Origin of the sequence: Streptomyces chengmaiensis (assembly GCF_029846775.1) — a bacterium.
Lineage (GTDB): Bacteria > Actinomycetota > Actinomycetes > Streptomycetales > Streptomycetaceae > Streptomyces > Streptomyces chengmaiensis.
Genome location: NZ_JARWBG010000004.1, coordinates 1 through 54983, shown reverse-complemented (window position 1 = coordinate 54983; position 54983 = coordinate 1). Strand labels below are relative to the sequence as shown.

At 70.1% G+C, this 54983-nt stretch carries 60 protein-coding genes and 1 tRNA gene (1 of these 61 running past the window's edge); 30 read left to right on the top strand and 31 right to left on the bottom strand.

The window, feature by feature from the left end; genetic code table 11:
* Nucleotides 1–296: the 3' portion of a tetratricopeptide repeat protein gene (locus tag QCN29_RS05140; protein ID WP_279926497.1), read on the top strand. The gene continues 67 nt to the left of window position 1, outside the view; the window shows 296 of its 363 coding nt (coding positions 68–363); its start codon lies off the left edge, out of view; the stop codon is at nt 294–296.
* A 343-nt stretch (nt 297–639) separates the two neighbouring features.
* Here QCN29_RS05140 and QCN29_RS05135 read toward each other — a convergent pair whose 3' ends face one another.
* The 3 genes from QCN29_RS05135 to QCN29_RS05125 all read right to left on the bottom strand — a co-directional run bounded on the left by QCN29_RS05135 (nt 640) and on the right by QCN29_RS05125 (nt 2642).
* On the bottom strand, nt 640–1101 hold the full coding sequence (locus QCN29_RS05135; protein ID WP_279926496.1) for a hypothetical protein: 462 nt from the start codon (nt 1099–1101) through the stop codon (nt 640–642).
* Nucleotides 1098–1718 (bottom strand): hypothetical protein, encoded by a 621-nt coding sequence (locus QCN29_RS05130; RefSeq protein ID WP_279926495.1) that lies wholly within the window; start codon nt 1716–1718, stop codon nt 1098–1100. The genes QCN29_RS05135 and QCN29_RS05130 overlap by 4 nt, the downstream gene beginning before the upstream one ends.
* Nucleotides 1719–2399: 681 nt before the next feature.
* Entirely contained in the window at nt 2400–2642 is a 243-nt protein-coding gene (locus tag QCN29_RS05125; protein ID WP_279926494.1) for a hypothetical protein, read from the bottom strand.
* Nucleotides 2643–2770: 128 nt separating this feature from the next.
* Between QCN29_RS05125 and QCN29_RS05120 the strand changes: the two genes are divergently transcribed.
* Both QCN29_RS05120 and QCN29_RS05115 read left to right on the top strand, forming a co-directional pair.
* Complete coding sequence (locus QCN29_RS05120) at nt 2771–3376, top strand: integrase core domain-containing protein (protein ID WP_279926493.1); 606 nt, start codon at nt 2771–2773, stop codon at nt 3374–3376.
* A gap of 151 nt (nt 3377–3527) precedes the next feature.
* Nucleotides 3528–4445, top strand: coding sequence for an FkbM family methyltransferase (locus tag QCN29_RS05115; protein ID WP_279926492.1), 918 nt, complete (start codon nt 3528–3530; stop codon nt 4443–4445).
* Between the two features lie 62 nt (nt 4446–4507).
* Here QCN29_RS05115 and QCN29_RS05110 read toward each other — a convergent pair whose 3' ends face one another.
* From QCN29_RS05110 to QCN29_RS36815, 4 genes are all read right to left on the bottom strand, one after another.
* Complete coding sequence (locus QCN29_RS05110) at nt 4508–4768, bottom strand: DUF7848 domain-containing protein (protein ID WP_279926491.1); 261 nt, start codon at nt 4766–4768, stop codon at nt 4508–4510.
* A complete protein-coding gene (locus QCN29_RS05105; RefSeq protein WP_279926490.1) occupies nt 4765–5139 on the bottom strand; it encodes a hypothetical protein in 375 nt (124 codons plus the stop codon). The genes QCN29_RS05110 and QCN29_RS05105 overlap by 4 nt, the downstream gene beginning before the upstream one ends.
* On the bottom strand, nt 5136–5867 hold the full coding sequence (locus QCN29_RS05100; protein ID WP_279926489.1) for a GntR family transcriptional regulator: 732 nt from the start codon (nt 5865–5867) through the stop codon (nt 5136–5138). The genes QCN29_RS05105 and QCN29_RS05100 overlap by 4 nt, the downstream gene beginning before the upstream one ends.
* Nucleotides 5868–6384: 517 nt before the next feature.
* Complete coding sequence (locus QCN29_RS36815; RefSeq protein ID WP_318036691.1) at nt 6385–6513, bottom strand: hypothetical protein; 129 nt, start codon at nt 6511–6513, stop codon at nt 6385–6387.
* Nucleotides 6514–6746: 233 nt separating this feature from the next.
* On the opposite strand from QCN29_RS36815, the gene QCN29_RS05090 reads away from it, so the two are divergent.
* On the top strand, nt 6747–7502 hold the full coding sequence (locus tag QCN29_RS05090) for a GntR family transcriptional regulator (protein ID WP_279926487.1): 756 nt from the start codon (nt 6747–6749) through the stop codon (nt 7500–7502).
* On the opposite strand, the gene QCN29_RS05085 is transcribed toward QCN29_RS05090, so the two are convergent.
* Nucleotides 7492–8253, bottom strand: a complete 762-nt coding sequence (locus QCN29_RS05085; RefSeq protein WP_279926486.1) for a glycosyltransferase family 2 protein — start codon at nt 8251–8253, stop codon at nt 7492–7494. The genes QCN29_RS05090 and QCN29_RS05085 overlap by 11 nt on opposite strands.
* Nucleotides 8254–8258: 5 nt before the next feature.
* Nucleotides 8259–9047, bottom strand: a complete 789-nt coding sequence (locus QCN29_RS05080) for a GntR family transcriptional regulator (protein ID WP_279926485.1) — start codon at nt 9045–9047, stop codon at nt 8259–8261.
* 230 nt (nt 9048–9277) lie between these two features.
* Between QCN29_RS05080 and QCN29_RS05075 the strand changes: the two genes are divergently transcribed.
* The 14 genes from QCN29_RS05075 (at nt 9278) to QCN29_RS05010 (ending at nt 19589) form a co-directional block, all read left to right on the top strand.
* Nucleotides 9278–9610: a hypothetical protein gene (locus tag QCN29_RS05075; RefSeq protein ID WP_279926484.1), complete on the top strand. Its 333-nt coding sequence runs from the start codon at nt 9278–9280 to the stop codon at nt 9608–9610.
* A gap of 89 nt (nt 9611–9699) precedes the next feature.
* Entirely contained in the window at nt 9700–10014 is a 315-nt protein-coding gene (locus QCN29_RS05070) for a hypothetical protein (protein WP_279926483.1), read from the top strand.
* Nucleotides 10011–10964 (top strand): DUF2637 domain-containing protein, encoded by a 954-nt coding sequence (locus QCN29_RS05065; RefSeq protein WP_279926482.1) that lies wholly within the window; start codon nt 10011–10013, stop codon nt 10962–10964. The genes QCN29_RS05070 and QCN29_RS05065 overlap by 4 nt, the downstream gene beginning before the upstream one ends.
* 101 nt (nt 10965–11065) lie before the next feature.
* Complete coding sequence (locus tag QCN29_RS05060; protein ID WP_279926481.1) at nt 11066–13267, top strand: cell division protein FtsK; 2202 nt, start codon at nt 11066–11068, stop codon at nt 13265–13267.
* Between the two features lie 141 nt (nt 13268–13408).
* A complete protein-coding gene (locus QCN29_RS05055; RefSeq protein WP_279926480.1) occupies nt 13409–13663 on the top strand; it encodes a hypothetical protein in 255 nt (84 codons plus the stop codon).
* Between the two features lie 22 nt (nt 13664–13685).
* Nucleotides 13686–13880 (top strand): hypothetical protein, encoded by a 195-nt coding sequence (locus tag QCN29_RS05050; protein WP_279926479.1) that lies wholly within the window; start codon nt 13686–13688, stop codon nt 13878–13880.
* Between the two features lie 16 nt (nt 13881–13896).
* Complete coding sequence (locus tag QCN29_RS05045; RefSeq protein WP_279926478.1) at nt 13897–14142, top strand: hypothetical protein; 246 nt, start codon at nt 13897–13899, stop codon at nt 14140–14142.
* Nucleotides 14143–14226: 84 nt separating this feature from the next.
* Complete coding sequence (locus QCN29_RS05040) at nt 14227–14895, top strand: hypothetical protein (RefSeq protein ID WP_279926477.1); 669 nt, start codon at nt 14227–14229, stop codon at nt 14893–14895.
* Nucleotides 14892–15257: a hypothetical protein gene (locus tag QCN29_RS05035; protein ID WP_279926476.1), complete on the top strand. Its 366-nt coding sequence runs from the start codon at nt 14892–14894 to the stop codon at nt 15255–15257. The genes QCN29_RS05040 and QCN29_RS05035 overlap by 4 nt, the downstream gene beginning before the upstream one ends.
* A 65-nt stretch (nt 15258–15322) precedes the next feature.
* Nucleotides 15323–16240 (top strand): bifunctional DNA primase/polymerase, encoded by a 918-nt coding sequence (locus tag QCN29_RS05030; RefSeq protein ID WP_318036690.1) that lies wholly within the window; start codon nt 15323–15325, stop codon nt 16238–16240.
* Nucleotides 16237–17253 carry an AAA family ATPase gene (locus tag QCN29_RS05025; protein WP_279926474.1) on the top strand — a complete coding sequence of 339 codons (1017 nt, stop codon included), beginning with the start codon at nt 16237–16239 and terminating at the stop codon, nt 17251–17253. Before QCN29_RS05030 ends, QCN29_RS05025 begins: the two co-directional genes overlap by 4 nt.
* Nucleotides 17250–17594, top strand: coding sequence for a helix-turn-helix domain-containing protein (locus QCN29_RS05020; protein ID WP_279926473.1), 345 nt, complete (start codon nt 17250–17252; stop codon nt 17592–17594). The genes QCN29_RS05025 and QCN29_RS05020 overlap by 4 nt, the downstream gene beginning before the upstream one ends.
* A 34-nt stretch (nt 17595–17628) precedes the next feature.
* Nucleotides 17629–19203: a tyrosine-type recombinase/integrase gene (locus QCN29_RS05015; RefSeq protein ID WP_279926472.1), complete on the top strand. Its 1575-nt coding sequence runs from the start codon at nt 17629–17631 to the stop codon at nt 19201–19203.
* 251 nt (nt 19204–19454) lie between these two features.
* Nucleotides 19455–19589, top strand: a complete 135-nt coding sequence (locus QCN29_RS05010; RefSeq protein WP_003958712.1) for a DLW-39 family protein — start codon at nt 19455–19457, stop codon at nt 19587–19589.
* Nucleotides 19590–19699: 110 nt separating this feature from the next.
* Here the strand turns inward: QCN29_RS05010 and QCN29_RS05005 are convergent, their stop codons facing one another.
* Both QCN29_RS05005 and QCN29_RS05000 read right to left on the bottom strand, forming a co-directional pair.
* A complete protein-coding gene (locus QCN29_RS05005) occupies nt 19700–21064 on the bottom strand; it encodes a serine/threonine-protein kinase (protein WP_279926471.1) in 1365 nt (454 codons plus the stop codon).
* A gap of 48 nt (nt 21065–21112) precedes the next feature.
* On the bottom strand, nt 21113–21658 hold the full coding sequence (locus tag QCN29_RS05000) for a helix-turn-helix domain-containing protein (RefSeq protein WP_240136991.1): 546 nt from the start codon (nt 21656–21658) through the stop codon (nt 21113–21115).
* Nucleotides 21659–21834: 176 nt separating this feature from the next.
* On the opposite strand from QCN29_RS05000, the gene QCN29_RS04995 reads away from it, so the two are divergent.
* Nucleotides 21835–21907, top strand: a tRNA-Ala gene (locus QCN29_RS04995).
* 294 nt (nt 21908–22201) lie between these two features.
* Here QCN29_RS04995 and QCN29_RS04990 read toward each other — a convergent pair.
* Both QCN29_RS04990 and QCN29_RS04985 read right to left on the bottom strand, forming a co-directional pair.
* On the bottom strand, nt 22202–23056 hold the full coding sequence (locus tag QCN29_RS04990) for an aquaporin (RefSeq protein ID WP_279926470.1): 855 nt from the start codon (nt 23054–23056) through the stop codon (nt 22202–22204).
* Between the two features lie 43 nt (nt 23057–23099).
* Nucleotides 23100–23414 carry an ArsR/SmtB family transcription factor gene (locus QCN29_RS04985; RefSeq protein WP_240139716.1) on the bottom strand — a complete coding sequence of 105 codons (315 nt, stop codon included), beginning with the start codon at nt 23412–23414 and terminating at the stop codon, nt 23100–23102.
* Between the two features lie 79 nt (nt 23415–23493).
* Here QCN29_RS04985 and QCN29_RS04980 point away from each other — a divergent pair, with 79 nt between their 5' ends.
* On the top strand, nt 23494–23913 hold the full coding sequence (locus tag QCN29_RS04980) for an arsenate reductase ArsC (protein ID WP_279926469.1): 420 nt from the start codon (nt 23494–23496) through the stop codon (nt 23911–23913).
* Nucleotides 23914–24155: 242 nt separating this feature from the next.
* Here QCN29_RS04980 and QCN29_RS04975 read toward each other — a convergent pair whose 3' ends face one another.
* Genes QCN29_RS04975 through QCN29_RS04950 form a run of 6 tightly spaced genes read right to left on the bottom strand, consistent with a single transcriptional unit; the run spans nt 24156 to nt 31401 of the window.
* Nucleotides 24156–25046, bottom strand: a complete 891-nt coding sequence (locus tag QCN29_RS04975) for an MBL fold metallo-hydrolase (RefSeq protein ID WP_279926468.1) — start codon at nt 25044–25046, stop codon at nt 24156–24158.
* A 41-nt stretch (nt 25047–25087) separates the two neighbouring features.
* Nucleotides 25088–26419, bottom strand: a complete 1332-nt coding sequence (locus QCN29_RS04970) for an aspartate kinase (RefSeq protein WP_279926467.1) — start codon at nt 26417–26419, stop codon at nt 25088–25090.
* 14 nt (nt 26420–26433) lie between these two features.
* Nucleotides 26434–27660 (bottom strand): MFS transporter, encoded by a 1227-nt coding sequence (locus tag QCN29_RS04965; protein ID WP_279926466.1) that lies wholly within the window; start codon nt 27658–27660, stop codon nt 26434–26436.
* Nucleotides 27657–28937 carry an ATP-grasp domain-containing protein gene (locus tag QCN29_RS04960; protein ID WP_279926464.1) on the bottom strand — a complete coding sequence of 427 codons (1281 nt, stop codon included), beginning with the start codon at nt 28935–28937 and terminating at the stop codon, nt 27657–27659. Before QCN29_RS04960 ends, QCN29_RS04965 begins: the two co-directional genes overlap by 4 nt.
* A 59-nt stretch (nt 28938–28996) precedes the next feature.
* Nucleotides 28997–30220 (bottom strand): aminotransferase class V-fold PLP-dependent enzyme, encoded by a 1224-nt coding sequence (locus QCN29_RS04955; protein WP_279926463.1) that lies wholly within the window; start codon nt 30218–30220, stop codon nt 28997–28999.
* 11 nt (nt 30221–30231) lie between these two features.
* Nucleotides 30232–31401: a fatty acid desaturase family protein gene (locus QCN29_RS04950; protein WP_279926461.1), complete on the bottom strand. Its 1170-nt coding sequence runs from the start codon at nt 31399–31401 to the stop codon at nt 30232–30234.
* Nucleotides 31402–31683: 282 nt separating this feature from the next.
* On the opposite strand from QCN29_RS04950, the gene QCN29_RS04945 reads away from it, so the two are divergent.
* A complete protein-coding gene (locus tag QCN29_RS04945) occupies nt 31684–32367 on the top strand; it encodes a response regulator transcription factor (protein WP_279926460.1) in 684 nt (227 codons plus the stop codon).
* An 833-nt stretch (nt 32368–33200) separates the two neighbouring features.
* Here the strand turns inward: QCN29_RS04945 and QCN29_RS04940 are convergent.
* The 4 genes from QCN29_RS04940 to QCN29_RS04925 all read right to left on the bottom strand — a co-directional run bounded on the left by QCN29_RS04940 (nt 33201) and on the right by QCN29_RS04925 (nt 37699).
* Nucleotides 33201–34190: a transketolase family protein gene (locus QCN29_RS04940; RefSeq protein WP_279926458.1), complete on the bottom strand. Its 990-nt coding sequence runs from the start codon at nt 34188–34190 to the stop codon at nt 33201–33203.
* Nucleotides 34187–35017, bottom strand: a complete 831-nt coding sequence (locus QCN29_RS04935; RefSeq protein WP_279926456.1) for a thiamine pyrophosphate-dependent enzyme — start codon at nt 35015–35017, stop codon at nt 34187–34189. Before QCN29_RS04935 ends, QCN29_RS04940 begins: the two co-directional genes overlap by 4 nt.
* 70 nt (nt 35018–35087) lie before the next feature.
* Nucleotides 35088–36350 (bottom strand): MFS transporter, encoded by a 1263-nt coding sequence (locus QCN29_RS04930; protein WP_279926454.1) that lies wholly within the window; start codon nt 36348–36350, stop codon nt 35088–35090.
* The gene (locus tag QCN29_RS04925; protein ID WP_279926452.1) at nt 36350–37699 is read right to left on the bottom strand and encodes an ATP-grasp domain-containing protein; all 1350 of its coding nucleotides are present in this window, start codon (nt 37697–37699) and stop codon (nt 36350–36352) included. Before QCN29_RS04925 ends, QCN29_RS04930 begins: the two co-directional genes overlap by 1 nt.
* A 183-nt stretch (nt 37700–37882) precedes the next feature.
* Here QCN29_RS04925 and QCN29_RS04920 point away from each other — a divergent pair, with 183 nt between their 5' ends.
* Entirely contained in the window at nt 37883–38944 is a 1062-nt protein-coding gene (locus tag QCN29_RS04920) for a saccharopine dehydrogenase NADP-binding domain-containing protein (protein ID WP_279926450.1), read from the top strand.
* A 158-nt stretch (nt 38945–39102) separates the two neighbouring features.
* On the opposite strand, the gene QCN29_RS04915 is transcribed toward QCN29_RS04920, so the two are convergent.
* Complete coding sequence (locus QCN29_RS04915) at nt 39103–39780, bottom strand: DUF5324 family protein (RefSeq protein WP_279926448.1); 678 nt, start codon at nt 39778–39780, stop codon at nt 39103–39105.
* 283 nt (nt 39781–40063) lie between these two features.
* Between QCN29_RS04915 and QCN29_RS04910 the strand changes: the two genes are divergently transcribed.
* Complete coding sequence (locus QCN29_RS04910; protein WP_279926446.1) at nt 40064–40597, top strand: peptidylprolyl isomerase; 534 nt, start codon at nt 40064–40066, stop codon at nt 40595–40597.
* A 142-nt stretch (nt 40598–40739) separates the two neighbouring features.
* Nucleotides 40740–41636 carry a rhomboid family intramembrane serine protease gene (locus QCN29_RS04905; protein WP_279926444.1) on the top strand — a complete coding sequence of 299 codons (897 nt, stop codon included), beginning with the start codon at nt 40740–40742 and terminating at the stop codon, nt 41634–41636.
* 338 nt (nt 41637–41974) lie between these two features.
* Here QCN29_RS04905 and crgA read toward each other — a convergent pair whose 3' ends face one another.
* Nucleotides 41975–42232 (bottom strand): cell division protein CrgA, encoded by a 258-nt coding sequence (gene crgA, locus QCN29_RS04900; RefSeq protein WP_240139699.1) that lies wholly within the window; start codon nt 42230–42232, stop codon nt 41975–41977.
* A 174-nt stretch (nt 42233–42406) separates the two neighbouring features.
* Between crgA and QCN29_RS04895 the strand changes: the two genes are divergently transcribed.
* From QCN29_RS04895 to QCN29_RS04870, 6 genes are all read left to right on the top strand, one after another.
* The gene (locus tag QCN29_RS04895; RefSeq protein ID WP_279926443.1) at nt 42407–43183 is read left to right on the top strand and encodes a DUF881 domain-containing protein; all 777 of its coding nucleotides are present in this window, start codon (nt 42407–42409) and stop codon (nt 43181–43183) included.
* A gap of 40 nt (nt 43184–43223) precedes the next feature.
* Nucleotides 43224–43955 carry a class E sortase gene (locus QCN29_RS04890; RefSeq protein ID WP_279926687.1) on the top strand — a complete coding sequence of 244 codons (732 nt, stop codon included), beginning with the start codon at nt 43224–43226 and terminating at the stop codon, nt 43953–43955.
* A gap of 57 nt (nt 43956–44012) precedes the next feature.
* Nucleotides 44013–44207 carry a hypothetical protein gene (locus tag QCN29_RS04885; protein ID WP_279926442.1) on the top strand — a complete coding sequence of 65 codons (195 nt, stop codon included), beginning with the start codon at nt 44013–44015 and terminating at the stop codon, nt 44205–44207.
* Complete coding sequence (locus QCN29_RS04880) at nt 44204–44842, top strand: aminodeoxychorismate/anthranilate synthase component II (RefSeq protein ID WP_240139696.1); 639 nt, start codon at nt 44204–44206, stop codon at nt 44840–44842. The genes QCN29_RS04885 and QCN29_RS04880 overlap by 4 nt, the downstream gene beginning before the upstream one ends.
* A 5-nt stretch (nt 44843–44847) precedes the next feature.
* Nucleotides 44848–46293 (top strand): class E sortase, encoded by a 1446-nt coding sequence (locus QCN29_RS04875; RefSeq protein WP_398859131.1) that lies wholly within the window; start codon nt 44848–44850, stop codon nt 46291–46293.
* A gap of 64 nt (nt 46294–46357) precedes the next feature.
* On the top strand, nt 46358–47044 hold the full coding sequence (locus tag QCN29_RS04870) for a class E sortase (protein ID WP_279926438.1): 687 nt from the start codon (nt 46358–46360) through the stop codon (nt 47042–47044).
* 148 nt (nt 47045–47192) lie between these two features.
* On the opposite strand, the gene pknB is transcribed toward QCN29_RS04870, so the two are convergent.
* From pknB to QCN29_RS04840, 6 genes are all read right to left on the bottom strand, one after another.
* Nucleotides 47193–49244, bottom strand: a complete 2052-nt coding sequence (pknB, locus tag QCN29_RS04865) for a Stk1 family PASTA domain-containing Ser/Thr kinase (RefSeq protein WP_279926436.1) — start codon at nt 49242–49244, stop codon at nt 47193–47195.
* 199 nt (nt 49245–49443) lie between these two features.
* Complete coding sequence (locus QCN29_RS04860) at nt 49444–50907, bottom strand: peptidoglycan D,D-transpeptidase FtsI family protein (RefSeq protein WP_279926435.1); 1464 nt, start codon at nt 50905–50907, stop codon at nt 49444–49446.
* Nucleotides 50904–52310 (bottom strand): FtsW/RodA/SpoVE family cell cycle protein, encoded by a 1407-nt coding sequence (locus tag QCN29_RS04855; RefSeq protein WP_279926434.1) that lies wholly within the window; start codon nt 52308–52310, stop codon nt 50904–50906. The genes QCN29_RS04860 and QCN29_RS04855 overlap by 4 nt, the downstream gene beginning before the upstream one ends.
* A gap of 26 nt (nt 52311–52336) precedes the next feature.
* A complete protein-coding gene (locus QCN29_RS04850; RefSeq protein ID WP_279926433.1) occupies nt 52337–53890 on the bottom strand; it encodes a Stp1/IreP family PP2C-type Ser/Thr phosphatase in 1554 nt (517 codons plus the stop codon).
* 167 nt (nt 53891–54057) lie between these two features.
* Nucleotides 54058–54570 (bottom strand): FHA domain-containing protein FhaB/FipA, encoded by a 513-nt coding sequence (locus tag QCN29_RS04845; RefSeq protein ID WP_240139689.1) that lies wholly within the window; start codon nt 54568–54570, stop codon nt 54058–54060.
* A gap of 10 nt (nt 54571–54580) precedes the next feature.
* The coding region (locus tag QCN29_RS04840; protein ID WP_279926432.1) for an FHA domain-containing protein at nt 54581–54983 on the bottom strand (403 nt) is incomplete at its 5' end.

Sequence of the window (54983 nt, the reverse complement as noted above, 5' to 3'; positions counted from 1 at the left end):
CGACCGGCTCGGTGAATCGCCTTACGGGTCGCCACAGGCAAGCACTCAGCGATCTTGACCGTGTACTCGAAAACAACCCCGGCAACTCCTTTGCTCTTGCCGAGCGAGGTGCCTTGCACTTGACGAACTGGCGCTATGAGGAAGCGTTTAACGATTTGAACAGCGCACTCGAAATCAATCCCTACAACACATGGGCCCGTGACCTGCGTGACAAGATCCCCGATACTCAGCAGGGCAGGCTATGGGCGATTGCCTACGAAGTACTCAAGCTCATCGAGGAGCGGAGGCGCGGCTGAGAACTCCCGGGGCTGGCTCCGCAGTCGCGATCTGACACGGATCTGAGGCAGCGTCACCCATGGAGGGCCGGATGTCACTGCAGCCGGGTGCTTGACAAGCGGCAACTTCGCATAACTTTCAGGCATTGAACCTCGAGGTCAACCGCTGACGGATGATCGAGAGCGAAGACAGTCGCCCACGACCAGCGAGAGTATGCCCCTCAGCGATCACGCCACCCAGCTGACCTGCAACTTCAAGATGGCGGGGCTTCCGTGTACTCCACGCAGGCTGACAACCTCATCCACCTGGGGACGGCCTCCAAGGGAATTCGGCGAGACGGACGTTGCCAGTTTCGGGCGAGCTTTACACCACGGGTGGCTGAGCCTGACCTACGGCGTCTGTGGAGCGTCGGGCTGCTTCTGATATCGCCTTCATCGCGTTCGCATCGTGACGACGAAGGATGATTATGAGCGCCATGCCGATCATGCTAGGTCCACACAGCAGTGTCGATAGCCACCAGGCATCCTTTGCGACATAGACGCCACCAGAAAGCATGGCCACACTCATGACGGCACCCACAATGAGACTAGTCATCCTAAAGCGGTGTTGATACCGTCGCTCAGCCTGCTTCGCCCGTATGTCCAACTGCTTCAAATGGAGCTGGTGCTCCCGTTTCAGCTGGGGTTCCAGGGCTTCCAGAGCCACTTTGAGTTGCTCCGGGCCACCCAGGGCTTGACCCCACTTCATGGCGATTTCTAGTCCCGCAGAGACGATCGGGTCGTCGTCGGGCGCAGGGACAGTGCTGCTGTTCTCGCCGCTACTCACTGCTGCGCACCTCCGCCACCGTGTCCTGCTGGGCTGTAATCAAGCTCGGTCGGTTCGGGTGGTGGCCCCAGCCGGAGAAATAGCAGGGCCAAGGAGTGTTCGATTGTCTTTTCGGCGGCAGGGGCAGCGATCTCGGCGTCTTCTGGTCCAAGGTTCTGTTCACCAAGGTGGCCGAGGCGTCGCTTGCGTGGTGAGGGGAGTGTTGAGTGTTGGGGCTCCTCAAGCAGAGTCGGGTGCATGTCGATAGCGTGTCTGGGCAGCTCCTTGCGGACTTCGCTGCGAAGCCCCTTCATCTCCTTTACTAGAGTCCTTCCGCGAACCCGTTTGACCAGGCGGTCGTAGAATTCCTCGATGAGTTGAACGGTAGGTGATTCTGTAAGACTGGGACGATCTGGCAACAGAGGCAGGGTGATTCCCGCTCTGGTCACTGCGGTAATTAGATCCTCTGGGGTCCCTATTCCTGGCGAGAGTTCCTTCGTTAGAATTTGATGGAAAATCCGAGCCGCGCGGATGTCATCCACGACGCTGCTGTCCGAGAGCGCATTGTTGGTCTGCTGCGGAGTAGTTGCGGGAGGGGCTAGCCGTAGCTCGTATTCGCCGATTTCCGGATTGAACACCCATTGTTCTGCAGGGGGGATGTCGGGCGGCGTGCCAGGGCCTCGCGTGTCCGAGGCCGCATCACCAAGTGAAGAAGGGGTTGGCGCTTGACCCTTAGACTTGCGCGCGCGACGCCCGAAGAGTCCCATATCTTCCCCCTCTGAGTCGTGGTCACCGTACCCGGTATGCGGTTATAGGGCAGGGGCATGAGGAGCCCCCGCACCGCTCCCGGTCGAGTAGAACTGCTGGGCCCGACTGGCGAGTTCACTCGCCCCGCATCGGCACCAACTCCTCGTAGCCCTCAAGTTATAGCCACAACAGCGCCCCCTGCCCAGGTATGGCCACAACTCGTGCAGTACCCGAATGGTGCCGGCCTTCTCTGCCGGGCCCCTGGATCGCCCGCCACAGTCATGCCGTGCGCCAGTGCGGCGCCATGTGCGCCACCTGCATCTACAGGCCCGGCAACCTCGCCCACCTGGTGCCCGGACGGGCCCAGGAGATGACCCAGGCCGCCATCGCCGACGAGGGGCACGTCGTGTGCCAAGCCGCCATCGGCACCCCGGCGCCGGCAATCTGCGCCGGATACGCGCGCCACCCCATCGGCGCCGTCCACTCCCTCGCACTCCGGCTCGTGCGCGCCGGGCCCGCCCGACTCACTCTCGTCATCCCACCGGCCAATGGGGAGCCCATGCCCGATGTCGTTACTGACCAGGTGGCAGGTCGGACACCAGATCCCGGACATCGAGGACGAACATCGCCAACTGGTTCTCCTTGTGGAACCTGCTCTTCGAGATCTCCTGGGTGACCTTCAAGGGATCGCCGACTTCTGCACCAACCAGCGACAGCAGCACTTGGGCAGCGAACGAGAGGGAATCAGAGGGAATAGGGGCGACGGCGTTTCCCAGAATCATGCCAGTGACGGCTCCCATAGTTTTGCTGCCCACGGCTCGTACCATGGCTCGGGGCCGTCGGTCCCGCCGAGAGAGATCCCTGTAATATACCTCGATGAGCTTCTCGACCTCTGTGACCAGGGATGCAGTGGTTCCTTCGGGTGAGGGACGCCCCGCGAGGAATGACCGTAGAGCCTGCATTCTCCGGCGACCTCAAGCTGACACAGGGCAGCGAGGACACCTACACGGACGCCCCGTACTCCTACAACCTGACCGTGAAGGTCACCAACAGCACTGACCACGACGTGGCAGGCGGCGTGACCCAGCAGGTGGCGCTCTACGACGCTAAGGGCCAGGTGGTAGGCGGTGACACTGGCTTCTCGGACAGCGTGCCGGAGAACTTGCCCATCGGGATGAGCTATCGCGAGCAGTGGACCGGAACGCACCCGCGGCAGCCCCACCGGAGCGGTCATGCACGCCGAGCACGGGGCCCAGTACACCAGCCGGGCCTTCGCCGATGCCTGCCGCCAGTCAGCATCCGCCAGTCCATGAGCGCGATCTCCAGCGCGGACAACGCGCTCGCCGAGTCCTTCAACGCAACGTTCAAACGCGAGACGCTCCAGGGTCGCAAGCACTGGTCCAGCGAGCGCGAGGCCCGCCTCGACGCGTTCGGCTGGCTGCACCGTTACTACACTCGCCGCCGTCACTCCCGCCTCGGACACCGTAGCCCAATCGCCTACGAAGCAGCATCCCGAACCACATCAACTACGCTGACATCAGCCGCATAACCCGTGTTCCAGAATTCGGGGTCAAGGCCCGTGGTCCGCTATTGGATTCGTGTGGATCGGACGCGCTGGTCGCGGTGTCGTGATTGGTGAGACGCAAGCCGCGCCGTGGGGCCAAGGGGTCTCCTGGCCCGCCTTCTGAGAGGTGGTGCGTATGAGGAGGCCTTTGCCATCGTCACTGTCCTTTGTCGGGCGGTGGTACATCCGTCACGTTCCCTGGCGAACTGGCGCGGAGCTTGCAGTGGACCGGGTCAACTCCTCCCTGCGCGAGCATCCTCGGCGCTGCGTTGCCCGCACGCGGTGCGGGGCTCGGTTCCGGCTGGATACGCAGGACCTGATTCAGCGCTACCTCTACATGTTCGGCACGTGGGAGCCGCACATGACGGCATGGCTCCAGAGCCGGCTGCGTGCCGGCGACACGTTTGTTGACGTGGGTTCCAACATCGGCGTCTTCGCCGTTCTGGCCTCCCGCCTTGTTGGGAGCACCGGTCGGGTTGTGGCCATCGAGGCGTCGCCGGAGTTCCATCGCAGGGTCCGGGAGCATGTGGAACTCAACGGCTGCAGCAACGTACGGGCCGTCCATGCTGCGGTCTCCGACAGACGGCGGGAGTTGAGCTTCGTCCTCGCCAGCTCGAAGAACATGGGGGCGAACAGCATCGTTCCGTATGACGGACCGGCCGAGTCGTCCTTTGAGATTGAGGCACTCCCGCTGCCCGCGCTTCTGGAGCCGGAGGAGATCGCCAGGGCCCGGGTGATGAAGATCGATGTGGAGGGGGCGGAGGGCGCTGTGGTTCGGGGCCTGGTGCCCATGCTCGATCAGCTGCGGCCGGATGCCGAGATCACGGTGGAGGTCACGCCCGATCGCATGCGGCAGCTGGGTGACTCGGCGGAGGAGTTGGTCGAGACGATGCGAAGCCATGGGTTTCACGTCTACCGGCTGGCGAACGACTACTCCCCCGAGAGCTACCCCAAGGCCATCCGCCGGCCGCTTCCTCCGGTGCGGTGGCGAGGGCCCGTTGTCGAGGAGAGCGATCTCGTCTTCTCCCGAGTGGACGCCGAGGAACTGGCCTGACATACGGCGGTGCCCGGCTCTCGGGTGCAGCGAGAGCCGGGCACTGCGCGGTCGGCGATCGGTCAGCAGCGGGTTGCGCTGAGTTCCTCGGTCGGCGCGGCCGTGAAGGCCTGGGTGGCGATCAGTTCGAAGGTTCGGTCACCCGTCAGGCCGGCGTGCTTGAGGCACCACACCTGGGCTTCGTCCGAGGACGAGGTGTCGGTGCAGCTTTCGCCGCAGTCCATGCACTTCGCCACGAAGCGGAGACCCGCCTCCGTGTCCGCTGTCAGCGTCCAGTCGATGAAGGCGTACCGGCGCCGCGTACGCGTACCGTCGGTGCTCATCCGAAGGCCTCCGCGGGGAGGTGCGGTCCGTCGTCATCGCCGTGGACCGCGTCCTGGTACGCGGGCCTTGGCAGGCGGTCGCCGCGGCTCACCGCGACGCGGAGTGTGTCGCGCAGTGCGTGGCTCAGCCGGTCGGCGAGGGTGCGGAGGTCGTCGAGCATCTCGGTGGCGAGGTCGACAAGCTCCGCGCCTGCGTCGAGCTGGCTCTCTTCCGTACGGTCGGCCAGCCGGGACAGATAGCCGCTGTCGTTGTCCGACTGCAGATAGCAGGGCTGGCCGCTGGGACCGGGCCAAGGCAGGAGGCGGACTCCCTCCCCCCTGAGCGGCCCTCCGAGGAAGGCGTGGTGCCTGGCAGGGGCGTCGTGCGTCATCGAGTCGCCTCCAAGGAGTTCTTGGCCGTACGCGAGGTGAAGACGGCCTCCGTTCGGTCGCCGGGGAGAGTCAGGAACGTCCACTCGACGATCCGGCCGGCGATGTCGGTTGCTGTCCGCTGGATCGACAGCACGGGCCTGCTGGCGGCGATGCCCAGCGTGTGTGCTTCCTCTGCGGTCGGCGGCCTGGCAGTGAGCCGCTCGACTGTCGAGGCGACGCGTACGCCGACTGAGGTCAGACCGGCCCGGACGTCGTCCCCGAGGGGCGCGGAACTGCTCCTCGGCACGCCGAAGTCGGCCACATCACGGGGGACGTACAGCCGTGCCAGGCTGTGCGGGGCGGCGCCGACATGGCTGATGTAGACGTACAAGGTCAGCGGAGTTCCGCGCTCAACCTGCAGCAGCGCGGACAGCGCCTCGTCGGCTTCGAGCCTGCTCATGGTGACGCCCACCTGCAGTCCGGGAGTGGACCGCGCCATGTGGCAGGCCGCGGCCGCGTCGATGGAGTAGGTGAGGAGCGGCATGGGCTTGCGGACGAAGTTGCCGCGTCCGTGGTACTTCTCCACCAGCCCCTCGGCCTGCAGGACGTCCAGCGCCCGCCGCAGAGTGGGATTGGTGACCATGTACTTGCTGGCGAGCTCCGCCTCGGCAGGCAGTCTCTGCCCGGCCTCCAGCTCGCCTGATTCGATGAGACGTCGGAGGTCATCCGCGATGACCTGGTAGCGCATCGCCATGGTCTGTGTTCACCGCCTCGTCGTGGTGAATCGGGGAGTGGCCCCGATGGGGATGGGTACGACCAGCAGCGGAGGTCGCACTGTGCTGGGCTATGGGTGTGTGGCACGGGCAGCCGCAGTGCTCGTAGACCAGCGGCTCCTGGGGCATCGCGGCGTCGGGCTGCGCCTCGGCGCACTCCCCGTGCGTCCCGATGCGGCAGGAGGAGGATGTGTACGGCATGTCCACCGCACGACGTACGGCCATCAAACGACCCCCGCCATCGCGGCAAGGGGGCATCTGGCGGCTGCTTCTTCAGCGGCGACGACGTACGGGCGGACGAGCGCCGTCTCCTCGCCGCGGATCTGCTCCGCAGGCATTGCCGGCCGCCGTCGCCGCGGTGGAGAGGGGGCAGGCGGTGCGGCCGCCGGCCGATGGCTGGTCGACGTCTGCGCTGCCGAGCAGCGAGAGCGCGCCCGCCCCGCCACATATGCGGCGGCACGCCGAAGTTTGTCGAACACGCTGGTCAGCTCCCTATGGCTGATGGCAGGAGTCCTGGGCAGCGTGGACCGTCCCAGGGGCTTCCTTGCTGACGGCCGCCCAGACGGTGCGGCCGCTGTGGCTGCTGTCGACGAGCCCGAACCAGTCCGCTGAGTCGAGCACGGATAAGAGGTCCCGCCAGGAATCGGCGGAGACAGGCGAAGGCACCTCTGCCTCGATGCACGTGTGGTTGCTGTGCTCCGTCATGCGCGGGACCAGCCCTGCGCCGGAGAAACGCGCTGCGATGCGCTCCACGCGCTCGGCAGATGAGGGCACAAGGCGATCCTCCGTCGCAGTGAGATCACTGAGAGTAGATTTAGTTAACTAGATTAGAGCTAGTGGACTAGATTTTCCATATGTCTGAGCAGCCGCCATACCTGCGCATCGCTGACCTGCTTCGACAGCGCATCGCGAACCGGGAGTGGACACCGGGAGACCGGCTGCCCGCCCGTGCGGCGCTCGCCGAGGAGTACGGCGTCGGCGACAACGTCATCCGCCGGGCCCAGGAACTCCTGATCTCTCAAGGCGTGTTGGAGGGCCGCGCAGGCTCAGGGACGTACGTCGCCGAGCCGCGCGAGCGCCTGCGAATGGTCCGCTCGCAGTACCGGGAGCAGACCGGCGGCTCGCCGTTCCGCGCGGACATGGCTGTGCTCGGCAAACGCGGCACCTGGGAGAGCCGCACCGAGGCGAAGGTCCCGGCAACAGCCGACATCGCCGCTCGCCTGGGCATCGACGAGGGCGCCCACTGTGTGCGCACCGCGTACGAGTTTCTGGCCGACGGCAAACCCGTCCAGCTGTCGACGAGTTGGGAGCCGTACGACCTCACGGCTGGCACGCTCGTCGTCCTTCCCGAGGGCGGACCTCACGCCGGAAAGGGCGTGGTCGACCGCATGGCGGAGATCGGGATCACGGTCACACACTCGGTGGAGCAGCCGGAGCCGGGGCAGGCGAGCGCCGAGGAGGCGACGCTCCTCGGGATTCAGCGGGGCGCGCTCGTCACCCGCATTCACCGCACCTACTTCAGCGACGACGGACGGCCGGTCGAGACGGCGGACATCGTCGTGCCTGCCGCACAGTGCGAGATCGTTTATGAGGTGCCGGTCAGCCGGTAGCCGGAGGGTAACGCCACTGGAAGTACGCCAGCGCTCGTGCGCGGGCCTCCACGACCGCCATGCGGGCATCTCGCTCGGCGGCCTCGGTGTGCGACGCCTGGCTGGTGGCCTGCCCGGGCCACTTGCGGTACAGGAGCCCAACCTCGGACGAGAACCAGCCGCGGCTGGTGGCGTTCAGCGCCAGGAGCAGCCCGGTGTCCTCCGAGGCGGGCAGCGCCATCCAGCCGCCGATGGCGAGGAGCAGATCGCGCCGGACGAAGAGCGTCGCCGGGTGGACCTGGGCGCGGAAGCCGTTCGCCTTCCAGAAGTCGAGCACGGCGCCGCGCTCGATCGGACCGGGCTCGGGGTCTCCTTCGAAGCCGACCGTGGAGCCGTCGGGCAGCAGATCCAGCACACGGGAGGTCGTCCAGCCGATGGTGCGGTCGGCCTCAAGAGCTGCCAGGTCCCGGGCCAGCGCACCCGCAGGCAACTGATCGTCGGCGTCGAGGATTTTGATGTACTCGCCGTCGGCGTTGGCCAGGGCGATGGTGCGCGCGACGCCGGGGCCGCCGGGGCGCCCCTGGCGGAACGTCACCCGCGCGTCGTCCGGCACGTACGGGGCGACGTCATCGCTCTTGCCGTCCTCCTGGATGAGCCAGTGCCACTCCCAGCCGTCCGGGAGCTCCTGCTCGCACAGCGACTTGTAGGCGTCCGGCAGGAACTGGGCCGACGGCGGGTGGACGGCAGTGACGATGATGATGCGCCGGCGCACGGCACTCACCACCTTTCCAGGGGAGTGGTGAAGAGGACTTCCGTGCGGTCGCCGGGCAGCGTCACATCGGAGATCTCCACGACGCGGCCCTCGGTGTCATAGGACGTCTTCCGGAGCAGAAGGACCGCCGTACCGGCCGGCAGCTCCAGTTCCTCGGCCTCCTCCGGCGTCGGCGGACGGGCCGTCACGCGCTCTTCGATGCGGTCGAGCTCGATGCCGACGGTGAAGAGCTGGTTCTGCGTGCCTCCGGGCCAGGGCTCTCTGGTCTCGTCCAGGAGATCGGGGTTCTCAGCGACGAGATCGCGGGGAAGGTAGGAGGTCACCAGATTGAACGGGGCCGACTCGGCGGCGTAGCGCGTTCGGTACGAGCGCTCGACAAGAGTCGTGCCCTCCGGCAGGCCGAAGGCCTCGGCGAGCTCTCCCTTGGCCTCGACGTCGCGGTAGACCGCGTAGAAGACGAGGTCGTTCACCTGCAAGCCGGTGTCGTGCTCTGTCGCGCCCGTCTGCTGGCGTTCCCGTTCCGGTTCGCGGGCGCGGTCCTTCTCCCACTGATGGCGGGCATTGGTGCGGAGCACCTTCGTACGCGGCCGGCGGACGAAGTTGCCGCGGCCGTGCTGCTTGTCGATCAGCCCCTCGTCCCGGAGGAGGCGCAGCGCCTCCCGCACGGTCGGCAGGGTCTTCCCGTAGCGCTCGACGAGCTTGGTCTCAGCGGGCAGCCGGTCGCCAGGCTTCAGCTGACCTGCGCGAATGGAGCTGCGGAGATCGTCAGCGATCCGCTCGTACGCCTTTGCCACTGGTGCTCACCGTTCTGTTCGACCGACGGCGTCAGCATACGACTCCTCAAGAGGTCTTGACGACTACAGGAGGCAGACCTCATAGTCATGGGCAACTCCTAAAGAGGACTTGAGGAGAAGTTCTCTTTAGGAGTTGCCGTGGGCTGTGCCTGCCCCGGCTTCCTGCCTCAACACCTCAAGGGGGATCCATGCGGCTTGCGATCGGTGATGTCGTACGAGATCGCAGCGATATGGCACTTGGCACCGTCGCCGGAGTCGCGACGCAGTCCGACGGAACCTTCGTCGCCCTTCAGGTGCCCGGCGCTGGCTTACGCCTCATCGCGCCGTACGACCTGGAGCTTGTTGCCCGCTGCGCGAGGCCGATGACGGCGGGCAGGGCGGTGACGGCCCTGATCGCCTTCGGTGTCGCCATCGCCGCCGGGGGCATCAGCAGCCAGTCCGTCCTGGAACCGGGTGCTCACTGGTCGCTGGTGCTCTTCGCGAGCCTCGGCGCCTACACGGCGGTGAAGAGCGCCTTCCTGCTCTGGCTGCGCCTGACCGGCCCGCGACGCTTCCGCATCTGACCAGCACATCAGTCAGCGGCGGTGGCCGACGGGTCAAGGTAGCCCACCGCTCTGGCTCTCCCGTCCCATCCAGGAACCAGGAGAGATCTATGCGTATGTACATCGGCGAGCAGGAGGCGGTAGGCGCCGCCTTCGAGTTCGACGAGCCGGCCTGGGGCTTCGCCCCTCCGCTGCCTGAGGACTTCCGGCACTTGTTCCTCGGCGAGTCGGGCGAGTCCGGCGAGGAGCGCGCCGCCCGGCTCAGCGTGGCGCGCGCGGTGCTGGCGGAGCTCCTGCAGGAGCGCGACGCCGACGACGTGTCGCGGCTGAATGCCCGCTACGCCAGGCAGCTCATGAACACGGTGCCGTTCCAGAGCAAGAGCAAGGCCGTCGCCCGTTGGAAGCCGTGGAGGAAGGCGGCGTGACCACACCGACGTCACTCGCAGCCGCGGCTCCTCCCCTCGGCAAGGCGGAAAGAGTGCTGCTTGGCGCGGTGGGTCCGGCCGGGATCGCGGTGGGCGCACTGGGGCTCGCCTCGTCCTTCGACTCCGTATCGCGAGCGGCAGCCGATTGGGGCTTCACGGCACCGTGGATGCTGCCCATCGGGATCGACTTCGCCATCCCCGTGTTCACGGCGGCCAACCTGCTGCTCATCCGGCTCGGCATGCCGCTGGTCTGGGTCCGCTTCGTCCCGTGGGCGCTGACGCTGGTCACCTGCTGGCTGAACGTCGCCGCGGGTACCTCCGTCTCGGCCAAGGTCGCCCACGGGACCATGCCGCTCCTCTGGGTGGTGCTCAGCGAGATCGCCGCCCATGTCTACGCTGTCCGCATCGGCGTCGCCACGGGCAGGCGGATGGAACGCATCCGGCGCTCCCGCTGGCTCTTCGCTCCGTGTACGACGCTGCTGCTGTGGCGTCGGATGGTGCTGTGGGAGGTCACCGACTACCGGGAGGCGCTGGCGCTGGAGAAGCAGCGGCAGCTGGCGCGGGCCGAGTTGCGCGAGACCCATGGCCGATCGTGGCGGCGGACTGCGCCGCGCCGTGAGCTGGCGCTGCTCAAGCTGGGAGAAGTGGCTCCCGAAGGCGTACTGCCCCCGCCGGACCGCGATCCCGACTCGGACATTCGGCCGCCTCAGCAGAAGCGGCCCCGCCGCCGAATCAGGCCGGACAAGGCCAGTCCGCGTATGACGTGGGACGAGGCTCTGGCCAAGAGCCGTGAGGTGACGGCGAGCTGGCCATACGAGGCCCTCGACGCCGAATCCATCCGCAAGGCCGTCGGCTGCAGCCAGGACCGCTCCCGCCGACTCCGCGACGCACTCAGGGCGGAGCGCGAACCACAGGCCGACGCGCCGGAGTTCGCCCCGGCCGGCGTCTGACCCGCACTCACTGCTCCACCACATGGCGCTGGCGCCCGGCCGCTGCTCTGGCGGGTAGGGCCGGGCCCCAGCTTCACCCTCCGACGAACGGAAGGCTGTCAGTGAAGCACGAGAACAACGACGATCACGAGCACGAGCTCTTCGCGCGACTGGAGAAGGAAATAGGGACCGACGCGCGCGAGTCGGCGTCCGGCCACGACAACCATGGGTCGGACAGCGCACAGCCGACTCAGTCGGGGGAGCCCGCCGCCGCAGAGTCGGGCGGAGATCCCGACGCGGCAGTCATGGTCGACCGGCCCGGCGGTCCGTCGGGCCCCGGTCTGATGGACCGGGTACGCGGTTCGAAGCGCCGCCCCGTGATCCCTGCGTGGGCCCGGTCCCGCCGCGAGTTCAAGACCACGGGCAAGGGAGTCGCCGACTACGCCGGGCATGTCGCCGCGTACCACGCCGTACGCACGCCCTGGTACATCCTGCGCCTCACCCTTCAGGCACCGTGCGGGACCGCCCGCTTCGTCGGCGACTCGCTGCGCTGGGTCGCCGACGCGGAGGGTGAGCCGCTCCGCCAGGTCGCGGCGTCGCGCGAGGACATCGACGACTATCTGAAGCTCTCCCGCCAGCGTGACCGGCGGGTCCGCTGGCGCACGGTGGTCGCCGTCGCCGCCTCGATCACGGTGCCGGTCGTCGCCCTGGCGCTGTACGTCCTGGCCCCGACCTGGCTCGTGGCGCTCTCCGCCGCGGCGGTCACCATGGCGCTGGGCCGGCTGGGCCAGCCCGCCGACGCCCCGGTCATCCACAGGGCCGTGGAGATCCCGAAGGCGACCAAGCTGACGAGCGACATCGTGCTCCGCGCGCTCGGCTCGCTCGGGATTCCGGCGATCAACCAGGCTCAGGCGAAGGGCGGCCCGGGCTTCACCTTCACCGCGCCCATCACCCGCGACGGCCCCGGCTGGCTCGCCGAGGGAGACCTCCCGTACGGCGTGACCGTCACAGATGTGGTCGACCGACGCGACAAGCTCGCCTCAGGTCTGCGCCGCCCCCTCGGCTGCGTGTGGCCGGAGGCGGTGCCCGACGAGCACACCGGTCGGCTCCGGCTGTGGGTCGGCGACCAGGACATGTCTCAGACGCAGCAGGAGCCCTGGCCCCTCGCGAAGTCCGGCACGGTCGACCTCTTCAAGCCCGTCGACTGGGGCACCGACCAGCGCGGCCGCTGGGTCGGCGTGACGCTGATGTTCATCGCGGGCGTCATCGGCGCCATCCCCCGGATGGGCAAGACCTTCCTACTCCGGCTGCTGCTGCTCATCACCGCCTTGGACGTACGCGCCGAGCTGCATACGTACGACCTCAAGGGGACCGGCGACCTCGATTCGGTCGGCGACCGCGTCGCCTACCGGCACCGCGCCGGCGAGGAGGCCGAGGACATCGAGTACGCCATTGCCGACCTGCGGGAGCTGCAGGGCGAGCTGCGCCGCCGGGCCAAGGTGATCCGCTCGCTGCCGCGCGACATCTGCCCGGAGTCGAAGGTCACCACCGAGCTGGCCTCCAAGCGGTCCCTCGGGCTCCACCCGATTGTGGTCGGCGTGGACGAGTGCCAGGTCTGGTTCGAACACCCCAAGTACGGAGCGGAGTTCAAGGAGATCTGCACCGACCTGGTCAAGCGCGGACCGGCCACGGGCATCGTGCTGCTGCTCGCGACCCAGCGGCCGGACAAGGACAGCATCCCGACCGCGATCAGCGCCAACGCCTCCGCCCGCTGGTGCCTGAAGGTGATGGGCCAGATCGAGAACGACATGGTCCTCGGCACGGGCGCGTACAAGCGCGGCGTCCGGGCCACCATGTTCGCCTGGGGCGACAAGGGCATCAGCTACTTCCTCGGCGAGGGAGCGGACGCGCGGATCGTCCGGTCCGCGTTCATCGACGCCGTGGAAGCCGACCGCATCGCCCTTCGGGCCCGCGCTCTGCGGGAGCGCGCCGGCACCCTTGCCGGACACGCCCTCGGCGAACAGCCTGAGACCGATCCGGCCGCCTCGTACGACCTGCTGTCCGATCTCCTGGCCGTCGTGCCCGCCGACACCCCGAAGCTCTGGAACGAGGTCGTCGTGCCGCGCCTGGCGGAGCTCCGGCCCGGCGTCTACGGCGAGTGGACCCCCGAGCAGCTGACGTCCGCGCTCAAGCCGTACGGCATCCGCACAGGGCAGATCTGGGGCACCACGGAGGACGGCAAGGGGGCCAACCGCCGCGGGATCAAGCGGCCCGACCTTCTCCGCGCCCTCGCGGAACGTGACGGAACCGCTGACGCGGCATAGCCGCCGCGACCGCTAGACCTAGCGGCCAGCCCTGCTAGGTCTAGCACCCCCGCTAGCGCCAGAAACCGCCTCTGAGCTGGTCACTAGCCACTAGCGCCCCTTGTCCTGGCACCGCCGATTCCCGCCCTGAGAGGGGTTCCCGTGCCTTCCTCGCTCGACGCTATAACCGGCCTGATCCTCATCACTCTCTGCTACTCGGCGCTGTGTGCCGCCAGCCCGTTCGGCCCCTGCCGCAAGTGCAAGGGCTGGGGCGCCAAGGTCCGGATCTCCCGCTTCACCGGCCAGCTCAAACGCGGTCGCACATGCCGACGTTGCGGCGGCTACGGCCGGCGCATCCGGCTCGGCCGCCGCCTCTACAACGCCGCCTCCCGCCTCCACCGCGCAGGCACCCGCTGACCCTCCAGAAAGGGGCACCGCCATGGCCTTCACGATCTCCGCTCTCGGACTGTTCGCCGTTCTGCTCCTGATGCTGCTGCGCTTCCGGGCGCTGGGGCTCGGGGCGGCGCTGGTCGCCGTGCTGTGCGGCTTCTACCTCGCCCGGAGCGGCGCGGCCGGATCGGTCGACCAGATCATGGCCGCCGCCAAGAACGCCCTGCAGAGCATCCTCAACTGACGCCAGGAGACCCGTCGTGTCCGAACAGACCTCACAACTCCCGCCCCGCATCTCCCTCATGGCCTCCGGAGAACTCCGCGACGCGCTCACCGCTGTCGACGAGGGCAACGGCGCGATGGCTGTCGCCGCGCTCATGGCCATCGACGCCGAGTCCTGGAAGGCGATCGAGCAGCGGCTCGTCACCGTGGTCGGCAGCGACCTCCGGACTCTGCTGCTGAAGGCGGCGGGCGAGCCGGCCGAGAAGGCGACCGCGCTGGCCTGACGACCTTCTGTGCTGTCCCGGCGGGGCCGGGATGGCGCGGTGGGTCGGACAGTCCGCCCCTGCTTCCTCACGGAGGACACGAGAATGCCCAAACCCAGCGTCGCCTGGTTCGACAGCCTCACGGACAGCGTCTTCGCCCTGGGCGCCGCCGCCCGCGAGTGCCGTGCCGCCAGTGAAGCGGCTCGGATCGCCTCCTGGCATATCGATCCCGTACGTCTGAACCCCGTTGACGGGGAACTGAAGGTCACCGGCTCCGGCTGCACCGTCCGACCGCACGACCAGGCCATCTGGCGAATCCATGACCTGTGTCTGTACCAGGAGCACCGGACCAAGGCCCTGTTCGAGAACACGGCCCAGGCGTACGCCTACGGGACGGCCGCGGTCCTGCTCTCCGTTCTCAAAGGTGAGCGGCCGCGGTTCGTCGAACTCAAGCGCACCGATACCGGCGAGTACGTGATCACGGGCGGTCTGCTGCCCGATCTCCGCAATCGGCTCGGCAGCTACGTCGGCTCCAGCCGTCTCGCCGTCCTCCGGGATGACGTGATCGGCCGCGAGCACGCTGCGGGCGTCGCCGCCGATCTCGCCTCGCAGGACTATCTGGCGGATCACGAAGCGGGAGAGATGGCCGACGCCTCCGACTTCGCCGCCGGCCTGGCGGACAGCTACTGCGCCTACGGCGCGGCCGCCGAAAGCGCCCTGCACTTCGCCCTGATCGCTGCAAAGAGCCACGCGCCGAAGGAGGAGGGTCAGTGACCACCGAGCCGCAGATCGACCCGACTGTTGTGTACGCCGCCGCCCCCGGCCTCATCGCCGAGATGTGCTGGGTGACCGAGCAGGCGCGGGAGCGCCGCTTCGGGACGGAGCCGGGCCGCGAATTCTGGCTTCGCAAGGCCGCGCTCCTCGACCGCATCGCCATCCAGGAGTCGACCACATACTCCGCGGACGTTGCCGCCGATGCGGTGGCGGTCGCCGGTGCCGCCGCGCTTCGGCTCGCTGAGTACGACGCGGGGCACTCCGGGGTCAGCCTCAGGGGCTTGGAGCTGGCGACCGGCGACGACTGCCGCCTGTACGTCCGCGAGCAGTACCGCGAATGGAACCGCACCCAGCCCCACTGACTTCGCCCGGGGCAGCGGTCCACGGGTCAAGGTAGCCCGCTGCCCCGGTTCCTCCCATCCCATCCATGGACACAGGAGGTGCTCTCAGCATGCACCACAACACCCCGCGCCCGCTTCGCAGGGCGGCACTCGAAGCCGCCGAGCGAGGTTGGCACGTTTTTCCTCTTGTACCGGGAAGCAAGCGGCCAGCCGTGCGCTCCTGGGAACAGCGCGCCACGGTCGACGCCGAGCGGCTCACCCGCTGCTGGGCGACCGGTGACTACAACATCGGCATCGCCGCGGGTCCGTCCCGTTTGGTGATCGTGGACCTGGACGTCCCCAAGCACGACGGGGATCTCCCGCCCGCCGGGACCCCGGACCGCGTAGCCGACGGAGCCGACTCCCTGGCGCTGCTCGCCGAGCTTCAAGGCGGCCGGTATCCCTGCGGCACGTACACCGTCCGCACCCCTAGCGGTGGCACACACCTGTACTTCACGGCCCCAGCTGGCACAGCGCTCCGCAACACTGCGGGCACCCTGGGCTGGAAGGTCGACACCCGCGCGAACGGCGGCTATGTCGTGGGCGCGGGCAGCACGGTCGACTCCGAGGCATACACGGTCGCCGATGGCACGGTCCCCGCCGCGCTGCCGGACTGGCTGGCCCGGCTCCTCACACCGGCGCCGCTGCCACGGCAGGAGCCCCTGTCCGTACCTCTGCTCGCCACGGATCGTCGCGGCGCATACCTGCGCGCCGCTGTCGACGGGGAGCTCCAGCGCGTCGCCTGTGCCTGTGAGGGCAACAGGAACAACGCGCTCTACCAGGCGTCCGTGGCGCTCGGCCAACTCGTCGCGGGCCAGGCACTGAACGCGGGCGACGTGACCGGCTGGCTGGTCGAGGCCGCCGTACGCATCGGTCTCGCCGAGCAGGACGCCCGGCGCACCATCGCCTCCGGCCAGCGCGCCGGAGCGAAGAAGCCCCGCAGCATCGCCGGGAGGGCCGCATGAGCGAGCCCCCTTACAACCCGCCCCACCTGTACTCCACATCCCCCGAGCCGCAGCCGCTCCAGCCCGCCCAGCAGCGCATCCGTACCGCCTGGACCGCCGACGAGCTGATGGCGACCGAGTTCCCCGAGCCTCGCTGGGCGGTGCCCGGCATCCTCTCAGAGGGCGTCAACCTGCTCGCCGGACCGCCGAAGGTCGGGAAGTCCTGGCTCTCCCTCGGCCTGGCGCTCGCCGTCGCGGCCGGCGGCCGTGCCATGGACAGCGTGCCCGTGGAGGGCGGCCCGGTTCTGTATCTGGCGCTGGAGGACACCCCGCGCCGTCTGCAGACCCGCATGCGGAAGATCCTCGGCGGCGACCCGGCTCCGCGAGGTCTGACGCTGGCGACCTCCTGCCCGCCGCTTCCGCAAGGCGGCAACGAAGCGATCGCCCAGTGGCTCGACCGCAACCCCGAGGCGCGCATGGTCGTGATCGACGTCTTCGCGAAGATGCGCGGCACGTCGGCGCCGGGCATGTCCGCGTACGACGCCGACTATGCAGCCGTCGGCCATGCCAAGCGCGTCGCCGATCACTACGGCGTCGCCATGGTCCTCGTCCACCACGTCCGCAAGGCCGGCGCGGACGACTTCCTCGCCGAGGTCTCCGGCACCAACGGACTCGCCGGAGCCGCTGACGCCACACTCGTACTGAAGCGCTCTCGCGGGCAGGCTGACGGCGTCCTGCATGTCACCGGGCGGGACGTGGACGAATCCGAACACGCCCTCCGCTTCTACGCGGAGGCAGGCGCGTGGGAGCTCCTCGAAGGCCCGGCCGCTGACCACACCCTCGGCGATACCCGCACCGCGATCCTCCGCTTCGTCCGCCTGCACCCCGGTGCCCGGCCGAAGGGGATCGCCGACGAGACAGGACTGGAGCCGAACCTCGTCCGCCAGACGTGCTCGCGCATGGCCAAGGACGTCCAGCTCATCAGGAAGAACGGCGGCTATGTCGTGCCCGCCGAGAACGGGGGAGAGGAATGACCAGTCACAGCCGTCACAGTGTCACTGCGGTCACTCTGCCTTACCTCTTCCGACCTGCCGAGATCGCTGAAGCGCTCGGCTGCTCGGAGTGGTGGCTCAAGGAGCAGGCTCGGCGACGGCGTATCCCGTTCACAAGGCTCGGCGGCGCCTACCGCTTCACCGCGGAGCACGCCTCGGAGATCGTCCGCCTCTTCGAGGAGCGCCCGACTCGGGGCGTCAACGCCCGCGACGTCGTTCCCGCGCAGCGCAGCCGCCGCCGGAACGCCGAGCCGACAGTCCGCCTGGTGGCGCGTCCGGCCCGGCGTCTGAGGTCTGTCCACCAGTCGGCCACCGCGCTCTGAACCACGCCCCGTATATATAAGGAGACACGAAGCGGTGGGATACGCGGAGAAGCGCGGCACGTACTACCGCGGGCGCTACAAGATCGCGCCCGGCAAATACGGCACGGTCAAGGACGACCAGGGCCGGACGGTCAAGTTCAAGGGCAAGCGGGAAGCCGAGCAGGCGGCTGATGCGGAAGAGGCAAAGGTCCGGGACGGCACCCGGAGGGACCCGTCGCTTGGCGCGGAGACCTTCGGCGAGTACGTGAACCGGTGGTTTGAGGACATCGAGCTGGCCGACACGACGATGCAGAACTACCGGCGAGAAATCGAGACCCATCTCCTGCCGGAGTTCGGGGAGCGCCCGCTCAATCTGATCCAGCCGCGCGACATCACCGCGTGGGAGCGGAAGCTGAAGGAGGCCGGCTACGCGAAGGAGAGCATCAAGACCTATCGGGCCAGGCTCCACCTCATCCTGGCGGACGCCGTGGAAGAAGGGCTGATCCCGTCCAATCCGGCTGCCCGGCGACGAGGGCGCGGCAAGCGGGCAGGGCGGTCCGGCCACCGAGGCCCGGAGAAGGTGATCACGTCGCCGCTTGGGATCCTGCTGATCGCCGAGCGCCTGGCCGTGCTTTCGGGGCGGGATGACGAGTTCGTGGCCGCTGTCCTGAAGGGCTACACCGGGATGCGCTTCGGAGAGATCGTCGGGCTGGAGAGGACGTTCGTGCGGCGCCGGGCCGTACGCGTCGAGTGGCAGCTCGTGGAACTCGACACCGGCGAGCTGGTGAGTTGTCCCCCGAAAGACGACAGCTACCGGACGCTCGACACTCCGGAGTGGCTCGATGCCCTGGTACACGGCCACATCGCGAGGGCCAGGCCCCGGCCGTGCCCCTGCCACGGACACACCTATGTCTTCAGCAGCTTCGGCACGGTGCGCCGATGGGGCAGGAACGGACAGCCCACGGTGGAGGATGTCGCCACGCTGGCGGGCGTCAGTCACGGGACGGTGTCGAACGTCCTGAACCGCCCGGCTGTGGTGGCGGAGGAGACCCGCCTCCGGGTCACTCATGTCATGGCGGAGCTGGGCTACCTGAGAGGGCGGACGCCGGAAGAGACCGCAGCGCACTGGCGGAGGAAGAGCTTCGCTTCCCGCCTCTTCCGCCCAGCAGTCACGGGCCAGTACGAGAAGGTGGGGAGCCGCCCCGGCCATCCGGTGCCGGTGCGGGCGGATTCATGGATGGCGGGCACCTTGGTCCAGGGGCGGGGCGCCTCCGCGCGTGCCACCGTGTGCTGGGTGCCGATCGCGCAGGGCCTCACGCCGCACGGGCTGCGCCACTCTCACCGGACGCACATGGAGGACCTGGGGACGCCGAAGGTCCTCATGGACGAGCGTATGGGGCATATGGACGGATCGGTCTCCGCCAGGTACGCACACGTGACCGACGAGATGCGGCTCCGGCTGATGGCGGGGCTGACGCGGAGCTGGGAGGCATCGTTGGATGCTCGGCTCGCAATGTGCCCGCGCTCTTCCGTGGCCGTGCTCGATGCCCTGCTTCAGGCCCGCGCAGCTGAAGTTTTCTCCCAGATTTCTCCCAGCGAAGGAGGCGAAGGCGGTCTGAAACGTCTATGACCTGGGGAAATAGGCTGTGGGGTTGAGATAAGCCCATGCCTGATAAGGATGAGGCCACAGGTTCAAATCCTGTTAGCCCCACAGTGACGGTCGGCCGGACGGAGATTCTCCGTCCGGCCGGTGTCGTTTCCGGCTGACGTCGGTGATCAGGGCGTCAGTTGGCGCGGATACAGGTCACCGAACGGTATCGATCGGTGTGTATAGTCGGGCGCCAGTAGTCCTCATACGTCAAGGAAAGACGAGGTCGCGCGGTGAAGAAGCTTCTCCTGGTCGCACTGGCCGCCATCGGCGGGCTCCTCGTGTACCGCCAGATCCAGGCGGATCGCGCCGAGCAGGATCTGTGGACGGAGGCGACCGACTCCGTGCCCGCAGGTTCCGGTGTGTGAGACACAGCGTTCTTGGATCGAGAGCCCCGGTCGTGGAAGCGGCCGGGGCTTTCTGCCACCCACATTTCCTTGCTAAAGCAAATTTCTTGGTTGCTTTAGTGAATCGCTGATCAGAGCTGGGTCAGCGCCCACAGACCCAGGGCGAAGCAGAGCAGCGCGACGATCACGACGGGAACAGTGATCGCAGGCGGAGGCCCCGGGCGTCGGATGCGGCGGCCGTGCCGGGGGCCGCGGGCCGTGTACGGGCGGGTCGGGGCGGCGGTCGGAGCCGGAGGCGGGGGCAGGGGCGGCTCGGGGCCCGACTGCGGTGCGGGTGGTTCGGGCTGGGCCGGCTGCGGGGGCTGTACGGGCTGCGGGGGCCGGGTCGGCGGCGGGGTCGGCTGGGCCGGGAGCGGCGGCGGGGCGGCGGGCGGCTGTCGCGGCGGTGGCGGGCACGGAGGCAGGGTCCCGGTGCGCGCCGGCGAATACGGCTGTGAGCCGGGTTCCTGAGGCCTCGGCGGCATAGGGGGCGGGTTGGACGGAGGAGAGGGCGCCCCGGAACCCGGCGCATGGCGGCCGGGCGCCTGGAGCGGCGGGGGCGCCTGGAGCGCTCCCGCCAGGGGGCCGTCCGGACCGAACCCCGGTGGCAGCGGGCCGATTTGGTCGAAGACCTCCACCGGCTCCTCGTCGTCCCCGCTCTCGGGAAGCAGCTCGACGGCCGTCGCCAGCGCCTTGCGTGCGCCCGTCGCCGTGCGGAACCGGTCCTGCGGGTCCGGCTGCAGCAGTCCGGCGAGCACCTGCCACAGCGGCTCGGGGACGCCCTCCGGGGGCCCGGGCGTACCGTGGTCGGTGAAGTGGCGGGCCAGCGCGTCGGCGTCGGGCCGCTGCCCGCTCAGCAGATAGAGCGCCACCAGGCCCACCGCGAAGAGGTCGGCCGTGAAGTCCGGCTCCGCGCCGAGCATCTGCTCGGGGGCGAAGTAACCGGGCGTCCCCATCACATAGTTGGTCTCGGTGAGCCGCGGCTCGCCCTTGCGCATGGAGATCCCGAAATCGGACAGCCGCAGATGCGGCCGTCCGGCCCCGGTCGCCTCCAGGAGGATGTTGGCCGGCTTGATGTCACGGTGCACGACGCCCTCCGCGTGCACGGCGGCCAGACCGGCCAGCAACTGGTCGAGCAGGGTGCAGACCAGGCGCGGCGGGAGCGGGCCGTAGTCGCCGATCACATGGGCCAGCGACCCCCCGCTCACCAGATCCATGGTGAACATGACCTTGTCGTCGTCCGCCGCCCAGCTCGCCGGGGCGAGGACATGCGGATGGTCGATGCGCAGGGCCTGCTCGCGTACGAAGCGCAGCAGTGTATGGGCGTCGCTCTGCTGGAGCACCTTGGCCGCCACATAGCGCCGTCGCCGGCGGTCCCAGGCGCGCCAGACCGCGCCGACGCCGCCGCGGCCGATGGGGTCGACCAGTTCGTACCGCCCGGCGAAGACCTCACCCATCGCGCTGCGCCCGCTCCCAGTCCTGTCGTGGAGGCGTGCCGCCCCCGGTCAGCTCTGGTGCGCCTCGTAGTGCGCGACCGCCTCCGCGGTGCGCCCGGCGCCGTACACCCGGAGGAACTCTGCCAGTTCCGGGTGGGTCGGGGCGAGAGAGTCCGCGGCATCGATGATGTCGCCGGCGGCCGAGACGGAGCGCAGCAGCGACTGGATCTCACGGACCACACGGCGCACGGTGGGAGCTCCGGAGCTGTTGGCAGACTGGCTGGGGGCGGTCAGGACGGAGCCGCCCTGGGACTTTTTGATCTCCTCCATCCGGTCCGTGGCCTCGACCGCGCTCACGCTGCCGTCGGCGACCTGCCCCGCCAGCTCCTGCAGCGCCTGCACCCGCTGCACCACCGCGGGATTGCCGATCTTCGCCCGCTGTCCGCTCATCAGCTGTGACAGCATCGGCGCCGACAGTCCGAGCACCGCCGCGAGCCGGGCCTGATTGAGCCCGAGATCATCGATCAGCCGCCGGAAGAGCGCCCCCAGCGGCTCCCCGTACCAACTGCGCTGCAGCTCTCTGGCTCTGGCGGTCGTGTCCTGTGCGGCATCCATAGCGTCTCCCCATCGCTTCCCCAAAGCGGCTTCGCTGCTGCGAACCTAGACGAGCATCCTACGGAGCGTGGTCGTGGGGCGGGAGTCCCAATCCCTTTGCGGAATCCCCGGGGGTAACCGGTACTCTGTTCTGCGGCGGCGGTCCGGGGCCTTCCTGGGGCTGCGCCGACCCTTCCGGGGCCTTAGCTCAGTTGGTAGAGCGCTGTCTTTGCATGGCAGATGTCAGGGGTTCGACTCCCCTAGGCTCCACATATTTGCACCCCCTGAACTGCGGAAACGTGTTCAGGGGGCATCTTTTTATGCCGACGTGTCAGCGCAGCAGTGCTGGCGCAGGCCCTGGTGGCCCCATGCCTGCAGGGGTTGGGGCAGTGGCTTCTCCCCTGACAGATCCCCATGGTCCGCACGTGACCAGTGTGCGGCGACGGTGGGTTCGGGCCGCGCGGTTCCGTGGCACCAGGAGGCGAGGCCATCCAGTACCCGGTCGGCGACGGGCCGGACGCGCGGGGCGCGGATTCGCCCGGAAGGCGCCCGGGGGCGCGCCGGTCACGGTCGTGGTGGGGGGAGAGGATCCCCGGCCCCGGTCCCAGCACCGGCGTCGGCGTCGGCGTCGGCCCCGGTCGCGGTCGCTCGGGGGGCCGCGGCCTTGGCGGGTACGAAGATGGCGGCGACCAGGGCCAGGCCTGCGGCGGCGCCGACGAGTTGGGCGGCGATGAACGCGGGTACGGAGGCGGGGGCGATGCCCGCGAAGGTGTCCGTGAACGCCCGGCCGACCGTCACCGCGGGGTTTGCGAACGACGTGGACGAGGTGAACCAGTAGGCCGCGCCGATGTACGAGGCGACGGCGACCGGGGCGAAGCGCAGCCGGTCCGTGCGCGCGAGGCCGAAGATCAGCAGAATCAGTCCGGCCGTGGCGACCACCTCGCCGAGCAGCAGGTGCCCGGCCGAACGGTCGTGTGTGGACCACTGCACCAGCGGCTCGCCGAACATGGCGTCGGCCAGCACCGCGCCCGCGATCCCGCCCACGATCTGCGCGGGGAGGTACACGGCGGCCTCATGGGCGGTGACCCCGGCGCCGCCACGGCGGGAGGTCCACCACTCGGCCAGGGTGACGGCCGGGTTGAAGTGCGCCCCGGACACCGGTCCGAGCAGGGCGATCAGGACGCCCAGGCCGAAGACGGTGGCGGTGGAGTTGGCCAGCAGCTGCAGGCCGACGTCCTGGCTGAGCCGGGTGGCCTGGATGCCGGAGCCGACCACGACCGCGACCAGGGCCGCGGTCCCGGTGAACTCCGCCGCGGCCCGCGCGGCCAGCGGAGCGCGGGCCGGGTCCGTGCCAGCGGCGGGCTGCGGCGGGGCAGGGCGTATGGCGTTCTCCGCCGCGGTCTCGGGGCTGGCGGTCACAGGGGTCTCCTCGGTGGCGGGTGCGGGCGACGGCGCACGGGGATCAGGGGCAGGACCGCTTCAGGTTCGCCGCGGCGGTGGCGCGCGCGGTCTCCGCGAGATCGGTGAACTGACCGGCGAGGGAGGCGATGACGTCCGGACGGAGCCGGTAGTAGGTGAACCGGCCGCATGGCTCGGTCTCCACGACCCCGGCCTCGCGCAGCACCTTCAGATGGTTGGAGAGATTCGTCTGCCGCGCGCCCGTCTCCTCGACGAGGTGCGTCGTGCAGAGCGTCTCGCGGGCGAGGAGGGTCACGATCCGGAGCCTGAGCGGGTCGGCCAGCACCCGAATCAGTTCAGTGTCGACTGACGTCATCATGGGCTGATACTGTCACATCACCCGGGGCTGACACCAGTTCAGGGTGACCTAAGACCCCGGTTGACCTAAGGAAGCACCCATGTCTGCCGCCCCGCTCGCCTCAGTGCTGTTCGTCTGCGTCCACAACGCCGGCCGTTCCCAGATGGCCGCCGGGTTCCTCGGCCATCTCGCGGGCGACCGGATCGAGGTGCGTTCCGCCGGCTCCCTGCCGGCCGACCGGGTCAACCCGGCCGCGGTCGAGGCGATGAAGGAGGTCGGCGTCGACATCGCGGACCAGCAGCCGAAGGTCCTGACCGTCGAGGCCGTGCAGGCGTCCGACTACGTCATCACGATGGGCTGCGGCGACGCCTGCCCGGTCTTCCCCGGCAAGAAGTACCTCGACTGGGCCCTGGAAGACCCGGCCGGCAAGGGCGTCGACTCCGTCCGCCCGATCCGGGACGAGATCAGGAACCGCATCGAGGCACTCGTCGCCGAGATCGACGCCCAGCGGGGTGAGTGATCCCGGCCGCGCCGTCAGGGGGCGGCCGGAGCCGGAGCGGCAGGAAGGGCGGCAGGGCAACCCGGGCAGATGACGCCGCCACTCGCTCAGGGTGATCCGCGGCTGCGCGGCCGACGGCCATCTGTCCCGACCGACGCCGGGCCCGTGCTCCGACCGACGCCCGGCCCGTGCTCCGACCGACCCGCGGAGCACGGGCCCCGGCGCCCCTGCCGACGCTGCGCCCTGCCGACGCCCGGGCCCGGTCAGCGCCGGGCGTCCAGCGGCTCTCCCAGGACTTCGCCGTCCAGCTCGGCGTAGGCGCGCCGCAGGTTGCCCACGGTCCGCTCAGGGCCGGCCGACAGGCGTCGAAAGTCGCCCGGGTCCGCCGCCCGGGCCGCCTGGAGCGGCGTGAGCTCCTGTGACCAGCCTTTTAACGCGACGGACTGGATCCAGCGCAGATAGGCCTCGGTCTCGTCGAACGCCTCGGGACCGCAGACCCGGCCGTGGCCGCAGACCACGGTGCGCGCCCCGAGACCGCGCAGCGTCCCGACGGCGCGGAGCATGCCCTCGACCGACCCCAGCACGGCGGACGGCGCCGTCCCGTGGGACACGACGCCGCCCGCGAAGAGGAGTCCGTCACCCGGGAGCCAGGCGGCGACGTCATGGGCGGTGTGCGCGGGACCGCAGTACAGGAGCTCGATCCGCCGCTCACCGCAGTGCACCGTGAGCCGGTCGTCGAAGGTCACGGACGGCAGGGCTGCGCCGGTGTCCCTCCCCGCACGGGCCAGGGTGTGCGCGATGACTGCCGCGCCGGGGAAGGCGGCGCTGCCGAAGGGGTGGCCGCCGCAGTCGTGGGTGCTGACGACGGTCCGGACCGGGCCGGCGTCCAGCGCCTCGACGGCCCCGGCCAGCATCCGCGCGCGGGCTTCGGGCACGGCGGCTCCGATGACGGTCACCCCGTCGGGGCCGGCGACGACGCCCGCGCTGTACGGGGTCCCGCCACGGTTCGGCTCGGTGTACGCGAACACGCCGTCGGCGAGCCCGGTCAGATACGGCAGCCGGTCCCCGGCCTCGGCCCGGTCGGATGCGGCGACCCGAGGCAGCAAGGGCACGACGGTGGAGCGTGCGCCGCGGCGGGGTTCCGGTTCTGGCATGACTGGCCCTTTCCGACGGGCTGGTGTGGGGTGCGATGCGGTCAGGGCGCCGGAGTCAGCGCGTCGAGTCGGCCGCTCTCCCCTGATTCCGCTGACCCCGCCCCGGGCGCCGCCGCACCGAGCAGGAACTCCTTGTGCAGGGCGGACACCGCCCGCGCACAGTCCGCGTCCCGTACGGTCGCGGAGATCCGCGCCTGCGAGGTGGCGATGGAGAGCGGCTCGATCCCGGAGGCGAGCAGCGCCGTCAGCATCCGGCCCGCACACCGGGGATCACTCATCAGACCGGCGCCCACGACCGAGACCTTCGCCACGCGCGCGTCGACGGCCACCTCGCAGGGAAACGCGGTGAGCACGTTCATCGCGGCCTCCACGTCCTTGCGGGCCACGGTGAAGTCCCAGCCGTGCCGCCCCGAGCCGTCGGTGAACCGGGTCACCACATCGACGGTGACCGCGGCGTCGGCGAGCATGGAGAAGCCCTCCGCCCCGAACGGCGGGGCGTCGGGCGAGGCGGCGCCCATGGTGATCCTCGCGCTGTCGGGGTCATGTGCCACAGCGATCACTCGGTCGTCGGTTTCCAGCATCTGGGTTCCCTTCCAGTCCGAGACCACCACGGTCCCCGGGCGACGGTTGAAAGCACTGCGTACATGGATGTCCACGCCCGCGCGTCCGGCCAGTTCCACCGCGCGGGTGTGCAGCACGCGGGCGCCGGCGTAGGCCATCTCGGCCATGACGCTGTTGCGGACGGCGGGGATCAGCCGGGCGTCGGGCACCAGGCGTGGATCGGCGGAGTGGATTCCGTCGACGTCGGTGTAGATCTCGCAGGATGCGGCGTCCAGCTCGACGGCGAGCGCCACGGCCGAGGTGTCCGAACCGCCCCTGCCGAGGGTGATGACGTCTCCCGCGCCGTTCACCCCCTGGAAACCGGCCACGACGGCGACCTGACCGCGGGCCAGGGCCCGGGCCACCTCCGTGGCGTCGATCCGCGCTATGCGCCCGTCGGTGTGCGCTCCGGAGACTTCGAAGCCGGCCTGGCGTCCCAGCAGGGAGAGCGCGGATACGCCCATGCCGTCCAGTGCCATGGCCAGCAAGGCGGCCGATCGCGCCTCTCCGGTGGCCAGCAGCTGGTCGAGTTCCCTGGGCGGAGGCGCCGCGGCGGCGGTGAGCGCTTCCTCGACGAGCCGGTCGGTGGAGTCTCCTCGTGCGGAGACGACGACCACGGTCGCGAAGCCCCCTCGGCGCACCTCGGCGACTCTATGCGCGGTCTGGGCCAGCCGCTCGGGGGTGGTGCCCATCGACGTCCCGCCGAACTTCAGGACACGGATCGGCTCTGCCGTGCCGTACGGACGCCGAGCCGCGGAGCGAGCGGTTTCCATCGGATCATGCCCTTTCAGGAGTGCGCCGGTGCTTTCGCCGGCTCTGTGGAGGTGACGTTGGCGAAGGCCGCCATGGCGGTGAAGTGGCGGCGGAACACGACGACGAGGGCGACGACGGCCAGCGCGGCGGCGGCGCCCCCGAGGAAGGAGACCGGGCCGAGGCCGGCGCCGACGAGGGCGAGGCCGGCGACCACGGCGAGGGATTCGGCGAGGCCCCATACGAAGGTCAGCGTGCCGATGGCCAGCGCGGGCCGGCCGCCGGAGATGCCCACGGCGAGCGTCTGGTAGACCGGCCCGTAGATCATTTCGCCGAGCGTGATGCCCAGCACGGCCAGCAGCATCGCCGGCAGGCCGGCGCCGGCGGCGACGAGCAGGGCCGTTCCGGTGCCCAGGGCCAGGTTGGAGAGCACCACGAGTGCCGGTTCGCCCAGGGTGCGCGACCATCTGGTGACCAGTGTCTGCAGGAGGACGATGGCCACGCTTCCGGCGGCGAAGAGCAGCCCGACGCTCCGGGCTCCCAGCAGCGGGGTCGCATGGGCGGAGAACACCCCGTAGAACTGTGCATAGGCCACGGTGGTGAGGAAGTTGGCCGCCAGCAGGATCGCCACCGTCCTTCTGCCGGGTGTGGCGGGCCGGGCAGCGGCCGGTGCGCCGGCTGCGGGCGCACTCCGTCCGGCCAGTCGGGCGGCCAGCAGGATGCCGACCGCGGCGAAGCCGATCGGGGCCAGCGCGTAGAACCGCTCCGAAGCCGTGTAGGCAAGCGAGGAGACCAGCGGAGCCAGGCCGCCCGCGGCGTTCAGCGCGATGTTCTCGTAGGAGAAGGCTCTGCGCGTCTGGGTGGAGTCGAACTGATGGACGATAAGGGTCAGCTGGGCCAGTGTGGCGAGTGAACAGGCCAGGCCGAACACCGTGGAGAGCAGCAGCCAGCCCGCCAGCGAGCGGACGGAGAGCAGGCCCATCAGACACATGACGGCCGCGGCCGCCGCGATCGCGGCCTGCGAGCCGATGATGAAGTTCCGCTCGCTGCCCGGCCGCATGGCCTTGACGAAGGCCAGCGAGCCGAGCCGGTTGGCGAGGACCGCCGCCCCGACGATCAGCCCGACGCCGCCGGCCGTGAACAGCCCGCTGTCGAGCAGCCACACGGGGAAGAAGGGGTAGAGCACACCCCATGCGCCGTAGCTGAAGAACCGGAGGGCGTAGGGCGTCCAGCCGCCCGGCGGGGTTCTCGGCCGGCCGGTCATGACGTCGGCGTCCAGGCCGGGCGGCGCGGGCCGGCGGCGGTGTGGACGACGATGCCCTCCATCTCCCGCCGGATGTCCTCCGTGGGACCGGTCAGCACGCCGACCCAGGCGCTGTCGCCGGTGCCCGCCGCGTCGACCCGCCCGCCGTCGCGGACGACCTGGGTGTGCAGGCAGCGTCCGCCGGGCGGCACGGACACCGATGTGACCACGGCTTCCCGCTCCAGGCCGTAGTAGTACGCCGTCGTGGAGCGGGGCGCTGCTGCGGAGCCGTAGGCGGGCGCCGGGCTCGTCGGCACGTCCGGCAGGCCCAGGGTCACCACATGGGCGAGGATCTCCGCCGGATCCAGCGCGTAGGCGAGGGCGAGCTGTTCGACATGGCCGCCCCCGCCCAGCCGCCCGGCGTTGGCGTCTATCAGGAACGCCTGGTCCCCGGAGCCCGCGGAACCCGTGGGGTCCCCCGGCACGAGGAACTCGCTGTGGAAGTATCCCTGCGTCATGCCCGAGCGTTCTGCCAGCGCCGTCACGGCGGCCCGGCACCGGTCCCTGACCGCGGGGGACAGCCGGTCGTCCGCGGGCAGCAGATTGCTGATCTCGGTCCATGCGATCCGGCCGCGCAGGGAGAAGCCGATGAAGACGACGCGCCCCTCCTCCACATACCCCTCCAGGCTGATCAGCTGCCCGCGGACGTCCGCCTGCAGCACCCACGGATAGCCGTCGTCGTCGGGCATGCCCGATGCCGCCACCGCGTCGCGCACCGTCCCCGCGGTGGCGTCCGGGGGCAGCCGCACGACGCCCTGGCCGCCCGCCTGCTCGGCGGGCTTCAGGATGTAGCCGTGGGGCGCGGGGGTCACCGCGGCCGGGTCGACGGCCGAACGCCGCGCCTCGACGGCGGTGAAGCGGGCCGTCGGCGGGCAGTGCTCGGGGATGATCCGGGCGACCTCGGCCTTGGAGGCGAGACGTGCGGCGGCCGGATCGGGCCGGCACAGGCCGTACGCCGCCGCCAACTCCTCGATCAGCGGGAACTTCTCGTCGAACAGGCCGGTGATCGCGAAGGCGTCCTCGGTGATCGCCGGATGCTCCGCCAGCAGGCGGAGAACGGCGGCGCGGTCCTCGATGTCGACCGGGAAGCAGGCGCTGCCGCGCAGAGCCGCCGCGGACTGCGCCGAGAAGTCCGCCGGGTCCAGCAGGAACACCGGCTCGTACCCGGCGGTGCGCAGCGCCTGAGGCAGGTACTTGAGACTGACGGCGTTGACCCCGAGGATGATGATCTTCTTCATATGTGCTCTCCCTTCAGTTGCCGCTCAGTTGCCGCGCCGACGCGTCACGCGGGTGAGCGTCAGACGGACCCCGTCGTGGCCGCGGCGGGCATGGGGGCCTTGGCGGTCGCGCGGCGGCTGATCCCTTCCAGCGCACTCGCCCCGTAGTCGATCTCCTCGCGGGTGGTGCGCGGTCCGACGGCCAGCCGTACGGCCGCGGGAATGCCTGCGCGGAGCAGATGGTGCGGGGTGTGCGCACCGTCGATGAGCCAGCAGGCGACCCCGGCCCAGCACAGCTGCGACCACAGGTCCTCGGCGGACAGCCGCTCATGGGTGACGCAGAGGATTCCGGCGTGGTGCGTGCCGGCGGTGTGCACCCGGACGCCCGGGATCTGCCGCACCCGCTCCAGCAGTTCCCGCGAGAGGTCGGCGATGCGTCCCCAGTCGTTGTGCCGGGCCTGCCTGAGCGCGGTGTCCAGACCGACGAAGGAGGGCACGGCCTTCTCGCCGAGCTCGAACCGCCGGGCCGTGCCGGTCAGCCGGCGGATGCCGTCGTCCTCGCCGAACGCATGGGTGTGCACATCGACGCTGACCGGCTCGGCCACGGCCCGGAACCGCTCCGACATCACGGCGAAGCCGGTGCCGCGCGGGCCCAGGAGCGCCTTCTTGCCGGTGGCGGTCAGCAGGTCCACCGGGGTCGCGGTCAGGTCGAGAGGGATCAGCCCGGCCGACTGGCAGGCGTCGACGGCGAGCAGGGTGCGCCGCCCGCGGACCAGATCGGCCAGCGGCGCCAGCGGGGTGACGGTCCCGGTGCACGAGGGCACATGGGTCACCGAGAACAGCGCCACATCGTCGGTGAGATGTCGGCAGCACCAGTCGAGGTCGACGTCCCCGGCCGGGGTGAGCGGCACCTCCTCGATGGCGAAGCCGGCCTTCTTCTGGGCGTTCCGCAGCAGGAGGAGGTTGCCGGCCCACTCGTACGGCGTCGTCCACACGGTGTCCCGTTCCGTGAGCGAAATGGCGGCGACGGCGGAGTGCCAGGCGCGGGTCGCCGAGTCCGACATCGCCACGTCGTCGGCGGAGCAGTGGAACAGCTCGGAAACGGCCTGGTACACGCGGTCGTTCAGGACATCCGTGTACGAGCGCTCGGCGAAGTACGAGCCGACCGCGGCCTCCAGGGCGAGGAAGCCGGCCACCGCCTGTCTGGTCTCCGGGCTCTGCAGCCCGGAACCCGCGGTGTTCAGATAGGAGTTCCACAGAGGGGCGCGGGGGGCGTTGCGGGGGGTGCGGGGTCCCGTGGACACAGGGTCCTCCTTCAGCGGTTCCGGGCGGCGGAGGCGTGGGCGAGGGTGAGCACCTCGGCGAAGGTGGACGAGGCGGTCCGGGGATCTCCGCCCGCGCGGCGCCAGGCCCGGTACTTCGTGGCGTAGCTGACCAGGGTCTCGGAGCCACTCCGGCCGCGCCGGCGGGTGATGACTCCGCCCCAGAGGGCGTCCCATCGGGCGTAGGTGACGTCGTCGAGCAGGATGCGGTGGGCGCGCTTCATGTTCCAGAACGGGATGCTCATGTTCAGGTGGTGCACCAGGTGGTAGTTGTCGTGGTGCCGCCCGAGCAGGTAGTTCTCGATCGCCCAGCCATGGCGGTTCCTGGTCATGAGCAGCTGGGCGCGCTCGCTCTCGGGCATCGGGTAGTGCTCGGCCAGCTCCGAGAGCCAGCCGACGGCGATCGCGGTCGTGAACAGCGGGACGAGCCAGAACAGCACCAGGAGGTGCCACGTTCCGGTGGCGATCACGACCGAGGCGAGAGCCAGCCACTGGACGGCCAGGACCACGCGTTCCGTCGGCAGGCCGACGGGCATGGAGACATTGGTCTTCGGGCCCTTGTAGAAGATGCGGTCGCGGACGATGTACCTGATGTACGAGGCCGTGCGCAGTCCGAGGACGGCCAGCAGGATGTTCTCCAGGAAGAACCGCCGGTCCGAAACCCGGGGGTCGTACAGGCCGCATTCGAGGTGGAACTGGTAGTCGGGATCCTTCTCGGGGTCTCCGAGATAGCGGTGGTGGAATCCGATGTGGCTGGTGCGGTACGGCGTGTAGAGATGGAACACCAGGTACCCGGCGAACACCGTCCCCAGCATCAGGTTGAGGAGCTGGTTGCGGGCGAGCACCTTGTGGGACGACTCGTGCAGCAGATTCACCAGAGCGCGCTGGGTCGAGCCGATCACGATCAGCGCCGGCGGATAGAACCACCAGGAAACCTGCAGGCAGGCCCATATCGCCGCGGCCACGACGGCGTAGTCCGCGAGGATCGCGACGGGGGCGTGCCAGTTGTCGAGCTTCCCCAGAGGTCTCAGACGTCTGCGCACCTCGGGGGCGATGCGGCTGAAGTCGTAGTCGACGTGTCCGCCGTCGACGTGCCCGCTGTCGACGCGCCCGCCGTCGACGGGTCCGCTTGTCTTCTCGATGGTGTGAACCGGTGTCGCCATGGTCCCCTCACTCCTGCTGTCGGGTCATCGCGGTCTGCGATCAGGAACGTAGGAGCCGGAACGAACCGGCGGGCGGGGTCTACGACTTGAGTCACATGGGGCCGCCCCCAAAGGCACAGCCTGCTCCAACTCCCGTTGAAGCCACGGCGGGTGGCACCCGGGCAGTCCGGTCGGAGCCACTTGACATACTCCGCCGCGGGCGAGTGACACGGCCTTTGGACGTCGGCCAGCCTGCTCTGCGACAGAACGGATCCGTCCTGCGAGACAGGAGCAGTCCCTGCCATGTCCGGTACGTCAGTCCGCGTCCTGATCGCCGATGAAAACAGCCTGCTGCGTGAGGCCCTGTGCCTGCTGCTGGACTCGCAGCCCGACATCGAGATCGTCGCCCAGACCGGGGAGGTGGCCGAGCTTGCGGGACTCGTCGCAGGCACCCGGCCCGACCTTGTGCTCTTCGACGTCCACATGGCCCCCGCCGCCGACCGGGAGGCGATCGTGAACCGCCTGCTGCACGGCGTGCCGGCCACCCGGGTGCTGATCATGAGCATGCTGGACCACCCCGGCCTCGTCCGGTCCCTGCTGGACCTGGGCGTCCAGGGCTACCTCCACAAGAGCGTCGGCTACGCGGCCCTGGTCGCGGCGGTCCGCGCCCACCGCGGCCCGTACCAGACGGTGGCGGTCCCGATGCGCCAGGCCCGGTCGCGGGCCTCGTCCGGTCCCGCCCTCTCGGACCGGGAGGCCGAGGTGCTCACCCTGGTGGCGGTGGCCCTCAGCAACCGCCAGATCGCCCTGCGGCTGGGCATCAGCGAGGGAACCGTCAAGCGGCATCTGAGCAATGTCTTCGCCAAGCTGGACGCGGTCTCCCGGCTGGACGCGGTCAACAAGGCCATGTCCCTGCGGCTGATCGACTCGTCCGACCAGCCGCCGCTGCGGCCCCGTACGGCCGACAGGCCGCTTGCCGCCGCATAGAAGGCGTGCCCGGCGGATCTTTCCCCTCCCCGCCCCTTCCCGAACTGGGGCTCCGCCCCAGAGCCCGCTCCTCGCTCTCCCCCAGCTGCCTTCCCTCGACTCCTCTGGGGGCGCCGACGGGCGGTGTCCCCAGGGGTTACCCCACGGAGGTGTCCCCAGGGGACTGGATGTCCAGCCCCCCCCGGCGGTCGAGGACACCACGGCAGGCGGTACCGGGGGCTGACGCACCAAGATCCGACCGGACTGGCCCCACAGGGCAGAACACCCAGGCCGCAGAACCGATGACGGGACCTCCTGGTGCATTCCAGGAGGTCCTTTCGGCTTTCCCGCCTCGCCGGACCGCGTCGTACGAGCAGGACTTGTACGGGCAGGACTTGTACGGGCAGGGCCCGTGCACGGCCCCACGCCCCATACGGCCGCGGCCTCCCGCGGAGACGGCCCGTGCGGAAGGCTGTGCGGACCGGCCGTGCGGGGACGGCCTGTGCGGCCCGGCTCGTGCGGACACGGCTCATGGGACGGGGCCGTACGGAGACGGCCCGTGCGCGCGGGGGCTATGCGGACACGGTTCGTACGGACGGGCCGTGCGGACGGGGCTCGTACGGGCGGGCTGTGCTGAGAGGCCGTACGTGACGGCCCGTGCGCGGGGGCTATGCGGGCGGCCGTGTGGACACGGGCCCTGTCGGTGGAGGCCGACACAGACCGCAGGAGCGGGGCCGCACGCCGCGGGCACCGCAGGCCGAGACGGGCAAGGCCCCTGCCGGCCGAGGTCTGCGTGTCTCGGTCTTCAGGGGCCGTGTCCTGCGGTCCGCGGCGGTCACGCCGCCCAGCGCGCCCTACGCCAGCGCCTTGAGCGCCTGGGCGACCGCGTTGGCCGCGTTGACGCCGGCGTGGTGCAGCAGATACTGCTCCCCGCCGACCAGGTCGTAGTGGACGTCGGGCACGCCGATCCGCCGCACCGGCGGACCCCCTATCTCGGCGACCACCTCGCAGACCGCCCCGCCCAGGCCGCCCACGGCCCGGTGGTCCTCGATGGTCACCACCGCTTCGGCGCGGGCGCAGGCGTCGACGACCGCCTCCCGGTCGAGCGGCTTGACCGTGTGCATGTTGAGATGCCCGGCGCTCACCCCCTGCTCTGCGAGTTCCCGGGCCGCCTGCGCGGCGACCAGGTTCGGGTGCGGACCGGTGGCGATGAACACCACCCGGCCGGGCTCCCGCAGGACGCGGGCCCTGCCCAGGACGAAGTCGGTGCGCTCCTCGTAGAGCGCCGGCGTGGCCTGCCTGCCCAGCCGCAGGTAGGCGGGGCCGGGATCCTCCGCGACGGCCACCGTGGCCTGAACGGCCTCCCAGGCGTCACCGGGCACGACCACCGTCATGTTCGGCAGCAGCCGGAGCGCGCCGATGTCCTCGGTCGAATGATGGGTGGGGCCGTAGTGGCCGGATGCGAGACCCCCGTGCGTTCCCACGATCTTCACCGGCAGATTGGCGCCGGCCACATCGACCTTGATCTGCTCGTAGGCGCGGGCGCTGACGAACGGGCTCATCCCGGTGGCGAACACCGGCCGGGCGGCCACCGTCATTCCGGCCGCGACACTGATCATGTTCTGCTCGGCGATGCCGAGGTTCACATGCTGGCGCGCCAGCGCCCCCGTGAAGGACGCCTCGTAGTCCATGTCGACGGTCAGACACGCCAGGTCCGGGTTCTCCCGCGCCAGGGCCAGCAGCATCATGGCGTGGGCTTCGCGGCTCTGGAGCGCCGAGCGGTTCTCCCAGACGTGGTCGAAGACGTCTGCGACGGAGCGGTGTGCGGTGAGTGCGGCGCTCATGCCCGCTCACCCGCCAGCGCCGCGAGGGCCAGCCGTCGTGCGGCCTCGTCGAGGGTGGCCGAATGGCTCTTCTTCGTGTCGTGCAGGCCGGGGACCCCACGCGCCTTGATCGTGCGGGCGATGACGGCCGTCGGCCGGCCCGGCTCGACCGGCGCGTTGAACGCGGCCCTGATCTGGTCGTGGTCGTGTCCGTCGACGGTGAGCACGCGCCAGCCGAAGCCGGCCCACTTGTCGGTCAGCGGCTCCAGCGACATGCAGTCCTCGGTCCTGCCGCTGATCTGCCAGCTGTTGCGGTCGACGACGGCGATCAGGTTGTCGGCGCCGTGATGGGCCGCCGCCATCGCCGCTTCCCAGTTCGAGCCCTCCTGCAGCTCGCCGTCGCCCAGGATCACAAAGGCCCGCTTGTCGTGCCCGTACCGCCGTCCGGCGAGGGCGACCCCTAGCCCCAGCGACAGCCCGTGCCCCAGCGAACCCGTCGAGAACTCCACTCCGGGGAGGCGCTTCATCGGGTGGCCGGCCAGCCGGCTGCCCTGCTCGGCGTAGCTTGCGCACTCCGCTTCGGAGATCGTCCCGGTCGCGGCGAGCGCCGCGTACAGCGCCGCGCAGGCCTGCCCCTTGCTCAGGATCAGATAGTCGCGATCGTCCGGCGGCCCCTCGTCCGCGGGCTGCCGCAGCACCTCGCCGTACAGCACGGCGAGCAGGTCGGCGATCGACATGCTGCCGCCGATGTGCACGCCGTTGGGCGAGCCGCTCATTTCGATGATCATGCGGCGGATGTCCACGGCGAGCCGTTCGGCCGCCTTCCGCGGTGGCGCCTGTGTGAGCATGCTTGGTCCTTCCAGAGCTGTCTGATGGTGCCTGCCGGTGTCCGGCGCGGTCCGCGGCGCGTCGCTACCGCTAGATCAGCGCGGCGGGGGTGGGCGGAGCCTTCTCGACGCCCCAGGTCCGGGGCGAGTTGCTGATGGCGGCGGTGGCCAGCAGGCCGGCCAGCAGCACGCCGCCGACGAGCGACCACGACGCGACCGGGCCGAGCACGCCGATCAGCGGCAGGAAGATCAGCGGCGCGAGCACCACGCCGAGGTTGAAGTGCGCCGTGTAGAAGCCCATGTTGCGGACCTGGAGCCGGTCCGGGCTTATCGCGCTGATGTGGTCGGGCATGACCGGGTAGACGATCATCTCGCCGAGCGTCCACACGGCGGTGGCGACGAGCAGCAGCCAGGTGTGGTCCGCCGCGAGGCCCATGAGGGCGAAGCCGGCGACCGCGCAGCCGTAGCCGATCAGCAGGGTGGCACGACGGCTGAGCGTCAGCATGGCGTGGTTGAGGGCGATCTCGCAGGTGATGATCAGGAAGGCGTTCACCGCGAAGACCGCGCTCGCCCAGCCGGCCGGCTCGTCGAGTGTGTGGATCACATACACGCTGACCACCGTGGAAGGCAGCGCGTAGGCGAGATGAATCGGTGTGGTCGCGGCGAGGAAGCTCCAGAAGCGCACTCCGGGCCGTCCCGCGTCGCGCTCGTCGCCGGCGGCGGCCCGAGCCCCGGTGCCGGCGGAGCCCCGGCCCGCGGCGATCCGTGCGCGCGCCAGGATGAACGCCGAGGCCAGATAGCCGATCGCGGTACCCCAGGGGAGCAGGGCCGGGCTGACGCTGAACAGGATTCCGGCCAGCACCGGCCCGATGCCCATGCCCGCGTTGATCGCCAGTCGCACCGCCGAGAACGCGAACCGCCGCTGCGCCTCGGGCATCACACGGGCCACCAGCGTGTACGCGATCGGATTGACCAGCTCGTAGCAGAAGCCCCAGAGCGCGGTCAGCCCGACGAGCATCCACAGTTCGCTGGTGACCGAGATGGCCAGCACGATGCCGGTCACGGCGGCGAGGCCCATGACCGCGAGCCGCTTCTCCGGTATGCGGGCCGCGAGCGCCCCGCTGAACACCCCGGCGAGCAGCGCGCCGATGCCGAACACGCCGACGATCAGGCCGATCAGGTCGACGGTCAGCTCTTTGCGCTCACTGGCGAGGTACACGGCGTAGAAGGGGTACAGCACGACCGAGCAGCGCGACACGGTCACCGTGGCCAGCAGTCCGCTGATCGGCCGCAGCCCCGCGATGTTCTCCCGCAGACCGGGTTTCGTCGGCTGAAGCTGTTCCGGGCCGGACATCACACGACTCCGCACGCCGTCCGCGCGCCGAGGGGCTGGACCTCGTAGATCGCTTCGCGCACGGACTCGATGAATCGGTAGTCCTCGTCCACGACGGCCTGGTCGGCAGCGGTGAGGAACACCCGCACCGGGCTGGTGAGCAGGTCATGGGTCGGCACGATGACGTCGCCGGGCTTGCGCTTGAGCGTGAGGTCCGCCACCGACGGCCGGTTGCGGATCTCTTCGACCACCGCCTCGTTGACGGAGACCACCCGGCCGGACAACGTCGTCGGCGTGTTGTAGACGACTGCGGGCTGGCGCTTGTCGTACACGCCGCCGCCGTAGCGGGCGAGGAACTGCTCGGGCCGTACGTAGGCCAGCGCCGTCAGGTCGGCGCTGTTCACGCCGAGGCAGGCGTCGTGGAAGGCGGGGTGCAGATGGCCGTTGACCCTGGCGCCCACCTCCACGAGAGCGGGACCGTCCTGGGTCATCATCAGCTCGGTGTGCGCCGGGCCGTTGCGGATGCGCAGGACGTCGAGCATGGCGCGGGTGTAGTCGATCAGCGCGACCGCCGTCGGGTCGGTCGGCGACACCAGGATGTCGCGGTTGTAGATCGGCTTTCCGTTGGGCAGCAGTTGCTTCTCGTACTGCCACACACCGCAGACGTAGGCCCGGCCGTCGACGCTCACGGTGTCGACGATGTACTCGGTGCCCTCGAGGAAACTCTGCACCAGCACCTGGGTGTTCGCACCGTTGAAGACCGTGGTGCTGTCGAGGATGGCGGGGAACGCCTCGCGCAGCGCGTCGGCGTCACGGCAGATGAAGACCCCGTCGGTCGACGCGGACGACAGCGGCTTGGCCACGCACGGCCAGTATCCGCTGCCCTCGGCCCAGGCGACGGCCTCCTCGGCGTCATCGGTGACCACCTGGTCCGCGGTGCGCAGCCCCGCGGCGGCGACCGCCTCGATCATCTTGTACTTGTCGCGCCGCGCCTCGGAGTACGCGGTTCCGTTGCTGCGCAGCGCCAGGGCCTCGCTCAGCCGGTCCGCGAGCAGCACTCCCGGCTCCTGGCCGGGGATGACGAACCGCGCGTCGATCTCCTTGAGCGCGCGCTCGGTGCCGCCGTCCGGGTCGTACACCAGCCAGTCGCGGTAGCGGGTCCTGTCCCACGGCTGCATGCGCGCTATCGGTTCCGGCGAGCTCTGCACATGGACGACGTCGATCCCGAGCCGGTTGAACGCCTCCGGCAGGTAGTTGCCGGTCCCGTACGCGTCGACCAGGACGCCGACCGCGCGTCCGGCGTCGGCGCGCACCGCCCTCCCGGAGCGGTTCCACAGCTCAGATCGCCTGTCCTCGGCCAGCTCAATCATCGCGTCCTCACCATCCCTGCTGTCGCGTTGCCGCGGTCTGCGGACGAGTGACGAACGTAGAAGTCAGGACCCGGCGGAGGGCGGGGTCTACGACTTGAGTCACATGCGGTCACCCCCAAAGGCACACCGCGGGCCGGCGCCCCAACTCCCGTAGCGGACAAGCACGTCCACTACGATCGCCGTATGACCACAGTGCTGATCATCGGCGCAGGCGACATGGGGGAGCGGGTCGCGGACGGACTGGCCGCGGGCGGGCGGGTCGGGCGTCTGCTGGTGGCGGGCCGGTCATCCGCGCGCGACGCCGTGGCGGCGACCGTGGCCAGCGCCCGGGACTGCCGTGTCGAGGCGGTGCCGCTCGATGCGTCCCGGCTGGACGAGGTGGCCGGGCTGCTCACCGCCACCCGCCCCGACCTGGTCGTGCACTGCGCCTCGATGCGCAGCCCCTGGGCGATGTCCGGCCGCTCCGATCCCGCCGCCCGCGCCGTCACCGCCGCCGGTCTCGCCCTGCGGCTGCCCTATCAGCTTCCGCTCGTCCTGAACGTCATGAGGGCCGTGCGCGCGGCCGGCCACACCGGACCGGTGGCGAACCTGTCCTTTCCGGACGTGACCGGTCCGGTCCTCGCCCGACTCGGCCTGGCGCCCGCGGTCGGCCTGGGGAACGCCGCCATGATGCAGTTGCGGGTGCGCGCCGCCCTGCGCGCCGCACACCCGGACCGGCCCATGCCGCTGATCCGCGTGCTCGGGCACCACGCCCAGGTGTTCGACGTCATGCAGGCCCGGCGGCCCGCCGACCCGCAGCAGCACTGCCGGGTCCATCTCGGCGAGGACGGGCAGCGGGACGACTCGCTCGCCTACCAGGCGCCGCCGCTCGCGCCCGGACCGCGCTACAACGTCGTCACCGCGGCCGCGGTCATGCCGGTCCTCGAGGCGCTGCTGCCCGGGGCCGGTCCGCTGCGCCACTCCACGGCGGCGCCGGCCGGGCTGCCGGGCGGCTACCCGGTCCGCATCGCCGACGGCTCCGTCGCCCTGGATCTCCCGCCCGGACTCTCCGAAGCCGACGCGATCGCCTTCAACGAGCGCATGGCCGCCGGCGACGGGGTCGACGGCATCGACGACGACGGCACCGTCCGCCTCACCGCGGCCGCCCGCCGGGCCGTCGCCGAGATCGCGCCGGACCTGGCCGACCCCATCGCGGTGGACGACCTCGCGGCTCGCGCGGCCCGGCTCGACGCGGTACTCGCCTGACGGCTGGCCGTGCGGTCGACGGGGCTCCGCCCCAGACCCGGTGTACGGCCTTCGGCCGTGTCCTCGATCGCCGGACGGGCTGAATTCGGCGCAGCCGGCAGCCGGGGGAGATCGCGGCCCGGACGCGGGTGTCCGGGGGCGGCGCCCCCGGAACAAGCTCAGCCGCGCTCCTCGTCGGGTGACTCCGGCTCGGCGTCCGCACCCCGTTCGCTGCCGTCGACCGAGGTCACCCGGCCCCGCTCGTCGACCTCCGTGGCCGCGGGCGGCTCCACCAGCCAGTCGGGGTTGGCCTGCTTGTCCCACCACTTCCAGACGGCCACCGCCCCGCCGAACAGCACGCCGAAGACCGCGAACCCCTTGGCGAGACGCCCGGCCCGGGACCGGCGCTCGTGCTTCCTCGCCAGCTTGTGGATCTCCTGCGCGGTCACCGGGCTGCGCAGCGCCGCCAGTGCGGCGGCCGAGCGGGCGGCCGCCTCGTGGCGCACCGGCTGGGCCACGGCCCTGGCGTGCTCGATGCGCGGCACGGTGTAGTCCGCCGCCTGCCGTGCCGCCTTCCTGGCCTGCGCGGCGGCCCGGTGCGCCGCCTCGTCCATCCGGGGCGGGACATGGGGGGCGACGCGCGTGCCGTACTGGATACGGGCCTGGCAGGCGGCCTCGTGCGCTGCCAGGGCGAGCTTGGGCCCGTACCTGGCGCGAGCCTCGTGCGCATAGAGCTGCGCATAGTGTGCCGCCTGGTCCTTCGCCGTGCCGGCGTAGGGGGCCACCGCTTCCGCGGCGTGCCGGACACTGTCCTTCGCCGCAGTCGTCGCGGTGCGCACGCTGTCCTTGCGGGTCACAGGGATCCTCCTCCTCGGTGGCGTGCTGGGCCTGGTGTTCGTCCCGATTTCCATGGAAATACGGCTGTCCGTCCGTTGAGAATCATGCCCGCTGCCCCCGCCCTCGGCATGCGGTACGGGCATCCGGGTCACGCACCCGCGCCGGCGGGGCCTGTGCACGCGGGGCGCGCTCCGGGACGTTCGCAACCCCCGGGTCCCCGCGGCGGGCCGGCGCATGCCCCCTTCTCGGGCCCTTCCGTGCGAGGATCGTCGCAGGAGTCAAGGGGACGAGGGAAGGCAGACCGTGGCCGAGCAGCTTTACGCCACTATCAGGACCAGCCGGGGCGACATCGAGCTGAGGCTCCTGCCGAACCACGCGCCCAGGACGGTCAAGAACTTCGTGGAACTGGCCCAGGGCGGCCGCGAATGGACGCACCCGGCGACCGGCAGGAAGTCTTCGGACCGGCTCTACGACAGCACCGTCTTCCACCGGGTGATCAAGGGCTTCATGATCCAGGGCGGGGATCCGCTGGGCAACGGCACGGGCGGCCCCGGCTATGAGTTCCAGGACGAGTTCCATCCGGACCTCGCCTTCGACCGTCCGTATCTGCTCGCGATGGCCAACGCCGGCCCGAACACCAACGGTTCGCAGTTCTTCATCACGGTGGCCCCGACCGCCTGGCTGACGCGCAAGCACACCATCTTCGGCGAGGTCTCCACCGACGCGGGCAGGAAGGTCGTCGACGCCATCGCGGGGGTCGAGACGGACCTGCACACCAAGCGGCCGGTCGAGGACGTCGTGATCGAGTCCGTGGTCGTGGAGACCCGCAAGAGCTGACGGCCGGGCGCTGCGCTCCGAGAGGCGTGGGCTGACCTGCGGGTCCCGATTATCCACAGGGGAACCAAAACGCCCCGTCCATCCGTAAGGATGGACGGGGCGGTGTGTTGAGCCCATAAGACCGGCGGAGATCGAGGGGACCATGGACCAGGCACCAGGCAGCCCGCAGGAGCCGCAGGGCACGCATGGCCTGCCGAGCTGCTACCGGCATCCGGGCCGGGAGACCGGCATCACCTGCACCCGCTGCGAGCGGCCGATCTGCACGGACTGCATGGTCAGCGCCTCGGTCGGCTTCCAGTGCCCCGAGTGCGTCAGGACCGGTTCCGGCACGGGCCACGCGCCGGGCGCCGACCGGCCGCGGACGGTCGCCGGCGGAGCGGTGGCGGCCGATCCGCATCTGATCACCAAGATCCTGCTGGCGGTCAATGTCGCCGTCTTCATCGCCGTCCTCGCCGTCGACGATCTCGTCTACCGGCTGACGCTGATCGGATTCGCCATCGACCCCCGCCTCGGCGAGGTGGTCGGCGTCGTCGACGGCGAGTGGTACCGGCTGATCACCTCGATGTTCCTGCACGAGCAGTTCTGGCACATCGGCTTCAACATGCTGGGGCTGTGGTGGCTCGGCCGGCCCCTGGAGGCGGCCCTCGGCAGGGTGCGCTATCTGGCGCTCTATCTGCTGTCCGGCCTGGCCGGCGGTGCGCTGACCTATCTGCTGAACGCGCCGAACCAGCCCTCGCTCGGCGCATCAGGGGCGATCTTCGGGCTCCTCGGCGCGACCGTCGTGCTGATGCGCCGGTTCCGCTACGACATGCGGCCGATCCTGGTCCTGCTGGCGCTGAATCTCTTCATCACCTTCCGCTACCAGGACATCATCGCCTGGGAAGCCCATGTCGGAGGCCTGGTCGCAGGTGTGATCATCGCCTACGGCATGATCCACGCCCCGCGTGCCCACCGCAGTCTGGTGCAGGCGGTCACCTGTGGAGCAGTGCTGCTTGCGAGCCTCGTGATGGTGGTCGCGCGGACCATGGCGCTCAGCTGAGCGGGATCTTTCCCCAAAGTTGTCCACAGCGTGTGCCGGATCCGGTGCACGCCGTGGAGAACGCCCGTACCCCGGGTCACTGGCCCGGGGTACTCCCGCTGATTTTCATGGTTTGTCGCATTTTGCTGCGCTCTGCCGGTGCCCGTCAGGTGGTGGCGAGGGTGACCCGGGCCGCCGGGCGGCGGCTTTCAGCCGGTCATACCGGCGTCAACGTCCCGGAAGTTATCCACAGATCGTCTGAACTTTCCACTGCCCTGTGGACAGCCCTGTGGATAACTCTGCGGATGGCTTGACGGGCGGGCTGCGGAACCGCTACCGCCGCGGCTGCTGCCCCGACGCTACTTCCACTGGGTGGACACTCCGAAGCCGCCGGCGATGAAGCCGAAGCCCACGACGATGTTCCAGTTGCCGAAGCTCTCGATCGGGAGGCTGCCCTCGGTCACGTAGAAGAGGACGATCCAGGCGAGCCCGATCAGGAACAGCGCGAGCATCACCGGAGCCACCCAGCTGCGGCTGGTCAGCTTGATGCTGGTCGCCTGCTTCGAAGAGGGCGGCGGCGTGAAGTCGGCCTTCTTGCGGATCCGTGACTTCGGCACGAGGGACTCTCCTGTCGATGCGCTGCGTGACCGCGCGGGGGGACTGTGGCTGGCGCCGGGACCGGGACGAGGGGGGACTTCCCCCTGCGCCCTCGGGCCACGGGGGCGGACCCCCGGCTTCCCGGGCGTCCGTTAGCGTAGTGCTTCCATGGCGCCGTAAGGAGTAAGGGTACGTTGAGCAATTCTGCCGACTCCCCGCAAGGGCCGGTCAGACGCCCGGTGTGGCGTCCCGTTCGGCTGCTCACCGTCGGCGTCTTCGCCCTGGCCGGGCTGATCTTCGTGACCAGCTTCAACACGGCCAAGGGTACCGACATCCGCACCGACGACTCGCTGCTGAAGCTCTCCGACCTGATCCAGCAGCGCAGCGACCGCAACGGCGAGCTCGAGGAGTCCACATCGGCCGTGCGCCGGGACGTGGAGACGCTCGCCGAGCGTGACGACGGCTCCACGAAGGCGGAGGACGAAAGGCTCGTCGCCCTGGAGCGGGCGGCCGGCACGCAGGAGGTGAGGGGCGAGGGCCTCACCGTCACCCTGAAGGACGCTCCGCCGAACGCTCAGGCCGCCCCCGGCTACCCCGAGCCCCAGCCCAACGACCTGGTCATCCACCAGCAGGATCTGCAGGCCGTGGTCAATGCCCTGTGGCAGGGCGGCGCCGAGGGCATCCGCGTCATGGACCAGCGGCTGATCTCCACCAGCGCCGTGCGCTGCGTGGGCAACACGCTCATCCTGCAGGGCCGGGTCTACTCGCCGCCGTACAGGATCACAGCGGTCGGCGACCGAGGGAAGCTGGAGCAGGCGCTCGCCGAGTCGCCCGCGGTGCAGAACTACCAGCTGTATGTGAAGGCGTACGGCCTCGGGTGGAAAGTCGACGAGCACAAGGCGGTGACTCTTCCCGGCTACTCGGGCACAGTGGACCTCCACCACGCGAAGCCCGTGGAGCCCGCGGAGTAGCCCCGGGCAGGGGAGCAGGGGAGCAGGGGTGCCGCTTGGAATGCGCTTCACCCGGCTGCTCGTCAGGATCGTCAGTGAGATCTGCATCACGGTCGGCGCGGCGCTGCTGCTGTTCGTCGCTTACGTCCTGATGTGGACGGGCGTCAAGGCCGACAGCGCCGTCGAAGGCGAGCTCGACCGGCTGGAGAAGCGCTGGTCGCAGTCGACGCCGCCGCCCGCCCGGCCCGAGGCCTCGGCGACGCCGCCCGCCCCCGCCCCTGCCCGGACCCCGACCGCGGACGCGTACGAGGACGGCAAGCCCTTCGCGGTGATGCGCGTCCCCCGCTTCGGGGACGGCTGGGAGTGGCCGGTCCTCCAGGGCGTCGGGGCGGCCGTGCTCAAGAGGGGCCTCGGGCACTACCCCTCGACCGCCCGCCTCGGCGAGGAAGGCAATGTCGCCGTCGCCGGACACCGCCGCACCTATGGGGACCCGTTCAGGGACTTCCCAGAGCTGAGGGCCGGGGACGCCGTGCTGCTGAACGACGGGGCCACCCGGTACACCTACCGCATCGTCGCCCGGCCCTACCAGACCGTCCCGTCCGACGTCGGCGTCGTGGAACCGGTGCCGCGCCCGCTGCGGGCCGGCGCGGCCCCCTTCGACGGCCCCGGTCGCTATCTCACGCTCACCACCTGCGACCCGGAGTGGGGCAGCAGCCACCGGCTGGTCGCCTGGGCCCGGCTGGAAGCGAAGGCCTCTGTGACGGACGGCGGGACGCGAGCCGTCCACAGCTGACCCACGGGCCCGTGCGGCCCTTTAGTCTGGTGCCCGTACCGAACGGAAAGGGACGGCATGTACGGCTGGATCTGGCGGCATCTGCCGGGCAACGCATGGGTGAGGGCCTTCATCTCACTCGTGCTGCTCCTCGCGGTCGTCTACGTGCTGTTCCAGTACGTCTTCCCGTGGGCGGAGCCGCTGCTGCCGTTCGGCGATGTGACGGTGGACGGCGACGGCGCCGGAGCGGGAACGGCAGGAGCGGACAAGTGAGCGCGCGCATTCTCGTCGTGGACAACTACGACAGCTTCGTCTTCAACCTCGTCCAGTATCTGTACCAGCTGGGCGCCGAGTGCGAGGTCGTGCGCAACGACGAGGTGGCCCTCGCCCATGCGCAGGACGGCTTCGACGGTGTGCTGCTCTCCCCCGGCCCGGGCGCGCCCGAGCAGGCGGGCGTCTGCATCGACATGGTGCGGCACTGCGCCGGGACGGGTGTCCCCGTCTTCGGGGTCTGCCTGGGAATGCAGTCGATGGCCGTGGCGTACGGAGGGGTGGTGGACCGCGCCCCCGAACTGCTGCACGGCAAGACGTCGTCCGTCACCCACGAGGGCAAGGGCGTGTTCGCCGGGCTGCCCTCGCCCTTCACCGCGACCCGCTACCACTCGCTGGCCGCGGAGCCGGGCGACCTGCCGGCCGAGCTGGAGGTCACGGCCTGGACCGCGGACGGCATAATCATGGGCCTGCGCCACCGTGAAAAGGCCGTGGAGGGTGTGCAGTTCCACCCCGAGTCGGTGCTGACCGAGCACGGCCATCTGATGCTCGCCAACTGGCTCGAGCAGTGCGGCGACACCGGGGCGGTCGGCCGTTCGGCGGGTCTGGCACCGGTGGTGGGCAAGGCTGTGGCGTGAACGCGATGCGCCCCGGGCACGGACAGGAGCATGGGCGCGAGCGTGAATTCGACCCGTTGGCGGACCCGTTGACGGACCCTCTGCCGGGCCCGCCGGCGGACCCCGTGCCGGGACCCTCGGCGACGGAGGCGGCGGGCAGCGGACGGGGCGGCCACGGCGCCGCCGAGGGCGCCCAGGGCTCGCCGTGGTTCCGTGCGGCGAGCATCCCGGCACAGCAGGAGCCGCCCCCGCAGGAGTGGTACGACCCCGAGGGCTTCCAGCGCGACTGGTACGGGCAGCCGCGGCAGGCGCCTCAGGGACCTGCGTCCGGCGACCAGGGGCAGGGCGGATACGACGGCTCCCGGGGGGCCGGGACGCACGCGGCCTTCGGCGTCACCGCCGGTGCGGCGGCTGAACCCGCGGCCGGAAGCACGCCGCCGTACACGGAACGGCCCACGCCCCCGGGCCGGCACCGGGGCGTGCCCGGCCCGCGCGCCGCCGGCTCCGCGCCCGACGACACGGCCGTGCTCGACGCCGTACCGGACGCCGCCGTGCCCGGTGGAGCGGGCGGGTCCGACGACGAGACGATGGCGCTGCGCACCGCCGAGGCGCACCCTGCCGCCGGGGAGGCGTATCCGGGGCCCTCCGGCCCGGGGAGGGCCGAGCGGCGCAGGGCGGCCAAGGGCAGGGGCCGTCGGCGGGCCGGCCCGGCGGCGGGAGCGCCGCCCCCGGTGTCCGGGACGGGCCCGGGCGGGCGGCCGCTGTCCCGTGTGGAGGCCCGGCGGCTGGTGCGGGCGCAGAAGGACAGCCCGGCCGTCATCGCGAGCCGTGCCCTCGGGGAGCTGTTCATCACCTGCGGCGTGCTGATGCTGCTGTTCGTCACCTATCAGCTCTGGTGGACGAACGTGCTCGCCAACCAGCAGGCCGACAAGGAGGCCAGCAAGATCCAGGAGAGCTGGGCCGACGGACGCGACCCGGGGCAGTTCGAGCCGGGCCAGGGCTTCGCGATCATGTACATCCCGAAGCTGGACGTGGTCGTCCCGATCGCCGAAGGAATCGACAAGCACAAGGTGCTCGACCGCGGGCTGGTCGGCCACTATGCCGAGGGCGCCCTGAAGACGGCCATGCCCGCGGACAAGACGGGCAACTTCGCGGTCGCGGGCCACCGCAACACCCATGGGGAGCCGTTCCGCTATGTCAACCGTCTCAAGCCGGGAGATCCGATCGTCGTCGAGACGCGGGACGCGTACTACACCTATGAGATGGCCAGCATCCTTCCGCAGACCTCCCCGGCGAACGTGGCCGTGATCAGCCCGGTGCCGCCGGGCTCGGGCTTCACCGGGCCGGGCCGCTACATCACGCTGACCACCTGCACGCCCGAGTTCACGAGTACCTATCGAATGATCGTGTGGGGCAAGATGGTCGAGGAACGGCCGCGCAGCAAGGGCAAACCGGACGCGCTCGTCGGCTGAGATCTCGCAAGCGTCAAGCTCAAGCGTCAAACGAACGTCAACACGGAGACGGGAAACGGGTGCAGTGGCACGTGCACGAAGCCGGATCGCCGGCGTCATCAGCGTCTTCGGAGAGTTGCTGATCACGGCCGGCGCGGTGCTGGGGCTCTTCGTCGTCTACTCGCTGTGGTGGACGAACGTGCTCGCCGACCGGGAGGCGGCCAAACAGGGCGACCAGGTACGCGAGGACTGGGCGAGCAGTCAGCCGGGCGAGCCCATCGGGCTGGACACCAAGGGCGGCATCGGCTTCCTCCATGTCCCGGCGATGGGCAAAGGCGAGGTGCTGGTGAAGGAGGGCACGGAGCCCGAGGAGCTCAACAACGGCATCGCGGGCTACTACACGGACCCGGTCGAGTCCGCCCTCCCCTGGGACAAGCAGGGCAACTTCACCCTCGCCGCACACCGTGACGGCCACGGGGCGAAGTTCCACAACATCCACAAGCTGAAGGACGGCGACCCGATCGTCTTCGAGACCAAGGACACCTGGTACGTCTACAAGGTCTACGAGACTCTCCCGGAGACCTCCAAGTTCAATGTGGACGTGCTCCAGCCGGTCCCCAAGGAGTCGGGCAAGACCGGGCCGGGCCGCTACATCACGCTGACGACCTGCACTCCGATGTACACCTCGGACTACCGCTACATCGTGTGGGGCGAGCTGGACCGCACGGAGAAGGTCGACGCGAAGCGCACCCCGCCGGCGGAGCTGCGCTGATTGTCCGGGGGCCGAAGGCCCCCGGACCCCCGTCCTGGACTCCCCCGCCGCCTGACCGGACTCCGTCCGCAGCCCCCGGAGGCGCCTCGGGGGTGTCCCCTGCGGAGGCGCCTCGGGCGGGCCGGGAACGGCCCGCCCGGGACTCTCGTCAGCCGTCGTCGCCGCGGAAGCCTCCGATGAAGCCTCCGCCGTCGCCTCCGCCGTTTCCGTTGCCGCCGTTGCCGCCGTCGGCGCCGCCGATCGTCCGGACCTTCACCGTGGTGGTGGCCGGGTCCACCGGAGTGCCGGGCTGCGGGTCCGAGCGGACCACCAGGGCGTTGCCGTCCTGCGAGCTGCCCTGCTCGAACTGGATGGTCGTGAAGCCGGCCTGGCCCAGCATCTGCTTGGCCTGGTCGACGGTCTTGCCCACGATCTGCGGGACCGGGACCTGCTGGGTCTGCGGGCCCTTGGAGACCTGGAGGGTCACCTTGCTGCCCTTGGGAGCGCTGGAGTTGCCGGTCGGGTTCTGCGAGATGACCTGGCCGGCCGGCTCGTCCGAGTCGACGTCGACCCGCTCCACCTCGAACTGCAGCTTGGTGAGCTGGTCGTTGGCGGCCGCGAACTGCCTGCCCACGACGTCGGGCACATTGCGGTTGGCCTGCTTGGCCACCGTCAGTGTGATCTTGGTGCCCTTCTCGGCCTTCGTCGTGCCCTTCGGGTCCTGCTTGAGGACCGTGCCCGGGTCCTCTTCGCCGTTCTCCACCTGGACGACGTCGACCTTGAAGTTCTTGCCCTCCAGGAGCTCCTTCGCGCGTTCCACGTCCTTGTCGACGACGTCCGGGACCTCGACCAGCGGCGCGCCCTCGGAGACGACGACCTGGACGGTCTCGCCCTCCTGCATGGACCCGCTCTCCGGGTCCTGGCTGCAGATGGTCTCCTTGGGCTGATCGCAGCGGTCCGTGCCGGACTGGGCCACGTTGACGCGGGCGTTCTCCGCACGGTCCTGGGCCTCCTGGAGGGTGAGGCCGACCAGCGACGGCACATTGACCTCGCCGCCGCCCTTCTCCTGGCCGAAGACCTCCCGGCCGATCAGTATCGCGCCGACGAGCACCAGAATGCCCGCGAGGACCAGCAGCACCGTGGAGGTGTGGGACTTGCGCCGCCCGCCGCCCGCGCCGCGGCGGTCCTGACGGTCGTCGTACCCGCCGAAGCCGCCGTCGTCCGGGTTCATCGGCGGAAGCATGGAGGTCTGGCCGGCCGCCGGGTCGGCCTGGCGCAGCGCCGCGGTCGGCTGGTCCTCGGGGGCGTACCCGCCGCCGTAGCCGACCGAACCCAGAGCGGCCGTCGCCGCGACCGGCTGGCCGTCCAGACACGCCTCGATGTCCGCGCGCATCTCGTCGGCGGACTGATAGCGGTAGTCCGGGTCCTTGACCAGGGCTTTCAGCACGATCGCGTCCATGGCGGGCGTGATCTCGGGGTCGAAGGCGCTGGGCGGCTGCGGCTCCTCCCGGACGTGCTGGTAGGCCACCGCGACCGGGGAGTCCCCGACGAAGGGCGGACGCACGGTGAGCAGCTCGTACAGCAGGCAGCCGGTGGAGTACAGATCCGAGCGGGCGTCGACCGTCTCACCCTTGGCCTGCTCCGGGGAGAGGTACTGGGCGGTGCCGATCACGGCCGCGGTCTGCGTCATGGTCATGCCGGAGTCGCCCATGGCGCGGGCGATGCCAAAGTCCATGACCTTGACCTGCCCGGTGCGGGTCAGCATCACGTTGGCCGGCTTGATGTCGCGGTGCACGATGCCGTTGCGGTGCGAGTACTCCAGTGCCTGGAGGATGCCGGTGGTCATCTCCAGGGTGCGCTCCGGCAGCAGCTTGCGCCCGGAGTGCAGCAGCTCACGCAAGGTGGAGCCGTCCACGTACTCCATGACGATGTACGGGATCGAGACCCCGGAGCCCCCGCCGGAGGAGCTGTCGTACACCATGTCCTCGCCGGTGTCGTAGACAGCGACGATCGCCGGATGGTTGAGCGAGGCGGCGGACTGGGCCTCACGGCGGAACCGGGCCTGGAAGGACGGGTCCCGGGCCAGGTCGGCCCGCAGCGTCTTCACGGCGACGGTGCGGCCGAGCCGGGTGTCGTGGGCGAGATAGACCTCCGCCATGCCACCACGGCCGAGCACCGAGCCCAGTTCATACCGGCCGCCGAGGCGACGCGGCTCTTCCATACTGTTCCAGCCCTCTCCGTCAGTCCCGACCGCACCCGCGTGTGGTCCGGCGGTGTGCTGTTCGCGCATACGGTACCGGGCGTGTCGCTTCTGATCGGCCGTCGGCCGTCAGCTGATACCCGACCGGTATCGCAAAGCGCAGGTATAGCCGCCGCGCGTGATCTGCATCACTCTGCCATGCCATGGCGTTGCGTCCGTGTCACTTCTTGCCGTCGAGGACCGCCTGCATCACGGCCTTGGCGATCGGCGCGGCGAGACCGCCGCCGCTGATGTCGTCGCGTGCGGTCCCCTGCGAGTCCTCCACGACCACCGCGACCGCGACCGGCGAACCGCTGTCGGTCTTGGCGTACGAGATGAACCAGGCGTACGGGCGCTTCTTGTTGCCCACGCCGTGCTGCGCGGTGCCGGTCTTTCCGCCGACGGTGACGCCGTCGATCGCCGCGTTGCCGCCGGTGCCCTTGGTGACGACGTTCTCCATCATCTCCTGGACGAGCTGAGCCGTCTTCGCGGAGATGGGCCGGCTCATCTCCTGCGGCTCGTTCTTCTTGATGACGTCCAGGTTGGGCGCCTCCAGCTTGTCGATCATGTACGGCTGCATCAGCTTGCCGTCGTTGGCGATCGCCGCGGTGACCATGGCCATCTGCAAGGGCGTGGTGGCGGTGTTGAACTGGCCGATCGCCGACTGCGCGTTGCCCGGCCGGTCCATCTTCTTGTCGTAGACGGAGGCGGCGGCGCGCACCGGGGTGTCGACCTTGGGGTTGTTGAAGCCGAACTTCTCCGCGTACTGCACCATCTTGTCCCGCGTCACCTCGTCGCCCAGCTTGGCGAAGACCGAGTTGCAGGAGACCTCCATGGCGCGGTTCAGGGTGGCGTTCTCACAGCCCCGCGCATGGTTGACCATCTCGGTGCGGGTGTTGGGCAGGATGTACGGGTCGGGGGTGTCCGTCGGCGCGTTGATGTCGTCGACGAGGCCTTCCTCGATCGCCGCGGCCGCGGTGACCACCTTGAAGGTGGAGCCGGGCGGGTAGATCTCACGCAGCGCGCGGTTCAGCTTCGGCTTGTCCGGGTCCTCCTCCAGCGCCTGCCAGGCCTTGGCGTCCTCGTTGCCGTACCCGGCGAAGGACGACGGGTCGTACGACGGCGTGGACGCCAGCGCCAGGATCTTCCCCGTCTGCGGGTCGATCGCGGCGACCGCGCCCTTCTTGTCGCCCAGCCCCTCGTACGCGGCCTTCTGCGCGGCCCCGCTGAGGGTGGTGACGACATTGCCGCCGCGCTTCTCGTCGCCGGTGAACATCGCCATCGTGCGGTCGAAGAACAGCTGGTCCGAGTTGCCGCTGAGGATGCCGTCCTCGAGCTTCTCGATCTGGTTGGCGTCGAAGGCCTGCGAGGCGTACCCGGTCACCGGCGCCCACATGGGGCCGTTGACATAGGTGCGCTTGTATGTGAAGTCCGTGTCGTCGGTCTCGACGGACCCGGTGATGGGCTTGCCGTCGACGATGATGTTGCCGCGCTCGTGCGCGTACCGCTCGATCTGGACGCGACGGTTTCGGTCGTGGGTGTTGAGGGAGTCCGCCTCCACGTACTGCAGCCAGTTGGTGCGCACGAGCAGGGCGAGGACCAGGAGTCCGCAGAAGATCGCGATCCGGCGCAGGGGCTTGTTCACGGTCGGACCACCTGGGTCATCTCGACGTCGGGGGAGGCGGGTGCGGGTGCGGGGCGGCGGGCGGTGTCGCTGATGCGGATCAGAATCGCGATCAGCGCCCAGTTCGCGAGCACCGAGGAGCCACCGTAGGCGACGAACGGCATCGTCATGCCCGTCAGCGGGATGAGGCCCATCACACCGCCGGCCACCACGAACACCTGGATCGCGAAGGCGCCGGAGAGGCCGACGGCCAGCAGCTTGCCGAACGGGTCACGGGCGGCCAGGGCGGTGCGCACACCCCGCTCGACGATCAGTCCGTAGATCAACAGGACCGCCATCATTCCGGCGAGGCCCAGCTCTTCGCCGAAGGTGGAGAGGATGAAGTCGGAGTTGGCCGCGAAGCCGATCAGGTCCGAGTTTCCCTGGCCGAGGCCGGTGCCCAGGGTGCCGCCGGAGCCGAAGGACATCAGGGCCTGTCCGATCTGCTCGCTCTGCCGCCAGGTCTCGTCCGCGAAGGGGTTCAGCCAGAACTCCACACGCTGCTGGACGTGCGGCTCAAAGCTGGCGACGCCGACCGCGCCGGCAGCGGACATCAGCAGACCGAAAACGATCCAGCTGGTCCGCTCGGTGGCGACGTACAGCATGATCACGAAGAGGCCGAAGAACAGCAGCGAGGTGCCGAGGTCGGTCTCGAAGACCAGGACCAGGATGGACATCGCCCACACCGCGAGGATCGGCCCGAGATCGCGTCCGCGCGGCAGATAGAGACCCATGAAACGGCGGCTGGCCAGGGCCAGCGCATCCCGTTTCACCATCAGGTAGCCGGAGAAGAAGACCGCGATGATGATCTTGGCGAACTCGCCGGGCTGGATGGAGAACGGGCCGAGGCTGATCCAGATCTTCGCGCCGTTCACGGCGGGGAAGAACATCGGCAGGATCAGCAGCACCAGCGCCGCGGCCATCGAGATATACGTGTAGCGCTGCAGGATCCGGTGGTCCTTGAGCAGCATCAGCACCGCGACGAACAGCGCGATGCCGATCGCGGAGTACATCAGCTGCTTGGGGGCGTCTGGGCTGAAGCTGTCGAAGAGGATCTCCGAGCGCCGGATGAGCCTGGGCGACTGGTCGAGCCGCCAGATGACCACCAGTCCGAGGCCGTTGAGCAGCGCCGCCAGCGGCAGCAGCAGCGGATCGGCGTACCTGGCGAACCTGCGCACCGCCAGATGGGCCACGCCGGCGAGCAGCCCGAGCCCGAGGCCGTAGCCCAGCATGCCCGGGGGCAGTTCGCCGTCGAGGGCGAGTCCGACGTTGGCGTAGGCGAACACCGGGATGACGACGGCGAAGACCAGCAGCGCCAGTTCGGTGTTGCGACGGCTCGGCGCGTCGATCGCGCCGATGGTGGTCGTGTTGGTGACAACGCTCATGGTGGAGAAGGGCCCCCTACGGCTGGTTACTGCTTACCGCAGTTCGAGGCCAGGTCCCGTTCCTTCTCCGTCAGGCCGGGGCCGGGAGAGGGAGAGGCTGCGGTGGCGGTCGGCTTGGATGTGGCGTTCTGGGCGTTCGAGGCATTGGACGCGCCGGCCGCTCCGCCGGTTTCATCCGCGCCCTGGGTCGGCGAGCCGGTCGGGGACGGGGAGGCGCCGGGCGGCGGGGTGCTCGCGTTCTCCGTGGCCTCGCGCCGCTCCTCGACCTGCTTGCAGACGGCCGCCTGCTCCTGCAGCTCCTGGACCTTGGCCTGCGCCTTGCCGAGGCTGTCCTCGGCGATCGTCGCCTGGACCTGCTTGCGCTGGTAGGGCGGGAGGTACTTGAGTTCGATGTCGGGATGGTCCTTGTGGACCTTCGACAGCGAGATCCAGGCGAGATCCTGGCTGATGCCCCGGTACAGCGCGATGTGTTCGTCCTTGGCGCCGACGTAGTACTGGGTCTGGGTCCAGCGGTAGCCGCCGTACAGTCCGCCGCCGAGCACCGCCAGGGCGAGCACAAGGTAGAAGGATCTCCTGAGCCACCTGCCGCCGCCGCGGCGGCGGCGGGGCTTGCCCGGGCCGTCGTCCGTGTACGAGGGGAAGGCGCCGTCCTCGGGCGGCATGCCCGCATACCCCTCGCCGCTGCCGGGCGGTCCGAAGCCGCCGGAGGACTGCTGGGGCATGGGGCGGCCCAGGCCCGCGGCGCGTCCCGCGGGCGTCTGCATCGCCGCGCCGTCGCCGAGCGGCGGAGGGTTCTCCGCCACCGCGCCGACCACGACGGGGGCGTCGCTCAGCTGCCCGGCCAGGGTGTCGCCGCCGTCGACGTCGAGGACATCGGCGACGATCACGGTGATGTTGTCCGGGCCGCCGCCGCGCAGCGCGAGCTGGATCAGGGCCTGCACGGTCTCCTGCGGGCCCTGGTAGCTGGCCAGGGCCTCCTCCATCGTCCCGTGGGAGACAACTCCGGACAGCCCGTCCGAGCAGATCAGATAGCGGTCGCCGGCGCGGACCTCGCGGATCGAGAGATCGGGTTCGACATGGTCGCCGCTGCCCAGCGCGCGCATCAGCAGGGAGCGCTGCGGATGGGTGGTGGCCTCTTCCTCGGTGATCCGTCCCTCGTCGACGAGCCGCTGCACCCAGGTGTGGTCCTGGGTGATCTGGGTGAGCAGGCCGTCGCGCAGCAGATAGGCGCGGGAGTCGCCGACGTGGACCAGGCCGAGCCGCTGGCCGGTCCACAGCAGCGCGGTCAGCGTGGTGCCCATGCCTTCGAGCTGCGGATCCTCCTCGACCATCTCGCGGAGCTGATCGTTGGCCCGCTGCACGGCCGTGCCGAGGGAGGTGAGGAGGTCGGAGCCGGGGACGTCGTCGTCGAGCTGGACCAGGGTGGAGATCACCTCGGAGGAGGCGACCTCGCCGGCGGCCTGGCCGCCCATGCCGTCGGCGATGGCCAGCAGGCGGGGGCCGGCATAGCCGGAGTCCTCGTTGCCCTCCCGGATCATGCCCTTGTGCGATCCGGCGGCGAAGCGCAGGGACAGACTCATGCGCACCTGCCCTGTCGACGCCGCCTCGGGGTACAGCCGGTCTCGAGCCACACTGCCCACCCTCCGGTCGGGAGCCGGCCCCGGCCGTCCGCCGGGGCCGTCGCGCAGCTCGCCGTACGGGCCGCCGCGGCTCGCTCGCTCCGCTCGCGCTCATTCATGATGCAGCACTACTTCCGCAGCTCGATGACGGTCTTGCCGATGCGGATCGGCGCGCCCAGCGGAATCGGGGTCGGGGTGGTAAGCCGGGCCCGGTCGAGATAGGTGCCGTTGGTGGACCCGAGGTCCTCGACGATCCACTGGCCGTCACGGTCCGGGTAGATCCTGGCATGCCTGCTGGAGGCGTAGTCGTCGTCCAGCACGATCGTCGAGTCGTGCGCCCGGCCAAGCGTGATGGTCTGGCCCTGCAGCGCCACCGTGGTGCCGGTGAGGGTGCCCTCGGAGACGACCAGCTTGGTCGGGGCGCCACGGCGCTGCCGGCCGCCGCCCGACTGCTGTCGCTGCGGCGGCGGGGTGGCGGACTGGCGCTGCTGCGGGCGGTTCTCCGCGCCCCGGCGCGAGCCGCGCTGTGTGACGCGTGTGCCGAACAGATCACTGCGGATGACCTGGACGGCCACGATGACGAACAGCCACAGAACGGCCAGGAAACCCAGCCGCATGACCGTCAGGGTCAGCTCTGACATTGCCCCCGCTTCACCCTTCGGCTTGCCGGTAAACGATGGTGGTGCTGCCCACGACGATCCGCGAGCCGTCGCGGAGCGTAGCGCGGGTGGTGTGCTGCCCGTCTACCACGATGCCGTTGGTAGACCCGAGATCCTGGATCGTCGAGGGCGTTCCGGTCCGGATCTCGCAGTGCCGGCGCGATACGCCGGGGTCGTCGATCCGCACATCGGCGTCGGTGCTGCGGCCCAGCACCAGCGTCGGGCGGGAGATCTGATGGCGGGTGCCGTTGATCTCGATCCAGCGTCGTACAGGTGCACCCGCGTGTGCGCCCGGCAGCGGGCCGGGGCCGCGGCCGGCGGCATGTCCGCCGGGCGGCGGGGCCGCGGGCATGGGCGGGGCGGGGCTCGCGGCCGGGTAGCCGTAGCCGCCGCGG

Bases quoted from the DNA above. Each gene is read 5' to 3' on its own strand.
- QCN29_RS05050 (WP_279926479.1), top strand. From the start codon at position 13,686: ATGGCCTTCACGATCTCCGCTCTCGGACTGTTCGCCGTTCTGCTCCTG.
- QCN29_RS04940 (WP_279926458.1), bottom strand. From the start codon at position 34,190: ATGAGCGCCGCACTCACCGCACACCGCTCCGTCGCAGACGTCTTCGAC.
- QCN29_RS05075 (WP_279926484.1), top strand. From the start codon at position 9,278: ATGGCACTTGGCACCGTCGCCGGAGTCGCGACGCAGTCCGACGGAACC.
- QCN29_RS04980 (WP_279926469.1), top strand. From the start codon at position 23,494: ATGTCTGCCGCCCCGCTCGCCTCAGTGCTGTTCGTCTGCGTCCACAAC.
- QCN29_RS04975 (WP_279926468.1), bottom strand. From the start codon at position 25,046: ATGCCAGAACCGGAACCCCGCCGCGGCGCACGCTCCACCGTCGTGCCC.
- QCN29_RS05005 (WP_279926471.1), bottom strand. From the start codon at position 21,064: ATGGGTGAGGTCTTCGCCGGGCGGTACGAACTGGTCGACCCCATCGGC.
- pknB (WP_279926436.1), bottom strand. From the start codon at position 49,244: ATGGAAGAGCCGCGTCGCCTCGGCGGCCGGTATGAACTGGGCTCGGTG.
- QCN29_RS05110 (WP_279926491.1), bottom strand. From the start codon at position 4,768: ATGAGCACCGACGGTACGCGTACGCGGCGCCGGTACGCCTTCATCGAC.
- QCN29_RS04960 (WP_279926464.1), bottom strand. From the start codon at position 28,937: ATGAAGAAGATCATCATCCTCGGGGTCAACGCCGTCAGTCTCAAGTAC.
- QCN29_RS04970 (WP_279926467.1), bottom strand. From the start codon at position 26,419: ATGGAAACCGCTCGCTCCGCGGCTCGGCGTCCGTACGGCACGGCAGAG.
- QCN29_RS05000 (WP_240136991.1), bottom strand. From the start codon at position 21,658: ATGGATGCCGCACAGGACACGACCGCCAGAGCCAGAGAGCTGCAGCGC.
- QCN29_RS05115 (WP_279926492.1), top strand. From the start codon at position 3,528: ATGAGGAGGCCTTTGCCATCGTCACTGTCCTTTGTCGGGCGGTGGTAC.
- QCN29_RS04985 (WP_240139716.1), bottom strand. From the start codon at position 23,414: ATGATGACGTCAGTCGACACTGAACTGATTCGGGTGCTGGCCGACCCG.
- QCN29_RS04855 (WP_279926434.1), bottom strand. From the start codon at position 52,310: ATGAGCGTTGTCACCAACACGACCACCATCGGCGCGATCGACGCGCCG.
- QCN29_RS05020 (WP_279926473.1), top strand. From the start codon at position 17,250: ATGACCAGTCACAGCCGTCACAGTGTCACTGCGGTCACTCTGCCTTAC.
- QCN29_RS05120 (WP_279926493.1), top strand. From the start codon at position 2,771: ATGACCGTAGAGCCTGCATTCTCCGGCGACCTCAAGCTGACACAGGGC.
- QCN29_RS05090 (WP_279926487.1), top strand. From the start codon at position 6,747: ATGTCTGAGCAGCCGCCATACCTGCGCATCGCTGACCTGCTTCGACAG.
- QCN29_RS04925 (WP_279926452.1), bottom strand. From the start codon at position 37,699: ATGATTGAGCTGGCCGAGGACAGGCGATCTGAGCTGTGGAACCGCTCC.
- QCN29_RS05105 (WP_279926490.1), bottom strand. From the start codon at position 5,139: ATGACGCACGACGCCCCTGCCAGGCACCACGCCTTCCTCGGAGGGCCG.
- QCN29_RS05040 (WP_279926477.1), top strand. From the start codon at position 14,227: ATGCCCAAACCCAGCGTCGCCTGGTTCGACAGCCTCACGGACAGCGTC.
- QCN29_RS04965 (WP_279926466.1), bottom strand. From the start codon at position 27,660: ATGACCGGCCGGCCGAGAACCCCGCCGGGCGGCTGGACGCCCTACGCC.
- QCN29_RS05100 (WP_279926489.1), bottom strand. From the start codon at position 5,867: ATGCGCTACCAGGTCATCGCGGATGACCTCCGACGTCTCATCGAATCA.
- QCN29_RS05025 (WP_279926474.1), top strand. From the start codon at position 16,237: ATGAGCGAGCCCCCTTACAACCCGCCCCACCTGTACTCCACATCCCCC.
- QCN29_RS04930 (WP_279926454.1), bottom strand. From the start codon at position 36,350: ATGTCCGGCCCGGAACAGCTTCAGCCGACGAAACCCGGTCTGCGGGAG.
- QCN29_RS04950 (WP_279926461.1), bottom strand. From the start codon at position 31,401: ATGGCGACACCGGTTCACACCATCGAGAAGACAAGCGGACCCGTCGAC.
- QCN29_RS04935 (WP_279926456.1), bottom strand. From the start codon at position 35,017: ATGCTCACACAGGCGCCACCGCGGAAGGCGGCCGAACGGCTCGCCGTG.
- QCN29_RS04905 (WP_279926444.1), top strand. From the start codon at position 40,740: ATGGACCAGGCACCAGGCAGCCCGCAGGAGCCGCAGGGCACGCATGGC.
- QCN29_RS04890 (WP_279926687.1), top strand. From the start codon at position 43,224: ATGCGCTTCACCCGGCTGCTCGTCAGGATCGTCAGTGAGATCTGCATC.
- QCN29_RS05030 (WP_318036690.1), top strand. From the start codon at position 15,323: ATGGACACAGGAGGTGCTCTCAGCATGCACCACAACACCCCGCGCCCG.
- QCN29_RS05070 (WP_279926483.1), top strand. From the start codon at position 9,700: ATGCGTATGTACATCGGCGAGCAGGAGGCGGTAGGCGCCGCCTTCGAG.
- QCN29_RS04885 (WP_279926442.1), top strand. From the start codon at position 44,013: ATGTACGGCTGGATCTGGCGGCATCTGCCGGGCAACGCATGGGTGAGG.
- QCN29_RS04945 (WP_279926460.1), top strand. From the start codon at position 31,684: ATGTCCGGTACGTCAGTCCGCGTCCTGATCGCCGATGAAAACAGCCTG.
- QCN29_RS04845 (WP_240139689.1), bottom strand. From the start codon at position 54,570: ATGTCAGAGCTGACCCTGACGGTCATGCGGCTGGGTTTCCTGGCCGTT.
- QCN29_RS04875 (WP_398859131.1), top strand. From the start codon at position 44,848: ATGCGCCCCGGGCACGGACAGGAGCATGGGCGCGAGCGTGAATTCGAC.
- QCN29_RS04920 (WP_279926450.1), top strand. From the start codon at position 37,883: ATGACCACAGTGCTGATCATCGGCGCAGGCGACATGGGGGAGCGGGTC.
- QCN29_RS04850 (WP_279926433.1), bottom strand. From the start codon at position 53,890: ATGAGTCTGTCCCTGCGCTTCGCCGCCGGATCGCACAAGGGCATGATC.